Source organism: Neisseria sp. P0013.S005 (genome assembly GCF_051958425.1).
GTDB classification, from domain to species: Bacteria; Pseudomonadota; Gammaproteobacteria; order Burkholderiales; family Neisseriaceae; genus Neisseria; species Neisseria subflava.
The window spans coordinates 1-55,863 of sequence record NZ_JBQCVL010000010.1; the positions used below are offsets into that span (position 1 = coordinate 1).

General features: G+C 51.5%; 61 protein-coding genes, 1 other RNA gene and 2 pseudogenes. 18 read left to right on the forward strand and 46 right to left on the reverse strand.

All coding sequences use genetic code 11. The features are described 5' to 3' along the window. Positions 1-226: 226 nt before the first annotated feature. Entirely contained in the window at positions 227-1,246 is a 1,020-nt protein-coding gene (waaF, locus tag ACTHTA_RS09325; RefSeq protein ID WP_308888436.1) for a lipopolysaccharide heptosyltransferase II, read from the reverse strand. Between the two features lie 294 nt (positions 1,247-1,540). Next, positions 1,541-3,004 carry an IMP dehydrogenase gene (gene guaB, locus ACTHTA_RS09330; RefSeq protein ID WP_003678893.1) on the reverse strand — a complete coding sequence of 488 codons (1,464 nt, stop codon included), beginning with the start codon at positions 3,002-3,004 and terminating at the stop codon, positions 1,541-1,543. Positions 3,005-3,193: 189 nt separating this feature from the next. Here guaB and ACTHTA_RS09335 point away from each other — a divergent pair, with 189 nt between their 5' ends. Beyond that, positions 3,194-3,619 carry a DUF4124 domain-containing protein gene (locus tag ACTHTA_RS09335; RefSeq protein ID WP_049333378.1) on the forward strand — a complete coding sequence of 142 codons (426 nt, stop codon included), beginning with the start codon at positions 3,194-3,196 and terminating at the stop codon, positions 3,617-3,619. A 69-nt stretch (positions 3,620-3,688) separates the two neighbouring features. Here ACTHTA_RS09335 and ACTHTA_RS09340 read toward each other — a convergent pair whose 3' ends face one another. Both ACTHTA_RS09340 and ACTHTA_RS09345 read right to left on the reverse strand, forming a co-directional pair. Further along, positions 3,689-5,017 carry an anaerobic C4-dicarboxylate transporter gene (locus ACTHTA_RS09340; protein WP_308888443.1) on the reverse strand — a complete coding sequence of 443 codons (1,329 nt, stop codon included), beginning with the start codon at positions 5,015-5,017 and terminating at the stop codon, positions 3,689-3,691. A gap of 223 nt (positions 5,018-5,240) precedes the next feature. After that, complete coding sequence (locus ACTHTA_RS09345; protein WP_308888437.1) at positions 5,241-6,815, reverse strand: glycosyltransferase family 2 protein; 1,575 nt, start codon at positions 6,813-6,815, stop codon at positions 5,241-5,243. An 84-nt stretch (positions 6,816-6,899) separates the two neighbouring features. Between ACTHTA_RS09345 and ACTHTA_RS09350 the strand changes: the two genes are divergently transcribed. Next, complete coding sequence (locus tag ACTHTA_RS09350) at positions 6,900-7,865, forward strand: tRNA dihydrouridine synthase (RefSeq protein ID WP_308888439.1); 966 nt, start codon at positions 6,900-6,902, stop codon at positions 7,863-7,865. Between the two features lie 41 nt (positions 7,866-7,906). On the opposite strand, the gene ACTHTA_RS09355 is transcribed toward ACTHTA_RS09350, so the two are convergent. The 4 genes from ACTHTA_RS09355 to ACTHTA_RS09370 form a co-directional block, all read right to left on the reverse strand. Then, a complete protein-coding gene (locus ACTHTA_RS09355) occupies positions 7,907-8,635 on the reverse strand; it encodes a hypothetical protein (RefSeq protein ID WP_440364408.1) in 729 nt (242 codons plus the stop codon). A 157-nt stretch (positions 8,636-8,792) separates the two neighbouring features. Continuing rightward, a complete protein-coding gene (gene dnrN / locus ACTHTA_RS09360) occupies positions 8,793-9,266 on the reverse strand; it encodes an iron-sulfur cluster repair protein DnrN (protein WP_049351364.1) in 474 nt (157 codons plus the stop codon). Positions 9,267-9,448: 182 nt separating this feature from the next. Continuing rightward, positions 9,449-10,381 carry an AEC family transporter gene (locus ACTHTA_RS09365; RefSeq protein ID WP_003685108.1) on the reverse strand — a complete coding sequence of 311 codons (933 nt, stop codon included), beginning with the start codon at positions 10,379-10,381 and terminating at the stop codon, positions 9,449-9,451. Positions 10,382-10,475: 94 nt separating this feature from the next. After that, positions 10,476-11,807: a YadA-like family protein gene (locus ACTHTA_RS09370; protein ID WP_308888441.1), complete on the reverse strand. Its 1,332-nt coding sequence runs from the start codon at positions 11,805-11,807 to the stop codon at positions 10,476-10,478. Positions 11,808-12,115: 308 nt separating this feature from the next. On the opposite strand from ACTHTA_RS09370, the gene ACTHTA_RS09375 reads away from it, so the two are divergent. After that, entirely contained in the window at positions 12,116-12,865 is a 750-nt protein-coding gene (locus tag ACTHTA_RS09375; protein WP_313971222.1) for a GNAT family N-acetyltransferase, read from the forward strand. A gap of 105 nt (positions 12,866-12,970) precedes the next feature. Further along, positions 12,971-13,720: a lysophospholipid acyltransferase family protein gene (locus ACTHTA_RS09380; RefSeq protein WP_308888348.1), complete on the forward strand. Its 750-nt coding sequence runs from the start codon at positions 12,971-12,973 to the stop codon at positions 13,718-13,720. A 52-nt stretch (positions 13,721-13,772) separates the two neighbouring features. Here the strand turns inward: ACTHTA_RS09380 and gloA are convergent, their stop codons facing one another. Further along, the gene (gene gloA / locus ACTHTA_RS09385; protein ID WP_003685011.1) at positions 13,773-14,186 is read right to left on the reverse strand and encodes a lactoylglutathione lyase; all 414 of its coding nucleotides are present in this window, start codon (positions 14,184-14,186) and stop codon (positions 13,773-13,775) included. 206 nt (positions 14,187-14,392) lie between these two features. Here gloA and ACTHTA_RS09390 point away from each other — a divergent pair, with 206 nt between their 5' ends. Together ACTHTA_RS09390 and ACTHTA_RS09395 are read left to right on the forward strand one after the other, a co-directional pair. Beyond that, entirely contained in the window at positions 14,393-15,493 is a 1,101-nt protein-coding gene (locus ACTHTA_RS09390; RefSeq protein WP_250589813.1) for a conjugal transfer protein, read from the forward strand. 86 nt (positions 15,494-15,579) lie between these two features. Further along, positions 15,580-16,044 (forward strand): low molecular weight protein-tyrosine-phosphatase, encoded by a 465-nt coding sequence (locus tag ACTHTA_RS09395; protein WP_308888347.1) that lies wholly within the window; start codon positions 15,580-15,582, stop codon positions 16,042-16,044. Positions 16,045-16,139: 95 nt separating this feature from the next. On the opposite strand, the gene metW is transcribed toward ACTHTA_RS09395, so the two are convergent. Beyond that, positions 16,140-16,721 carry a methionine biosynthesis protein MetW gene (gene metW / locus ACTHTA_RS09400; RefSeq protein WP_003684992.1) on the reverse strand — a complete coding sequence of 194 codons (582 nt, stop codon included), beginning with the start codon at positions 16,719-16,721 and terminating at the stop codon, positions 16,140-16,142. Then, on the reverse strand, positions 16,718-17,857 hold the full coding sequence (gene metX, locus ACTHTA_RS09405; protein WP_004519859.1) for a homoserine O-succinyltransferase MetX: 1,140 nt from the start codon (positions 17,855-17,857) through the stop codon (positions 16,718-16,720). Before metX ends, metW begins: the two co-directional genes overlap by 4 nt. Before the next feature lie 116 nt (positions 17,858-17,973). Between metX and ACTHTA_RS09410 the strand changes: the two genes are divergently transcribed. After that, positions 17,974-18,174, forward strand: a complete 201-nt coding sequence (locus ACTHTA_RS09410; RefSeq protein WP_003682450.1) for a protein MIGRI — start codon at positions 17,974-17,976, stop codon at positions 18,172-18,174. 68 nt (positions 18,175-18,242) lie between these two features. Here ACTHTA_RS09410 and nadE read toward each other — a convergent pair whose 3' ends face one another. Continuing rightward, positions 18,243-19,031: an NAD(+) synthase gene (nadE, locus tag ACTHTA_RS09415; protein ID WP_308888346.1), complete on the reverse strand. Its 789-nt coding sequence runs from the start codon at positions 19,029-19,031 to the stop codon at positions 18,243-18,245. A gap of 102 nt (positions 19,032-19,133) precedes the next feature. On the opposite strand from nadE, the gene ACTHTA_RS09420 reads away from it, so the two are divergent. The 3 genes from ACTHTA_RS09420 to efp are packed head-to-tail and all read left to right on the forward strand — an operon-like array spanning position 19,134 to position 21,205. Further along, positions 19,134-19,412, forward strand: coding sequence for a hypothetical protein (locus tag ACTHTA_RS09420; RefSeq protein WP_003682447.1), 279 nt, complete (start codon positions 19,134-19,136; stop codon positions 19,410-19,412). 32 nt (positions 19,413-19,444) lie between these two features. After that, positions 19,445-20,602: an elongation factor P maturation arginine rhamnosyltransferase EarP gene (gene earP / locus ACTHTA_RS09425; RefSeq protein ID WP_308888345.1), complete on the forward strand. Its 1,158-nt coding sequence runs from the start codon at positions 19,445-19,447 to the stop codon at positions 20,600-20,602. A 42-nt stretch (positions 20,603-20,644) separates the two neighbouring features. Continuing rightward, positions 20,645-21,205, forward strand: a complete 561-nt coding sequence (gene efp, locus ACTHTA_RS09430) for an elongation factor P (protein WP_063068768.1) — start codon at positions 20,645-20,647, stop codon at positions 21,203-21,205. Positions 21,206-21,264: 59 nt separating this feature from the next. Here the strand turns inward: efp and ACTHTA_RS09435 are convergent, their stop codons facing one another. Continuing rightward, on the reverse strand, positions 21,265-21,864 hold the full coding sequence (locus ACTHTA_RS09435) for an MlaC/ttg2D family ABC transporter substrate-binding protein (protein ID WP_308888344.1): 600 nt from the start codon (positions 21,862-21,864) through the stop codon (positions 21,265-21,267). A gap of 165 nt (positions 21,865-22,029) precedes the next feature. On the opposite strand from ACTHTA_RS09435, the gene ACTHTA_RS09440 reads away from it, so the two are divergent. From ACTHTA_RS09440 to ssrA, 3 genes are all read left to right on the forward strand, one after another. After that, positions 22,030-22,245, forward strand: coding sequence for a tautomerase family protein (locus ACTHTA_RS09440; RefSeq protein WP_308888343.1), 216 nt, complete (start codon positions 22,030-22,032; stop codon positions 22,243-22,245). Positions 22,246-22,329: 84 nt separating this feature from the next. Beyond that, positions 22,330-23,544: a pyridoxal phosphate-dependent aminotransferase gene (locus ACTHTA_RS09445; protein ID WP_308888342.1), complete on the forward strand. Its 1,215-nt coding sequence runs from the start codon at positions 22,330-22,332 to the stop codon at positions 23,542-23,544. A 113-nt stretch (positions 23,545-23,657) separates the two neighbouring features. After that, positions 23,658-24,020: a transfer-messenger RNA gene (ssrA, locus tag ACTHTA_RS09450) on the forward strand. Between the two features lie 164 nt (positions 24,021-24,184). Here the strand turns inward: ssrA and ACTHTA_RS09455 are convergent. The 4 genes from ACTHTA_RS09455 to hda all read right to left on the reverse strand — a co-directional run bounded on the left by ACTHTA_RS09455 (position 24,185) and on the right by hda (position 26,835). Then, on the reverse strand, positions 24,185-24,970 hold the full coding sequence (locus ACTHTA_RS09455) for an endonuclease/exonuclease/phosphatase family protein (RefSeq protein ID WP_070632791.1): 786 nt from the start codon (positions 24,968-24,970) through the stop codon (positions 24,185-24,187). A 157-nt stretch (positions 24,971-25,127) separates the two neighbouring features. Then, on the reverse strand, positions 25,128-25,409 hold the full coding sequence (locus tag ACTHTA_RS09460; RefSeq protein ID WP_224783503.1) for a TonB family protein: 282 nt from the start codon (positions 25,407-25,409) through the stop codon (positions 25,128-25,130). Between the two features lie 92 nt (positions 25,410-25,501). Beyond that, complete coding sequence (locus ACTHTA_RS09465) at positions 25,502-26,170, reverse strand: HAD family hydrolase (protein ID WP_308888341.1); 669 nt, start codon at positions 26,168-26,170, stop codon at positions 25,502-25,504. Then, positions 26,167-26,835 carry a DnaA regulatory inactivator Hda gene (gene hda / locus ACTHTA_RS09470; protein WP_003685303.1) on the reverse strand — a complete coding sequence of 223 codons (669 nt, stop codon included), beginning with the start codon at positions 26,833-26,835 and terminating at the stop codon, positions 26,167-26,169. The genes ACTHTA_RS09465 and hda overlap by 4 nt, the downstream gene beginning before the upstream one ends. A 230-nt stretch (positions 26,836-27,065) precedes the next feature. Here hda and ACTHTA_RS09475 point away from each other — a divergent pair, with 230 nt between their 5' ends. From ACTHTA_RS09475 to ACTHTA_RS09490, 4 genes are read left to right on the forward strand one after another with little or no spacing between them, the layout of a single operon-like run. Then, positions 27,066-27,704 carry a DedA family protein gene (locus ACTHTA_RS09475; protein WP_313971170.1) on the forward strand — a complete coding sequence of 213 codons (639 nt, stop codon included), beginning with the start codon at positions 27,066-27,068 and terminating at the stop codon, positions 27,702-27,704. Positions 27,705-27,750: 46 nt separating this feature from the next. After that, complete coding sequence (locus ACTHTA_RS09480; RefSeq protein ID WP_308888339.1) at positions 27,751-29,187, forward strand: MBOAT family O-acyltransferase; 1,437 nt, start codon at positions 27,751-27,753, stop codon at positions 29,185-29,187. A 10-nt stretch (positions 29,188-29,197) separates the two neighbouring features. Further along, complete coding sequence (gene patB, locus ACTHTA_RS09485) at positions 29,198-30,226, forward strand: peptidoglycan O-acetyltransferase PatB (RefSeq protein ID WP_308888338.1); 1,029 nt, start codon at positions 29,198-29,200, stop codon at positions 30,224-30,226. After that, positions 30,223-31,335, forward strand: a complete 1,113-nt coding sequence (locus tag ACTHTA_RS09490; RefSeq protein WP_049351382.1) for an SGNH/GDSL hydrolase family protein — start codon at positions 30,223-30,225, stop codon at positions 31,333-31,335. Before patB ends, ACTHTA_RS09490 begins: the two co-directional genes overlap by 4 nt. Positions 31,336-31,443: 108 nt before the next feature. Here ACTHTA_RS09490 and ACTHTA_RS09495 read toward each other — a convergent pair whose 3' ends face one another. Together ACTHTA_RS09495 and ACTHTA_RS09500 are read right to left on the reverse strand one after the other, a co-directional pair. After that, a complete protein-coding gene (locus ACTHTA_RS09495) occupies positions 31,444-32,064 on the reverse strand; it encodes a LemA family protein (protein ID WP_308888337.1) in 621 nt (206 codons plus the stop codon). A 110-nt stretch (positions 32,065-32,174) separates the two neighbouring features. Beyond that, positions 32,175-33,263, reverse strand: a complete 1,089-nt coding sequence (locus ACTHTA_RS09500) for a metallophosphoesterase (protein WP_440364312.1) — start codon at positions 33,261-33,263, stop codon at positions 32,175-32,177. A gap of 103 nt (positions 33,264-33,366) precedes the next feature. Between ACTHTA_RS09500 and ACTHTA_RS09505 the strand changes: the two genes are divergently transcribed. Then, on the forward strand, positions 33,367-34,275 hold the full coding sequence (locus tag ACTHTA_RS09505; RefSeq protein WP_308888335.1) for a Dyp-type peroxidase: 909 nt from the start codon (positions 33,367-33,369) through the stop codon (positions 34,273-34,275). A gap of 135 nt (positions 34,276-34,410) precedes the next feature. Here the strand turns inward: ACTHTA_RS09505 and ACTHTA_RS09510 are convergent, their stop codons facing one another. The 27 genes and pseudogenes from ACTHTA_RS09510 to ACTHTA_RS09640 form a co-directional block, all read right to left on the reverse strand. Then, positions 34,411-35,169: a hypothetical protein gene (locus ACTHTA_RS09510; RefSeq protein WP_440364313.1), complete on the reverse strand. Its 759-nt coding sequence runs from the start codon at positions 35,167-35,169 to the stop codon at positions 34,411-34,413. Positions 35,170-35,326: 157 nt separating this feature from the next. Next, positions 35,327-35,443 carry a zinc finger domain-containing protein gene (locus ACTHTA_RS09515; protein WP_082403005.1) on the reverse strand — a complete coding sequence of 39 codons (117 nt, stop codon included), beginning with the start codon at positions 35,441-35,443 and terminating at the stop codon, positions 35,327-35,329. A gap of 152 nt (positions 35,444-35,595) precedes the next feature. Then, positions 35,596-36,057: a hypothetical protein gene (locus ACTHTA_RS09520; protein ID WP_440364314.1), complete on the reverse strand. Its 462-nt coding sequence runs from the start codon at positions 36,055-36,057 to the stop codon at positions 35,596-35,598. Then, complete coding sequence (locus ACTHTA_RS09525; protein WP_440364315.1) at positions 36,050-36,685, reverse strand: hypothetical protein; 636 nt, start codon at positions 36,683-36,685, stop codon at positions 36,050-36,052. Before ACTHTA_RS09525 ends, ACTHTA_RS09520 begins: the two co-directional genes overlap by 8 nt. 11 nt (positions 36,686-36,696) lie before the next feature. Further along, a complete protein-coding gene (locus tag ACTHTA_RS09530) occupies positions 36,697-37,554 on the reverse strand; it encodes a pyocin knob domain-containing protein (protein ID WP_372510568.1) in 858 nt (285 codons plus the stop codon). Positions 37,555-37,566: 12 nt separating this feature from the next. After that, positions 37,567-37,752 (reverse strand): annotated as a pseudogene (locus ACTHTA_RS09535) (tail fiber protein); the annotation flags it as partial. A gap of 3 nt (positions 37,753-37,755) precedes the next feature. Beyond that, a complete protein-coding gene (locus ACTHTA_RS09540; protein ID WP_440364316.1) occupies positions 37,756-38,319 on the reverse strand; it encodes a YmfQ family protein in 564 nt (187 codons plus the stop codon). Beyond that, complete coding sequence (locus ACTHTA_RS09545; RefSeq protein WP_440364317.1) at positions 38,316-39,371, reverse strand: baseplate J/gp47 family protein; 1,056 nt, start codon at positions 39,369-39,371, stop codon at positions 38,316-38,318. The genes ACTHTA_RS09540 and ACTHTA_RS09545 overlap by 4 nt, the downstream gene beginning before the upstream one ends. 13 nt (positions 39,372-39,384) lie before the next feature. Beyond that, a complete protein-coding gene (locus tag ACTHTA_RS09550) occupies positions 39,385-39,732 on the reverse strand; it encodes a phage GP46 family protein (RefSeq protein ID WP_440364318.1) in 348 nt (115 codons plus the stop codon). A gap of 100 nt (positions 39,733-39,832) precedes the next feature. Beyond that, positions 39,833-40,501: a phage baseplate assembly protein V gene (locus ACTHTA_RS09555; RefSeq protein ID WP_440364319.1), complete on the reverse strand. Its 669-nt coding sequence runs from the start codon at positions 40,499-40,501 to the stop codon at positions 39,833-39,835. Then, on the reverse strand, positions 40,498-41,655 hold the full coding sequence (locus tag ACTHTA_RS09560; RefSeq protein ID WP_440375765.1) for a phage baseplate assembly protein: 1,158 nt from the start codon (positions 41,653-41,655) through the stop codon (positions 40,498-40,500). Before ACTHTA_RS09560 ends, ACTHTA_RS09555 begins: the two co-directional genes overlap by 4 nt. Then, complete coding sequence (locus ACTHTA_RS09565; RefSeq protein ID WP_440364321.1) at positions 41,645-42,976, reverse strand: DNA circularization protein; 1,332 nt, start codon at positions 42,974-42,976, stop codon at positions 41,645-41,647. Before ACTHTA_RS09565 ends, ACTHTA_RS09560 begins: the two co-directional genes overlap by 11 nt. After that, positions 42,976-45,141: a PRTRC system protein F gene (locus ACTHTA_RS09570; RefSeq protein ID WP_440364322.1), complete on the reverse strand. Its 2,166-nt coding sequence runs from the start codon at positions 45,139-45,141 to the stop codon at positions 42,976-42,978. Before ACTHTA_RS09570 ends, ACTHTA_RS09565 begins: the two co-directional genes overlap by 1 nt. A gap of 76 nt (positions 45,142-45,217) precedes the next feature. Continuing rightward, on the reverse strand, positions 45,218-45,841 hold the full coding sequence (locus ACTHTA_RS09575) for a hypothetical protein (protein ID WP_440364323.1): 624 nt from the start codon (positions 45,839-45,841) through the stop codon (positions 45,218-45,220). Between the two features lie 332 nt (positions 45,842-46,173). Next, positions 46,174-46,554, reverse strand: coding sequence for a hypothetical protein (locus ACTHTA_RS09580; protein ID WP_070749453.1), 381 nt, complete (start codon positions 46,552-46,554; stop codon positions 46,174-46,176). 3 nt (positions 46,555-46,557) lie between these two features. After that, positions 46,558-46,935, reverse strand: a complete 378-nt coding sequence (locus ACTHTA_RS09585; protein WP_070749454.1) for a phage tail protein — start codon at positions 46,933-46,935, stop codon at positions 46,558-46,560. Positions 46,936-46,999: 64 nt separating this feature from the next. Continuing rightward, positions 47,000-48,409, reverse strand: coding sequence for a phage tail sheath subtilisin-like domain-containing protein (locus ACTHTA_RS09590; protein ID WP_440364328.1), 1,410 nt, complete (start codon positions 48,407-48,409; stop codon positions 47,000-47,002). Between the two features lie 2 nt (positions 48,410-48,411). After that, positions 48,412-48,609: a DUF2635 domain-containing protein gene (locus tag ACTHTA_RS09595; protein WP_002225238.1), complete on the reverse strand. Its 198-nt coding sequence runs from the start codon at positions 48,607-48,609 to the stop codon at positions 48,412-48,414. After that, on the reverse strand, positions 48,606-49,256 hold the full coding sequence (locus ACTHTA_RS09600; protein ID WP_440364324.1) for a phage protein Gp37: 651 nt from the start codon (positions 49,254-49,256) through the stop codon (positions 48,606-48,608). The genes ACTHTA_RS09595 and ACTHTA_RS09600 overlap by 4 nt, the downstream gene beginning before the upstream one ends. Then, complete coding sequence (locus ACTHTA_RS09605) at positions 49,246-49,668, reverse strand: gp436 family protein (RefSeq protein ID WP_440364325.1); 423 nt, start codon at positions 49,666-49,668, stop codon at positions 49,246-49,248. The genes ACTHTA_RS09600 and ACTHTA_RS09605 overlap by 11 nt, the downstream gene beginning before the upstream one ends. Next, the gene (locus tag ACTHTA_RS09610) at positions 49,668-50,066 is read right to left on the reverse strand and encodes a hypothetical protein (protein WP_440364326.1); all 399 of its coding nucleotides are present in this window, start codon (positions 50,064-50,066) and stop codon (positions 49,668-49,670) included. Before ACTHTA_RS09610 ends, ACTHTA_RS09605 begins: the two co-directional genes overlap by 1 nt. Positions 50,067-50,129: 63 nt before the next feature. Further along, complete coding sequence (locus ACTHTA_RS09615; RefSeq protein ID WP_070749458.1) at positions 50,130-51,038, reverse strand: Mu-like prophage major head subunit gpT family protein; 909 nt, start codon at positions 51,036-51,038, stop codon at positions 50,130-50,132. Further along, positions 51,038-52,126 carry a phage protease gene (locus ACTHTA_RS09620; RefSeq protein WP_372510559.1) on the reverse strand — a complete coding sequence of 363 codons (1,089 nt, stop codon included), beginning with the start codon at positions 52,124-52,126 and terminating at the stop codon, positions 51,038-51,040. Before ACTHTA_RS09620 ends, ACTHTA_RS09615 begins: the two co-directional genes overlap by 1 nt. A 192-nt stretch (positions 52,127-52,318) precedes the next feature. Further along, positions 52,319-52,735 carry a phage virion morphogenesis protein gene (locus ACTHTA_RS09625; protein ID WP_070749459.1) on the reverse strand — a complete coding sequence of 139 codons (417 nt, stop codon included), beginning with the start codon at positions 52,733-52,735 and terminating at the stop codon, positions 52,319-52,321. Between the two features lie 110 nt (positions 52,736-52,845). After that, the gene (locus tag ACTHTA_RS09630) at positions 52,846-54,135 is read right to left on the reverse strand and encodes a phage minor head protein (protein WP_070749460.1); all 1,290 of its coding nucleotides are present in this window, start codon (positions 54,133-54,135) and stop codon (positions 52,846-52,848) included. Then, positions 54,122-55,690: a DUF935 domain-containing protein gene (locus ACTHTA_RS09635; RefSeq protein ID WP_440364327.1), complete on the reverse strand. Its 1,569-nt coding sequence runs from the start codon at positions 55,688-55,690 to the stop codon at positions 54,122-54,124. The genes ACTHTA_RS09630 and ACTHTA_RS09635 overlap by 14 nt, the downstream gene beginning before the upstream one ends. Next, positions 55,690-55,863, reverse strand: a pseudogene (locus ACTHTA_RS09640) (phage terminase large subunit); the annotation flags it as partial. The pseudogene ACTHTA_RS09640 and the gene ACTHTA_RS09635, both read right to left, overlap by 1 nt.

Sequence of the window (55,863 nt, forward strand, 5' to 3'; positions counted from 1 at the left end):
GCTGTTGGCTGCGTATGTGCAGGTAGTGGAGTACGGCTTGGTATTTGAAGTGTAATGTATATTTGCTCATAAAAAAACTGCACCTTGTGAGTTGGAGGGGGTGTGTCCAACTTTTGGGGTGCAGTTCAGGTTTCAGACGGCCTTTTGTTAAAAAATAAAAGAAACACAAATCAAAAGGGCAGATTCAAATCTGCCCTTTGCTGTTTTCCATCTAATCTTTATAGGATTACGCCGAACGAGCCAGCTCTTCCGCCGCTTTTTGCACTATATCCGGCGTCAACTTGTTCAAACAATCCGTATGCCCTAACGGACATTCGCGTTTGAAACAAGGTGAACAATCCAAATTCAAGCTGACGATTTTTGCCTTTTGGCTTAGAGGCGGCGTATGGTCAGGGCTGGATGAGCCGTAAACTGCAACCAATTTCCGATCAAGCGCGGCCGCAAGGTGCATCAGACCGCTGTCGTTGCACACGACCGTATCGGCGCAAGACAACAGATCAATCGCCTCCGGAAGATTGGTTTTACCGCAAAGATTGGTACACAGGCCGTCTGAAAGTCGGTTGATTTCATCTGCAATATCAAAATCTTTTTGCGAACCAAACAGCCAAACCTGCCAACCCTCGGCCAAATATCGGCGGCCAAGTTCGGCAAAATGACGCGCAGGCCAACGCTTGGCCGGGCCATATTCAGCGCCGGGACAAAATGCCAAAATCGGTTTATCCGTCGCCAAACCATGTTTTGACAAAGCGGCTTGACGGCTTTCGGGATCAATCGTGAAACAGGGATTATCAGAATGCCCGTTAAAATCCGCTTGGGTCGGATGCGCCAGCGCAGTATAGCGGTCAACCATCAACGGCAACGCGGCCTTATCCAACTTGCGGATATCGTTCAGCAAAAAATAGCGCGACTCACCGACGTAGCCCGTACGCTGCTTAATGCCCGTAGCTAAGGCAATGAGGGCGGATTTGAGCGAACCGGGCAAAACAATCACTTGATCATAGCCTTCTTTTCCCAATTCACGCCCGATACGCCAGCGTTTTTTCAATTCCAACGCACCATGTCCAAAAGGGTTTTCTATTACACGGTTGATTTCAGGCATACGCTCAAATACGGCCATCGACCATTTGGGCGCAAAAGCATCAATGGTGCAGCCGGGATGCAGCTCATGCAAACGGCGATAAAGCGGTTGGGTCATGACGCAGTCGCCAATCCAGCTTGGGGTAATAATCAGGATTTTTTTGGACATAATGGAATGTGTTTTTAATTTTGGCTTATTGTAATACGATTTTTAAAAGGCCGTCTGAAACTCGGTTTAATCTCCCTGAGCAGAACGTACTATTTGATACATGTTATTTCAACAGATGAACCCTGGTTTGAGCACGTGAAGCGTTTGTCTTCCCAATTTATCCGGCAAGTTCTGAAAATACCCCACCTGAAACGCCAGACCAACCGGCGGCAAGCAATATTTGCTTCATTTTTAAAACCTTATAAAAACAGAAAGGCCGTCTGAAATATTTTCAGACGACCTTTTTATACTGGTTTAACGATGGTAGTTAGGCGCTTCTTTAGTGATTTGTACGTCGTGAACGTGAGATTCGCTCATACCGGCAGAAGTGATTTCCACAAATTCTGCTTTCTCGTGCATTTCAGCAATATTGGCGCAACCCAAGTAACCCATGCTGGAGCGCAGACCGCCGGTCAGCTGGTGGATGATGTTCACAATCGGACCTTTGTAAGGAACGCGGCCTTCGATGCCTTCAGGAACATATTTGTCTGTGCTGTCGGTTTTGTCTTGGAAATAGCGGTCGGCAGAACCTTGGCTCATCGCACCCAACGAACCCATGCCGCGGTAAGACTTGTAAGAGCGGCCTTGGTAGAGTTCGATTTCACCCGGTGCTTCTTCCGTACCGGCAAACATACCACCGAGCATGACGCTGTATGCACCTGCTGCCAGAGCTTTGGCAATATCGCCGGAGAAGCGGATACCGCCGTCGGCAATCAGGGGAACGCCGGTACCTTTCAGGGCTTCGGAAACATTGTGAATCGCAGTCAGCTGAGGCACGCCCACGCCGGCTACGATACGGGTCGTACAAATTGAGCCCGGGCCGATACCGACTTTAACGGCATCCGCACCTGCAGCGACCAAATCCAAAGCGGCTTTGGCAGTCGCGATGTTGCCACCGATGACTTGGATGTGCGGATAAGTTTCTTTGACCCAGCGCACGCGATCGATCACGCCTTGGCTATGGCCGTGGGCAGTATCAACCACAATCACGTCCACACCGGCTTCCACCAATGCTTTGACGCGCTCTTCGGTATCGCCGCCGGTACCTACCGCGGCACCGACGCGCAGGCGGCCTTCGGCATCTTTGTTGGCATTAGGGAATTCGGTTGTTTTCAGAATATCTTTAACTGTAATCAGACCTTTGAGTTCGTCTTGGTCGTTCAATACCAAAACGCGCTCAACTTTGTGCGCATGCATGATTTCGCGGGCTTCATCAATGCTCGTACCTTCAGGAACGGTAACCAAACGGTCGCGGGGGGTCATGATGGCAGAGACCGGCAGATCAACACGGTTTTCAAAACGCAGGTCGCGGTTGGTCACGATCCCGACCACTTTGCCGTTTTCAACAACAGGCAGACCGGACATTTTGCGTTTGCGTTGTGCGCGCATTTCCAAAACTTCGCGGATCAATGCGGTCGGCGCAACGGTAACGGGATCTTTCACCACGCCGCTCTCATGGCGCTTCACTTTGGAAACGGCACGCGCTTGCAACTCCGGCGTCATGTTTTTATGGATAATGCCGATGCCGCCTTCTTGAGCCATAGAAATGGCCAGACGCGCTTCGGTAACGGTATCCATTGCAGCAGAAAGTAGAGGGAGGTTGAGCGTGATATCGCGGGTGAGTTTGGTTTGAAGTTTGACATCTCGAGGCAGCACGTTTGAGTGCGCTGGAACCAACAAAACGTCGTCGAAAGTATAGGCTTTTTCTACAATACGCATGATGCTCGGTCTTTCAGTTTGTGCAAGATGCACGGCATTATATCACACCGGCTTGATGCTAACATTGGCAATACATGTTTTAACGTTATTTTTTTACATGATTTGATTTGTAGTACAAAAATATGCCAACGCATTGCAGTTTCAAGTAAAATAGGTTGGATGAGAACATCATTTACATAAGGGAAACCCATGAAATCTTCCGTACTCAAAACCTGTCTGACAGCAGCCCTTCTCTCTTCCGCCGCCCTGACCGGCGCGGCCGAGGTTTACACTTGGAAAGGCACGTCGGGCAACAGCTATTCCGATACGCCAAACCGTCTGCAACCGAAGCGTTCCGGCGTGGTCAACATCCGCACGCACAATGTCAAACCTGCCGTTGCGCCTGCTGTTGCGGCATCTGAGCCGGTTGCCGAGCAGCCCAACGAACAGGTTGCGGAACAAAACAAACAAATCGAAGAACGCAATAAAAAAATCGAAGAGCAAAACCGCCAAAACAAGCTGGAAAACTGCAAAATCGCCAAAATCAACCGTCAAGTCGCCGAAAGCGCACGCTTGGCCAATCGCGACAGCCTGATTAAACAATACCAAAACGACGTCAACAAATACTGCAATTAAGCTCTCAAATAACAATATCAAAAAGGCCGTCTGAAATTTAATTTCAGACGGCCTTCATTTTTCAGCCTATCAATAATACAGTTGAACCAACAACAAACCGATGGCCAGACTAAATGCCATGCTCAATAAGCCCGGAATCATGAAGCTGTGGTTGAAGATGAATTTGCCGATTTTGGTCGAGCCGGTTGTATCGAAGTCGATAGCAGCAATAATCGGACCGTAGTTTGGTATAAAGAAATAGCCGTTTACCGCAACAAATGTGCCGATGATGATGGGCGCAGGAATCCCCAGTTTGATGGCGATTGGGAAGAGCGTCGCCACTGTCGCGCCTTGGCTGTTGACCAATACCGACAAAATAAACAGGGCAAAGGCAAAGGTCCACGGTGCAGACTCAACCAAATGGCTGACGGTCGATTCCACTTCTGTTAAGTGGCCGTTCATCAAGGTATCGCCCAACCAAGCCACGCCAAACACCGCAATTACGGCACGCATACCGGCATGGAATACCGAACCTCGGGTAATCGCATCGCCATTGGGTTTACATGCCAAAATAATCAGTGCAGAAGCAGACAACATCACGATTTCAATCGTATGCGCCATGCCCATAGGCTTGATCGCGCCATCGTGTTCAAAAGCCGGACGCAACTCAGGCAGCGCACCCATCACGACCACCAGCAATGCCGCAGTCAAGAAAATACCGACCGACAATTTGGCTTTTGGCGAAATGGCGACGTCGGTTTGTTGCTCCTCCACATCGATGTATTCTTTCACATAGTTCGGGTCTTTCAGCAAAGCCTGATAATGCGGATCGTCTTTCAACTCTTTGCCCAATTTGTTTACGAACACGCAAGCCAAACCGATACCCAAAATCGTGGACGGAACGGTAACTTTCAACACGTCCGCCATTGTAATGTGTTGCGGCTCAAGCATGGTGACGCAGGCAACAACGGCGGCGGCAATCGGGCTGGCGACAATCGCAAATTGGGAAGCGATAACCGCCATCGTCAGCGGACGGGAGGGACGGATGCCATTGCGACGGCTGACTTCGGCAATCACGGGCAAGACCGAGTAAGCCACATGGCCCGTACCTGCCAAGACGGTAAAGGTGTAAGTTACCGCCGGCGCGATAAAGGTGATGTATTTCGGATTGCGGTGCAACACGCGCGTGGCAATCTTAATCATATAATCCAAACCGCCGCTGGCCTGCATGGCCGCCGCGGCAGACACTACCGCCATAATCATCAGCATCACATCAATCGGCGGGCTAGTCGGCTGCAGATGGAAACCAAAAGACAATACGGCCAAGCCGATACCGCCGAGCACGCCCAAACCAATCCCACCAACCTGCGCACCAATCAGGATACACAGCAGCACAATGGCAAACTGGATAAAAAACATAGTTGACATCACAACTCCCAAAATCCGGCCTTGACCGAAATAAAATTACAAATAGTTGGATTATAGAGTAAACCCTCTTCCTTAACTATACTTTACCTAATTATACATACCAATCTACATCAAATAAATAATATTCTCATTTAACCAATAGACTCATTAAAAGCACAAAAGAGGCCGTCTGAAAATTTTCAGACGGCCTTTATGATTCAAACAGATGATAAGGCTATTTTCCGGCTACTTCTTCATCTTTTATAAAATCTGATACGCCATGAACACAGCGGATTTTGCGTTCCGACAAGGTTGCCTCCAACAAGGCATCGTTTTGCGGCAAGCAATCGCGTTCTGCCTCATTGTGCCAGAGGTGGTACGCAATACCAGCAAATTTCAGATTATGGCGTTTCATCCCGTTATGATAACAACGGGCGACAAATTCGCTGTCTTCCCTGCCCCAACCGACAAAGCTATTGTCGAACCCATTGACGGCAAGCGCATCGCTGCGGAAAAAGCCCATATTGCAAGTTTTGATGCCTTTATGTTTGCGGTTGCCTTTTCGGCCTGCCAATTTGGCCAAACAACGGCAGCGCAAGGCGGAAAGCCGTTTTTCTATCCCCGAGCTGAACATAGACAAGGCAGGTAAATCGCCTTCGTCTAAAATATCCTGCGTTTTATCCTCAGTCAAAATCACGCGGGAACCCTGTATCAGACGGCCTTTGCGTGCAATCTTCAAATGATCGGCGATAAAAGACGGATCCAAAACCATATCGCCGTCAATCAACACAATATAATCGCTTTTCGCCTGTGCCAACGCACGGTTGCGCGATTCGGCGGCACGAAAGCCCCTATCCGGCTGCCATGAATGTTTGACCGGAATGCTTGTCCTACGACGGATAAAATCAACCACTTCGGCGGTTTCCTGCCTTGAGCCGTCATCCGCAACAATAATCTCATCCGGCAGACGGGTTTGCGATAAAGCCGATTTCAACACCAGCTCCAAAGCATCGGGGCGGTTGTAAGTGGTGATGATGAGGGAGACGGTTATCGTGCGGTTGCGCTCGTAGAGTTTGACATATTTGTAATACGAACCTTGCGCATTGGACACTGAAATCGTCAGGCCGTCCGCCCCATAGGCAAAACCGCGTTTGAGCAGATAATTCTTCACAAACGATACGCCGCCATGCAGCAAAGCCTTAAACGGCGAACTGTCTTTCTTAAAGCGGTTTTCTTCCGCATACAGTGAGCTGTACTGCTGCATTTTCTGAATCAGCCCTTCGGCGTTTTCAAAAGAATAATGTTTCAGACGGCCATCAAGTTGTTTAACCTTGGCTTCCTGCGGCAACACCAAAGACTCATGCACCTGACGGTCGGAAAAACGGGTAAATCTGCGATGGTAAAGGCGCGGAATAATATCCGGATACCAGCCGCAGCCTTTAATCAGTCTGCCGTGGTAATGGTTCAAACGGGAAAGCGAAAAGATGTGTTCCTTCTCATTTTCCAAAACGGCCGCACGAATGGATTCGATTAAAGCTTCATCCGCCACTTCATCACTGTCTATGCTGAAAATCCAATCGTTTTGCGCCAGTCTGGCCGCCAGATTTTTCATCGGGCCAAACCCGATAAAGTCATGCTTGTAATAGCTGACATTCGGAAAGCCCTTGGCAATTTCAAAAGTACGGTCAGTCGAGCCGTTGTCCAACAGCAGGACTTCGTCAAAGTCTTTCAGCGCACTCAAAACTTCTGAAAGATAACGTTCTGAATTTTTTACCAACATGGCGGCGGTTGCCGGAATTGTGTGCATCATAAAAAGTCCGTCTGAAAAAGGAAGCTGTATTTTAACCGATATACCGCTACAATATGTCCTCCTTTTTTTCAGACAGCCTGACTCATGCAGCTTATTCTTGCCCCCATGCAAGGGCTGGTGGACGATGTGATGCGCGACCTGTTGACGCGTATTGGCGGATTTGACGAATGCGTCAGCGAATTTGTCCGCATTACGCACACGGTCCACTCACGCGCCACTTGGCTTAAATATGTTCCCGAAATCACCCATGCTAACCGCACGCCGGCCGGCACGCCCTGTACTGTCCAGCTTTTGGGCAGCGATGCGGAAAACATGGCCGTCAACGCTTTGGAAGCCGTGCGTTTCGGTGCCGACAAAATCGACCTCAACTTCGGCTGCCCCGCGCCGACGGTCAATAAACACAAAGGCGGTGCGGTCTTGCTCAAAGAGCCGGACTTGATTTACCACATCGTCCACACCCTGCGCCAACACCTGCCGCAACACATTCCGCTGACGGCCAAGATGCGGCTCGGTTATGAAGACAAAAGTCTGGCATTGGAATGCGCCTCCGCGATTGAAAACGGCGGCGCATGCGCGTTAACCGTCCATGCGCGCACCAAAGTCGAAGGCTACGAACCGCCGGCACATTGGGAATGGGTGCGCAAAATCCGCGATGCAGTCAATATTCCCGTTACTGCCAACGGCGATGTGTTCAGCCTTCAAGACTATCTCGACATTAAAACCGTCAGCGGCTGCGACAGCGTGATGCTTGGGCGCGGCGCGGTGATCCGTCCCGACTTGGCGCGGCAAATCAAGCAATATGAAAACGGCGAAACAGTGAAAGACACCGACTTTGCCGAAGTCTCCTCATGGATAGTCCAATTCTTCGACTTGTGCCTTGCCAAAGAGGCCAACAACAAATATCCGGTTGCCCGTTTGAAACAGTGGCTGGGCATGATGAAAAAAGAGTTTGAACAGGCGCAGGTATTGTTTGACCGCATCCGCGCCGTCAAAGAAGCAGATGAAGTGAAACAGATTCTGCTGTCGTTTGAACAAGAGATGCATTCATGATTAAAAAAGGCCGTCTGAATTTCAGACGGCCTTTATTCTCATCACCTACATACATAATCAGCCAACAGTCTGCCTTTTTCCGCACTGGCTGCATTAGCCATATTTACCTGTCTGGTCTCAGGGCCATTCTTGGATTTCAGGGCTTCGCCATATTTTCTGGCAAATTCTTTATTGGCACTGGTCACCCTTGACTCGGTAGAATCCAACACAAAGCCGTCTTGCTCATATTTGCCTTGCGCAGTAATAATCAAGATATTTTCAGGCGAAGGATAATCCGGAAAATCAATATAGTTGGTAACCAGCTTGTAGGAAACGCCTTTGCCGTGTTTCATATCCTGACAGATGCCATTAGGCGCGGTAAAGACTGCATGGCCGATCCGGCCACGTCCGAAATCGTAAAAATCGATTCTCTTAGCAGCAGCCAACAATTTTCTATCGTTGCCGTCATTAATATTTAATGACTTGCCGTTTACTAAAAACAGGGTTGGCAACAAGGGGCTGCCATGAGAGGCTTCCAAATTATATGCTTCGCCCAACAGCTTGCCCTGACGATACACAGTCACGACAGGCTTTTTCAGACCATTTTCCGGATTACCGGTTTTCTTAAAAGAAATCTTCTGAACCACATTGCCAAATTCATAATAAGGTCGCGACTGCACGCCTGTTTTCGTATCCTGCAGCAGGGCGCTCCAGCCTCCGTCCGTCGTTTGGGCGCATGCAGTCACAGCAGCAAACAGAATACCCGATAGTAAAACTTTAGAATGTTTCATTCATAAATTCCTTCTCAAGTAAACAAAAGAACGGATGTGTGCCTTTACTGCCTAATTTTATTTCTTTATTAAAATTTTAGAACTATTGTACTAACTTAGCAAGGGATTAAAGAACAGGCCGTCTGAACATTCAGACGGCCTTGATTAACCGCAAATTTTAAGAAGCCAAAACGCGGGGGAAGAAAATTTCATTTTCTAAGTGGATATGGTCTTTCAAATCGTCCACCATCTCTTTAGCCAATGTGTACAAACGGGTCCAGCTGCCGCAAGCGCCTTCGGGAAGCTCAAAATTATTGGTCAATTCTTCCAGACGAGCGATGGCTTGGTCGTGTTCTTCATGCTCGTGCATCATCACGCTGATGGGCATTGCCGCGCCACGGCCCACGCCCTGATTAATCATCGGGAACAACATGCGTTCCTCTTTCATCATGTGCATCAACAGCTCGTTTTGCATATAGGCCAACAAATCGGTCACTTCGGCAGGGAAAGTGTCGGCATGAACCTGCGCCACTTTTTGCGCCAGTGGTACCAACTCTTCAAACTGGGCGCGGTGAACGTTGTGATAACGTTGCAGGATATGGTCAATCGTAGAATTGAAAGGCGCGGTTTCCCAAAGGGTAAAGTCAGTCATGGCTGTGTTCCTTTAAAGATTTATATTGGATGAATGTTAGGCGTAAGGATACACGCAGCTATCATCTTTGTATAGTTTTTTAATTGTTTAATTAATTGATAATAAAAGTTATTTTCAAATTTAAAATAACAAACAGGCCGTCTGAAACATAAGACTAAAGTTTCAGACGGCCTGTCCTTTTCTTAAATAATCCAACGATATAACGCAATCATCACCGGCATGGTTACCACACAAAGCAAGGTTGTCAGCCCGTAAATCGCGCTGGCTTTTTGGGCATTTTTGCCGTAAACAACCGCCATTTGGGTAACTGTCGAGGCGGCAGGCGAAGTCGTTGCCAAAAAGCTGATTAAAACAACCGTATCCGCATGCGCATCATGATGGGCAAAACCGCAAACTTTGACGGCAAAAAGCAATAATATCGGAATCAAAATCAACCTTAAAAAAGCAACAAGATACAGCCTCGGCGTCCACATAATCGAGCGCAGCGGCAAAGAAGCCAAAAGCATGCCCGCCACCAACATGGCAACCGGGCCAATCATGCCGCCTACTGTCGCCAAAGTATTATCGACAATATGCGGCAGCTTGATTTGAAAGGTAAACATCAGCAGCCCGACCAGCATGGATAAGATGTTGATATTGGTGAAAATGGTTTTCCAAGCCACATTGCCGCGGCCGCAAATCAACAGGCGCAGATGCGTCCAAAACAAAAACGTCTGCACCATGATAAAACCGCTGGTGTAAATCACCCATTCCGCACCAAAGACCGACATCACCAAAGGGATAATCAGGTTGCCCGAATTACTGTACACCGTCGCCGCGTGTTCAAGCGCATCGAGTTTGAACAAGTGCTTAAACAACCTGCCCAAAACAATCAACACCACATGGAAAAACACCGCCAGCATGACGGAAAGCTTCAGCCCTTCAATAATCTGCGGCGTATTGTCCATCTGAAAAGCGTGAATCATGACGGACGGGCTGATCAGATAAAGTGCGATAACAGAGAGCGTGTAGCTGTTTTCCGATTTCAACAGCCCGGCCTTCACCAAGGCCACACCCATCAAAACAATCAGCGTCAGCTCGGTAATTTTTCCGGCAAGCAGGAAAGAAGTTTCCATAATAAAAAAAGCGGCAAAAACGTTGATTTTACGCTTCTACCGCTTGGCATGCCAAATTCAGACGGCCTCAACATTCAAGGCCATCTGAAATTTTCTACCACAGATAGGTTACGCTGGCTCCACCGCCTGCACCACCCTTAGATGCGCCAACAGCCGAACCTTTCACCAGCCATCTGCCACTGGCGGATACTTTCGATACTCCGACAGCAAAACCGGCCTTTCCGCGCCAAACGCCGCTGCCAATGGATACTGCACCCTGTCCCGGCTGGTAAGCTTGTCCCAGATTACCCACCGCAATCGCAGCGGCAGAGCCGGCATCCGCACGGTCTTCCAGTTTTTTCATTTCTACGCGTGTTTCAGCTCGTATTTGATTGATTTGAGCAGCCACCGCCGACTCTTTTTGCTGACTGTCGGCCTGCCATCTTTCCGCAAGCCTTTTGACCTGAGCCACATTTACCGCATCCGTATCCTGAGTACCGGCAGCCACATGGGTAATTTGACGGCTGTCCTTTTCATTGCCAATCGAAACCGCGCCCAATGTCGATTTCCATGCCGTTTCTTCAGATTGACTTGCCGACTGTGTCGCAAAATCATAGCCTGCCTGCCCTGCAGCCGAATCTGCGATGCTTTGCGCACCCAGAGCCACTGCTTTCTCGGCTTTACCTTTGGCTTGGAAACCGAGTGCCAAAGATTTCTCTTCCAAAGCCGATGCGCCACCGCCGACTGCGGTACCACCTTCTTTACGCACGCTGGAGCTGGTGCCGACAGCCAGACCGTTCAAGGCCGTGGCGGAAGACTCAACACCCAAAGCTACACTGTTTACGGCATTCGATACCGCACGCGTACCGACCGCCACTGCTTGATAACCTTCTGCTTCAGCAGCCGATGCTAGTGCAAGTGATTGAGTCCCACGTGCTTTAGCTCGATCACCTAAGGCCGTTGCACTGAGCGCATCCGCCTCACTATCTCTGCCGATAGCTACTGCATCAATATTACTTGCCTGCGCGCCATTACCTACCGCAACGGCACGCAAAGCCGAAGCCTTGGACAGCAGGCCAACTGCAACAGATTGACCGCCAGAAGCAGCTGCTGCGCCACCGACTGCTACATCATTTGTTCCCTTGGCATGGGCCCGAAAGCCAACCGCCACCGACCGCAATGCCTCCGCCTTGGATTCACCACCCAAAGCGGTTGCGCTCAAACCGGAAGCGGCAGAATCATAACCCAAAGCAGCCGCCTTATAGCCACCTGCTTTAGCCTTGTCGCCAACTGCAGTGGCATTTTCGCCCGATACGGATTCTTTACCGACAGCCAAAGAACCCGTCTTGTGCATGGTTCCGGCAACGATACCTCCGTCCGCATACGCAGTACCGAAAAAAAGCGCTAAAGCCAAACACAAAGGACTGAGCGATACATTCAGTTTCATCTTTATATTCTCCATTTTTTAAATATTAAAAATATCCCATTCAATCATATTAATACTTTTGAACTAGTTATATTGTATATATTTTTATTCTCATATTAAATAATTCGGATAAATATTTTGATTTATGTCATAAATTTCAAACATCCTGGCAAATGTTCTTGGCCATCTTTCTAAACAGCCATCAGTTTCAGACGGCCTGAAGCCTTTTTCCAACAACCCGACATAATTTGCCCTACCGCAAAGCAAATCAATATAAATCTGTCCGTATATCCGCTATAATCAGCCATTTTATTCAAACAGGAAACATCATGTCCCCCAGCCGTTTCAATCAAACGGGCCCCAAAATCGGCCTGAGCGTACGCCTTGCAGAAACCCAAGCTGAAATCGATGCCGCCCAAAGATTGCGCTATCAGGTTTTTGCCCAAGAGTTGGGGGCGGAAATCGAAAGCGATGACGGCCGTGATGTCGATCCTTATGATGAGCATTGCCACCACCTGCTTGCCTTCGACGATGCAACCGGCGAAGTTATCGGCTGCTACCGCCTGATCACCGAAGAAACCGCGAAAAAAGTCGGCGGCTGGTACAGCGAGCATGAATTCGACCTTGAGCCTTTGAAAGACATTCTGCCGCAAACCGTCGAACTCGGTCGCGCCTGCACCCACCCGGACTACCGCAACGGCGGCTTGGTCATGCTGTTGTGGACCGGTTTGGTCAAATTCATGAAAGACGAAAACCTGCGCTTTATGATTGGTTGCGGCAGTATCGAAATGCGCGACGGCGGCAACGATGCGGCGGGCCTGTATCATGCTTTGAAAGACAAATACCTCGCTCCGGAACAATGGCGCGTCAAACCACTCAACCCGCTCAAATGGGACAGCATCACGCCGTCTGAAAATCCGCCTGTACCCGCACTGATCAAAGGCTATCTCAAAGCAGGCGCGTGGTTTTGCGGCGAGCCTTGCGTCGATGAAGCATTCAACTGCGCGGATGTGCTGATCATGATGGACATCACGAAACTGAGCGACCGCTATCTGCAAAAATTCGCCCCCCGCCCATAAACGTCAGGGCACACAGGCCGTCTGAAAGTGCGAGTCCAGCCTTTCAGACGGCCTGAAACGATTCAAACCCACACGCCCGACACACACAAACACTCCCCCTTTGACATGACTGCCAAACTACGCTTCGCCTTCCGTCTTCTCTGTATTGCCGGCTGCCTTTTGTACGGCATGGCCGAAATGTTTTTTCTGTTTCCCTTTTACAGCAGCAAACGCAAACTGCGCGCAATCCAATTATGGTCGCTGCGCGTACTCGCTTCCTGCGGCATGAAACTGCAAACCTTCGGCACGCCGCCGCAAGAAGGCCGCGGCCAAATGCTTATCAGCAACCATATTTCATGGTTGGACATTATGGCGGTCAACGGTGCTTTCCCCGGCCGTTTCGTGGCTAAAGACGATGTAGCCAAATGGCCGGTGGTCGGTTATCTCGCTACACAGGCGCAAACGGTTTACGTCTCGCGCAACCGCGGCATCAAAGGCAATTCCGCCAAAATTGCAGGCGTGACCGAAGCACTAAAAAACGGCGATACCGTCACCATTTTCCCCGAAGGCACCAGTACCGAAGGCCGTGAAATCCTGCCGTTCAAACCCAGCTTTTTTCAGACGGCCTATGATGCAGGCGTACCGATTATTCCGGTACTCTGCCGCTATCCGAATCCGGACGGCAGTAGCCCTAATCCGCACACTGCCTACTACGGCGACATCAGCCTTTGGCAATCTATCTGCATGGTCATCAGCCAACCTTCCAGCACGGTCGAGCTGCATTTCCTCGATCCGATTGAAGCGGGAGAAGACCGCTACGCTACCGCGCTTCACGTACACGCCCTGTTGAGCGAAAAGCAAAAACGGTTGGGCTGATCAAAAAAAGGCCGTCTGAATGTTCAGACGGCCTTTTCCATTATCTTATGTCTTAAGATGAATATTGTACCGAATCGCTACCGCTTTTCTTTTGAATAAATTCAATTTTGTAGCCGTCCGGATCTTCGACAAACGCAATCACAGTCGTGCCATGTTTCATCGGACCGGCTTCACGCACCACTTTGCCGCCCATTTCTTTGACACGTTCGCACGCGGCGTAAGCATCATCGACTTCAATCGCGATGTGGCCGTAAGCATCGCCTAAATCGTAAGATTCGGTATCCCAGTTGTGGGTCAGTTCCAAAACAGTATGGTCCGCCTCATCGCCATAACCGACAAAAGCCAAAGTAAAACGGCCTTCAGGATAATCACGGCGGCGCAGCAGTTGCATGTTCAATACGTTTTGATAGAAATCCAAAGAGCGTTCGAGATTGCCAACACGCAACATAGTATGAAGCAAGCGCATGATTTTGTTCCTTTCTGAATTATGTTTGGTCATGGATTATAACATATCGGGCATTTACCCTCCTCAACTTAGAAAATGCCGATACTTAAACCATATAAAAATGAAGCGTATCCCCTATCGCCATTTGAATTTAATTTATTAACAAGCACACCGACTGACTAAATTGCTATAATCGCCACACTTACAACACAACACTTCAAACCGTCATGAAAACCTTTGTTCTTCCAGATACCCGCCCTTATCCGCAGAGCCCTATCAAAAACTACCTTCTGCTCAATGCCTATCAGCTGGCGCACAACTCCTCCTCCGCATCACGCAAACTTTCGGCCGGCCAACTGCAAACCGAAATCCGTACCATGCTCAGCCAAAACCATTACATCAACCTTTCATTGGCGATGACCATGGCGCCCGATGTCGGCACTTACACCAGCCTGATTCAAAGCGTGGGCGAAGTACTGAAGGCAGAAAACGATAACGAAGCCCAATGGTTTGCCCTGCCTGTCGTTTTGGTCGCCGGTTGCAAAAAAGAACAAACCCTGCCGCTCACGCTGCCTACCGAAGCCCTCTTCGCCTGTCTGCAAAACTACCCCAACCTGCGCGCCCTTACGCAAAACACGCAATGGCTGCCCTACCTCGTCCAATCGACCGACTTGAGCAGCGTTACCCCGGGCGAGTGGTTCCAAGCCAAGCAAAACGATGAAGCGGCAGGCGCATTCCTGCAAAAATTCGAATACAAACCATTGACGCTGCCCGAAGGTCAATCCGTCCATGTGGTTTACGCGCTGGGCTACGGCAATAAAGACATTCAGACGGCCTTGGGCCTCAACCTGCAACAGGCGGGCCTGCCATTAATGCAGGTTTGGCAAGAACATCTCGCCCTCGACGGCGTTACCCTCTTTACCAACCCGCTCTCGCCCAATACGCCGCTTGACGCGCTTACCGACGGCAGCCACACCCGCCAACGCATGGCCATGGACGTTTTTGCCACCAACGCCATCCGCGCCATCCGTATGCAAAGCCCGCGTGTCGGCGTTGTTGCCGCAGCAAAAGCGGATGGCAAGCTCCAGTTCAGCTTCAACGCGACAGACAGCGCGTTTGAAATCGTTCCGCAGACCTTCACTTGGGAGCTGGCCTCAACCGACAATATCGCCATCGTTCAGCAAAACTTCCTCGACCTGATGGCCGAATGCCGAATCGAGCACCTCTACCTGCTGCACAACCCATTGGGCGAAAACGAGAACATCCCTACTTATGCCCAAGCGTTGAAACTGGAAGGCCACAATCCTTTCTTCAGCCATGTAAACTAAGTTGAAAATGCAACACGCCAAGACCGTCTGAAAACGGTTTAGCGTGTTGCATTGATTTTCAAACCTTACCGCTCATTTTCACGCATATGAAAACCCACAAAATCCTTTTCGTCTGCCTCGGCAACATCTGCCGCTCCCCCATGGCCGAATACGTCCTGCGCCATCGCGCCCGCGAAGCAGGCATGGGCAATGCCATCATTACAGCCAGCGCAGGCACATCAGGCTGGCACGACGGAGAAGACATGCACGAAGGCACGCGCTGCGCACTCAAGCAACACGGCATCGACCCGTCAGGCTTTACCAGCAGCAAAATCAAACCCAGCGATGCCGAGCATTTCGACTACATCATCGTGATGGACGACAACAACCTCAGAGAAACCGAAAAGCAGCTCGGTTTCCACCCCGGCAAAATCTTCAAACTGACCGACCTTATCCCCGACTCAGGTTACAACCACGTTCCCGATCCGTGGTACACAGGCAACTTTGACGAAACCTACCGTCTGGTCGATGCCGGCAGCTTGGCCTTATTGGAAAAATTGAAACAGGCTTAAACCGGCTTTAACAATAAAAGGCCGTCTGAACAGGTATCCGCAAAAGCCATGCTTTCGTGATTACCTGTTCAGACGGCCTTTATTGATCACCGCAATCAACCTACGCGATAAAACGCCAGACTGCCCAATAAATTCGGCAGATGTTTAATCTGTTTATTGCCCGTCATGACCGCACGCTCAAGCACGCGGATTTTGTTTTTGGCGCACAATAAATCGAAGTCTTTGAGGGTACACCAATGGATATTGGGCGTATCGTACCAATGATACGGCATCCGCTCGGAAACCGGCATATGGCCACCGATGGCGATTTGAAAGCGGTTGCGCCAGTAGCCGAAGTTAGGGAAGCTGACGATGGCCTGCTTGGCTACGCGCATCAGGCAACGCAGGATTTTTTCCGTGTTCTGCATCGCCTGAATGGTTTGGCTCAAGACAATCACATCAAAACTTTGATCGCCAAAAGCCACCAAACCTTCTTCCAAATCGGCTTGAATGACGTTCACGCCGCGGGATATGGCGGCAATCACACTGTCGGTATCGATTTCAACGCCGTAGCCGGTGCAATTTTTATGTTCCACCAACGCGGCCAACAGTTCGCCGTCGCCGCAGCCTAAATCAAGTACGCGGCTGCCTTCGGGTATCCAATCGTAAATGAGTTGCAAATCGTCGCGCAGATTCATTTTTGGCAGTCCTTATAAACGTTGTTCATGTAAGCGGCAACCGCGCGGATATAGGCTTCATCTTCCATCAAGAAGGCATCGTGGCCGTGATTGGATTTGACTTCAATGTATTGCACGGATTTTTGCGCGGCGATTAATGCCTTGACCAATTCATGCGAACGTTGCGGCGAGAAGCGCCAGTCAGTGCTGAAGCTGGCAACAAAAAACTTGGCTTGCACATTCTCTACGGCGCGCGTGAGGTTGTGGCCGTAATCGGCGGCCGGGTCGAAGTAGTCGAGTGCCTTGGTCATCAGCAGATAAGTATTGGCATCGAAACGGCCGACAAACTTGTCGCCTTGATAGCGCAGATACGATTCCACTTCAAATTCAACGCCATAGCCATATTGATAGCCGTCTGATTTTAAATCGCGGCCGAATTTTTTACCTAAGCCGTCTTCGGCAAGATAGGTGATGTGCCCCATCATGCGCGCAATACGCAAACCGCGTGAAGGAACGGTATGATGGCTACGGTAATTGCCTTCATGGAAATCAGGATCGGTCAAAATAGCCTGACGGGCAACATCGTTAAACGCGATGTTTTGAGTGGAAAGTTTAGGCGCAGAAGCGATAACGAGCGCGTGTGCAACGCGTTCAGGCAAAGAAATCGTCCATTGCAATGCCTGCATACCGCCCAAGCTGCCGCCAACAATGGCCGCCCATTTTTGAATGCCGAGGTAATCGGCAAGCATGGATTGGGACTTCACCCAGTCTTTGACGGTTACAACCGGAAAATCCGCGCCATATTCGTGGCCGGTTTCAGGATTTTCGGACAAAGGGCCGGTACTGCCGTCGCAGCCGCCCAAGTTATTCAAACCGACAACGAAAAAGCGTTCGGTATCGATGGGTTTGCCGGGGCCGACCATATTGTCCCACCAGCCGGCGTATTTATCCTCCGCACTGTGCTTGCCGGCAACGTGATGATTGCCTGACAGGGCGTGGCAGATAAGGACGGCATTGCTTTTGTCGGCATTGAGTGTGCCGTAGGTTTCAATCATCAGATCGAAACGAGGTAAGGTTTTGCCGTTTTCCAGAGCAAGCGGTGTGTCAAACGGGATTTTCTGGGGCGTTACAATGCCCACTGAGGCATTTGTTGTCATTTGTAATTTCCAAGTGAAGCGGCAAAAGGGGTATTATAACGTTTCGTCTTTGTTTTGTGCATGAGGCTTCAGACGGCCTGCCCTGATTAAAGGCAATATTTTTGGGAGAATGTAGGATGATAGGCAGGCTTTTGCGATTTTTTTTCTTTTGCGCCATAGCAGCATTGATTGTGAACCGTTTGTTCAGCCGCAAACAAAAACGCACCATTCGGGAAATCGCCAAAATCAGCGCATGGGTATTGCTGGGCGCGGCGGCCGCTACGCTGTTTTGGTATCTGATGATGCTGTTTTTCAAGCATATTCCCAATTCTTATTGAAATAAAATATAAAAGGCCGTCTGAAAACCTTAATCCAGCGTTTTCAGACGGCCTTTTGATGTTCAAACTTAAAACAGCTCTTCCGGAATCTTGCAAACCGGAATCGGATTGACTTTGTGCTGCATGGCTTTGTGCAATCGGGTATAGATTGCCAAAACTTCGCGCTGTCTGCCCTCAAAATCTTCAGGCTTGTGGCTGTCGTACACGCTCATCGCCCATTCGAGTTCTGGATAAGATGCGCCCATTTGTTCTTCATCGGTACGCTCGGTATCCCAAAGTCCGTCCGTCGGTACAGCTTTTTGAATATCCTCCGACACGTCCAGCTCGGCTGCCAACGCATACACTTGAGTCTTAGTCAAATCGGCAATCGGGCTGATGTCCACGCCGCCATCGCCGTATTTGGTGAAGAAACCGACGCCGAAATCTTCAATTTTGTTGCCTGTCCCCGCCACCAGCAAACCATGAAGCTGGCCGTAATAATAAAGCGTCGTCATGCGCAGGCGGCTGCGTGCATTGGCAAGTGCCAGCTGTTTGTTGGGAAATTCGGTTTCGCTGACATCAACAGTATCTGCGAAAATATCGAAAGTTTGGGTCAAATCAACGCTTTGCGCTTTTACATTGGGATAACGCTGTTTCAGACGGCCCATGTGTTCTTGCGCGCGGTTGACTTGGTCGGATTTCTGACGTATCGGCATTTCCAAAAACAAAACCGACAAACCGGTTTGCGCGGCAAGTGTGGAAACCACGGCAGAATCGATGCCGCCGGATACGCCGACGACAAAACCTTTGGCACGCGCCTGCTCGGCGTAATCTTTGAGCCATTGAACAATATGGCGGATGATGGCTTGGGTTTGCATAGGGATAAATGTTCGCTTCAAATAAAACGAATGATAGCCTGATTTGCACTTGTCTGAAAGACGACAGGGTATAATGCCCTTTTTATTTCTTGCACGCACACCATGTCCAAACCCATCCTTCTGCGCTGGCTCGTTGTCTGCCTGATTCCGCTCGCCACCCTCTTGTGGTTTGCCCTCAACCCGCCCGAAGACAAAACGCAACACCTCATCAACGGCATCATCCTTGCCTGCGAAGCCACGTTCCTATTCAAGTTCGTCCTCTTTGATGTCATCAAACACCACCTCAAACAAGAGCCTGAACTGAAACGGCAAAGCATTTGGATGTTTATCCCGATTGTTTTGCTGATTGTTTATTTGTTCCACTATTTCGGCGCATTCTGATGTTTTCAGACGGCCTTGGGCATATTTTTTCCATGAACACCACCCCACCTTATACCTGCTGGATTTTCTGCAACGTCATCGACAACTTCGGCGACATCGGCGTTTCATGGCGGCTGGCGCGTGTTTTGCAACGCGAACTCGGCTGGCAAGTGCATTTATGGACAGACGACTTCCCCTCCCTTCAGGCACTCTGCCCTGACTTGGCCTCGATTCCCAATATCCATCAAGGCATCGGCATTCACGCTTGGCAAGCCGACCATGCCGAAGATACCGATACAGCCCCTACCCCCGACATCGTCATCGAAACCTTCGCCTGCGAACTGCCCGACAACGTTCAAACCATCATCCGCCGACACCAACCGCTTTGGCTCAACTGGGAATACCTCAGCGCGGAAGACAGCAACGAAAGGCTGCACTTAATGCCCTCGCCCCAGGCCGGCGGCATACAGAAATATTTTTGGTTTATGGGTTTCAGCGAAAAAAGCGGCGGCCTGCTGCGCGAACGCGATTATGCCGAATCTGCCGGATTTGATACGGAAGCCTTACGCCGACAACTTAAACTTCCCGCCAAAACTGCCCCCGAATGGCTGCTTTTCGGCTATCAAAGCGATATTTGGGCAAAATGGCTGACCATGTGGCAACAGGCCGGCCAACCCATAACCCTGCTGCTGGCAGGTACACAAATCATCGCCAGCCTGAAAAACGGCGGCCTAGTGCCGCAAAATGCCCTGCTTGAAGACGGCGATATGTATCAGAGCGAACACGTTACCCTGATCAAAACCCCTTTTGTCCCCCAACAGAATTTCGATAAACTACTCAACCTTGCCGACGGCGCCGTCATACGCGGCGAAGACAGCTTTGTTCGCGCCCAGCTTACCGGAAAACCTTTCTTTTGGCACATCTATCCGCAAGAAGAAAATATCCATCTCGACAAACTGCACGCGTTTTGGGACAAAGCGCATCAGGTTTATCCGGATGTTGTCACCACGGCACACCGCTGCCTTTCCGATGAACTCAACAACGGAGAAGCACTCAGCGACAGCCAACGCCTACAGGCATGGCAAACCCTGACGGCACATCAAAATGAATGGCGGCAAAGCGCGGCAAAATGGCGGAATGGGCTTTTTGCCCAAAAAAGTGCCGTTGAAAAACTTGCCGCTTTTATTTCAAAGCACAAAAAAATACGCTAAAATAGCGCGTTTTATTACAACCGATTTGATTGGAAAACTACAATGAAAACAGCACAAGAACTGCGCGCCGGCAACGTATTTATGGTTGGCAACGACCCTATGGTTGTTCAAAAAACTGAATACATCAAAGGCGGTCGCTCTTCCGCCAAAGTCAGCATGAAACTGAAAAACCTGCTGACTGGTGCCGCTTCCGAAACCATTTACAAAGCCGACGACAAATTCGACGTCGTAATCTTGTCCCGCAAAAACTGTACTTACAGCTACTTTGCCGACCCAATGTACGTCTTCATGGACGAAGAATTCAACCAATACGAAATCGAAGCCGACAACATCGGCGACGCGTTGAAATTCATCGTTGACGGCATGGAAGACGTATGCGAAGTAACTTTCTACGAAGGCAACCCAATCTCCGTAGAATTGCCTACCATCATCGTTCGCGAAGTTGAATACACCGAGCCTGCCGTTAAAGGCGATACCTCCGGCAAAGTGATGAAAACCGCACGTCTGGTCGGTGGCACTGAAATCCAAGTGATGTCTTACATCGAAAACGGCGACAAAGTCGAAATCGATACCCGTACCGGCGAATTCCGCAAACGTGCTTAATCAGCCCGTAAAACAAAAAGGCCGTCTGAATATTCAGACGGCCTTTTTCTCAATCTGCCTTATTGTTTCTTCAAGCCCTTGGCTTCGACAGTCGCAATTGTACCGTCAATACCTTTGCTCTTAATCAGCTCGCCAAATTGGTTGCGGTATACCGTTACCAAGCTGGTACCGTCCACGCGGATGTTGTAAATCTTATACGCACCGCCGCTTTGATAAAGCTGATAGGCCACTTCATACTTAGTACCTTTTTTGGTCTGAATTTCCGAGAAAACGTCAAACTTATTGCCGTTTGCCGTCATCTTCGGCAACAGGCGCACATTTGCATCCGCCGCGCCAATTAACGCGGAATGCGAGTACATCGCAATGATCATATCTTTGAATGCACGGATAAAATCGGTTTTCTGTTTGGCAGAAAATTCACGCCATGGCGCACCAACCGCCAAAGCCGAAATACGCTCATAATCCAAGTAACGGTTGGCATACTGCTCAACCTGTTTCACACGTTGCGCTTCTGTCAAAGACGTATTGCGTGCAATTTTCAACACAGCATCAATGTTCTGCTGCATCTGCTTTTGCGCCGGATGCGTTTCCGCTGCCACATAAGGCGCGGCAATTACCATCGGTGCAGCCACAATCAAAGACTGAAGAAAACGGTTCATGACGATATCCATCCAAAATAAAACCGCATTGTAAAAACAATCTATTCCAAAAAACTTAATTCTTTGTAAAAGCAGTCATGAGCAATGAAAAATCCTGCAATTAAATTTCAGACGGCCTGATAAAAATAAGATAACATATGAACGCTATTTTAAAAGGAAAAAGCCATGCCCTACGTCAACATCAAAGTAACCGGTGGCAGCGAAGCCCCGAATGCAGAGCAAAAAGCCGAATTAATCCGCGGCGTAACCGAATTACTCTCACGCGTTCTCAACAAAAACCCTGAGACAACCGTCGTCGTCATTGACGAAATCGATATGGACAACTGGGGCATAGGCGGAAAAAGCGTGACGGTTCGCCGTGCCGAAGCGCTCAATAAATAAGCTTTGGCCGTCTGAAACCCTTTTAATTTCCCCGCAAAAAGAGTACATTTGTCCCATTGTTTACAATTTTACGGAACACACATCATGGAGAAATTTCCCAAATCGTCCAAGCTGGACCACGTTTGCTATGACATCCGCGGCCCGGTTCATAAAAAAGCCCTGCAACTGGAAGAAGAAGGCAACAAAATCCTCAAGCTCAATATCGGCAATCCTGCCCCATTCGGCTTTGAAGCGCCTGATGAAATCTTGGTTGACGTGATCCGCAACCTGCCGACCGCGCAGGGCTATTGCGATTCCAAAGGGCTGTATTCCGCCCGAAAAGCCATCGTTCACTATTACCAAACCAAAGGTCTGCTCGACGTTACCGTCAACGACGTTTACATCGGCAACGGCGTGTCCGAGCTGATTACCATGTCCATGCAGGCATTGCTCAACGACGGCGATGAAATCCTAATTCCTGCGCCTGACTATCCACTGTGGACCGCCGCTGCGACACTGGCAGGCGGCAATGTGCGTCATTATTTGTGCGACGAAGAAAACGACTGGTTCCCGAATCTGGCCGATATAGAAGCCAAAATTACGCCGAAAACCAAAGCCATCGTCGTCATCAATCCCAACAACCCTACCGGCGCGGTGTACAGCAAAGAAATCCTGCTGGAAATTGCCGAACTGGCGCGGAAACACGGCCTGATTATTTTTGCCGACGAAATTTACGATAAAATTCTTTACGATAATGCCGTACACCATCACATTGCCGCCCTCGCCCCCGACTTGCTGACCATTACCTTTAACGGCCTCTCCAAAGCCTACCGCGTGGCCGGCTTCCGCCAAGGCTGGATGGTGCTCAACGGTCCGAAACATCATGCCAAAGGCTATATCGAAGGCCTCGATATGCTCTCTTCCATGCGTCTTTGTGCCAATACGCCGATGCAACACGCCATTCAGACGGCCTTGGGCGGCTATCAAAGCATCAACGAGTTTATCCTGCCTGGCGGCCGCCTGTTGGAACAACGCAATAAAGCATGGGAACTAATCAACCAAATCCCCGGTGTTTCCTGTGTCAAACCGATGGGCGCGATGTATATGTTCCCTAAAATCGATACCGAAATGTACGGCATTCAAGATGACATGAAATTCGTCTACGACTTGCTCGTACGTGAAAAAGTCTTGTTCGTCCAAGGCACAGGCTTCAACTGGATACGCCCCGACCACTTCCGTATCGTTACCCTGCCGCCCGTTCATCAAATCGAAGAAGCCATGGACAAACTCAAACGCTTCTTGCAAAACTACCATCAATAAACCTAAACTAAACAGGCCGTCTGAAAAAGCAAACTGCTGTTCAGACGGCCTTTTCAATCAATCGGCAACTTGGCAAAGCACGCTGACATGCGTATAATCGACTTTTCCTATCTGGGGGCGATCTTGGTTTCGACGGGGGTTGCAAAGCAGATGCGGGCATACCGGGGTCTCAGATTTCCCGTAAAACACTGAATTTAAATAGTCGCAAACGACGAAACTTACGCACTGGCCGCTTAAGGCCTGCCGTTGCAGCAGTTGGTCAATGGGCTGTGTAGCGCAAGCTACCGCAACGTCATTCTACATTGACTGGTTTTCTGTCGGGTTACTTGGCAGGAAACGAGATTTAAGGTAACTGGTTCCCTGAAGGCCTGTTGGTCGGCATGATGAGGACGAGATTCTAAATAGACACAACTAAGTATGTAGAACGCTCTGTAGAGGACTTTCGGACGGGGGTTCGATTCCCCCCGCCTCCACCAGATTTGAAGCGCAAACTCCTGATATAAAAAGGTTTGCGCTTTTTTATAAACTTAAACAGGCCGTCTGAAACTTTTCAGACGGCCTGTTTTGGTCTCAACTATCTGAGTGAAAAAACTTTTTCTTTCGATACATTACCAATAGCGCTTTAACAAAGATTTCAGCCTTACATTTTTCTATCTGATTTCATATTCATTTTACGATGAGGTCTAACCGTTACACTCAATGGCAGATGATCTGACAAATGCTGCCAGTCTTTACTGTTGTGGATTTCAGAATCGATGACATCAAGGTTGCGAGTGTAAATGCGGTCGAGGCTGAGGATGGGTAGGCGCGAAGGGAAGGTTTTGGGGCGTTTGCCTGTATTATCGACAAATACTTCGTTCAAATCTAATGCCCTGCCCAGCTCACGCGCTGATTTCTGCCGCCAGTCATTGAAATCGCCGGCGATAATCAACGGGCTTTCCGGACGAATATATCGGCCAACGTAGTCACTGATGGCTCGGTATTGTTTAAGGCGGTCCGGCTCGCGCAAGTTGAGGTGGACACACAAACACACCAGCGGATCTTCCCAGCCTTCAGGCACGACTTCGCAATGCAACAGGCCGCGTTGTTCGAGTTTGTTGACGCTAATGTTGAGGTTGTTTTCCGTTTTCAGCGGCAGGCGGCTGAGAATGGCGTTGCCGTGATGGCGTTTAGGATAGACGGCATTTTTACCGTAGCTGCGATGATAATCGAGGCTGTCGCCGATGATGTCATAATGCGGTGCATCAGGAAAGTTGGTACGGCGGCTTCTGTTGAGATGTTGTCCTTGGACTTCTTGTAAAAACAAAACGTCCGAACCCAATGCACCCAGCGCGTCAGCCATGCGGTTGACCTGCACTTTACGGTTGAGCGCAGACATGCCTTTGTGCATATTGTAGGAAGTAATGGTAACTGGACGGGGAGACATGATGTGTGATGAAGCGGTTTATTTGTTTCAGTATAGCACCGGAGCGTGTGGTTTTACGGCAATTTTGGTTATACTTGTTTAAAGAATAAAACGGCGTTTTGACAGGGAATTTCCCAATCAAAACGCCTTCTGTTTTTCAGATGGCCTTGCGTTCGAATTAGTTGTTGATTACTTCAACGTTAGTTTCAAAAGTAACGGTGTGTTGATATTTAGATGCTGTTTTGCGTTTCGGATAAGGATATTTGGAAACGCTTTTCACTGCGCGTTCGTCCATTTCAGGATTGCCGCTGGATTGAATGATATTCACGCGGTCGACATTACCGGCAGGAGTTGTGAAGACATCCATCAAAACGGTTTTAACGCTGCCGTTTTGCGCTTTCATGGCTTCCAGAGTTTCGGTATCGGCTGCTTGTGCAGTACCGAATACAGCGGCAAACAACAGGGCTTAGGCGAGGAGTTTAGTCGTTTTCATGTTTTAGTCCTTATTAGGGTTGTGGTTAGGTTAAATATTTCAGACGGCCTGATTGATCGTTATTTGAAATTCAAAATCGGCCAACCTTTTGCATTGGCTTCTTTTTCCAGCTCGGCATCCGGATTGACAGCAACAGGTTCGTCCACGATACGCAGCAACGGCAAATCGTTTTTGGAGTCGCTGTAAAAATAAACCTTACCGTAGCTTTCAAAGGTCTCGCCGCGCTCGGCAAGCCATTGGTTCAATCGGGTAATTTTGCCTTCTTTCAGGCTGGGCGTACCGACATAGTTGCCGGTATATCGGCCGTCTTCGCCGGTTTCAAGCTGTGTGCCGATAATGTTGTGAATACCGAAAAGATGACAGATAGGGGTAATGATGAATTCGTTGGTCGAAGAAATAACCAACATTTCGTCGCCTGCCATTTGATGGCTTTGCACCAACATACGCTGCATCGGTGAAATATGCGGAACAATATATTCGGCCATAAACTCACGATGAAACTCAGCCAATTCTTCCTTGCTGAAACGGGCTAAAGGCGCGAGATGGAATTTGAGGAAGGCATCAATATCAAGACAACCGTTTTGATAATCTTGGTAGAACTTTTCATTTTGAGCCTCGGTTTCAGCCGCATCGACTATGCCTTTTTTAATCAGGTATTGCGGCCAGGAGTGATCCGAATCGGTATTGATCAAAGTATTGTCGAGGTCGAAAATGGCAAGGTTTTTCATTGGGTTTCCTGTTGTTTTAAAAGCTGGCGCAAAAGCGGCAAAGTAATGCGCTTGCCCATCATAACGGCGTAGTTGTCGAGGGTATCGAGCATCTGCATCAGGCTGTCCATATCGCGCCGCCAATGGTTCAGCAGGTATTCGAAGATTTCCGGGTCGATGGTTACCTGACGGGCGGCCGCCATGCTGACGAGCGCATCGATTTTTTCCCGGTCGGTCAGCGGTTTGACTTCGTAAACCAAGCAATACGCCATGCGTGTGCGCAGGTCTTCTCGGATAACGAGCTGCTGCGGCGTATATTCGGAACTCAAAAGCAAAAAGCCTTTGCCGCTGTTGCGGAAGCGGTTGAAGATGGCAAACAGTAAAGCCTGTTCTTCATTATTAAGTTTTTCGATTTGGTCAATGGCAAGATATTCCGCATCCAACGCAGCTTCTGTCAGCGGCGTGGCGGCGGCATCAATATAGAGGGCATTTCGTCCGGCATCGAGCGCCTGTGCAACCCACGCCCGCAAGAGATGGCTTTTGCCTGCGCCTTCTTCGCCCCAAACATAGATAAATTGCCCATGTTTGTGCTGCAACACATACACCAGCTCGGCATTTTCTGTTCCCAGAAATTTGTCGAAGCCGGGATAATCATGGCTGGCAAAATCGAAGATGAGCTGGTTCACAAAGGCGCACCGGTTAGGTTGAAATCGGCTTTATTTTACGTTGTTTTGCCGTCCACCATCAAGGATAAAGGCCGTCTGAAGCCTATACCTGCAACATATCTGCACTTCTAAACATATCTTGATGCGCTTACGGCATTGGTTTTATTCCGCTTTGGTTTTACAATGTCGAACTTCTCGCCGAAACATTTGTCTGTTCTTTTTCAGACGGCCTTTTTATTTGGGGAACCTTAGTGATTTCTACCCTTATTGATTTCATCCTCCATATCGACCAACACCTTGTCCACCTCTCCGCCCAATACGGCCCGTGGATTTACGCGATTTTGTTTGTTGTGATTTTCTGCGAAACCGGTTTGGTCGTAACGCCATTTTTGCCCGGCGACTCGCTGCTGTTTGCTGCCGGCGGTATTGCGGCCATCGGCGGCATGAACATCCACGTCATAGTATTGCTGCTCTTAGCGGCCGCCATTTTAGGCGATGCGGTCAACTTTATGATTGGCAAGTATTTTGGACAAAAACTGTTTGCCAACCCGGATTCCAAAATTTTCCGCCGTTCGTATTTGGAAAAAACCCATGCTTTTTATGAAAAACATGGCGGCAAAACCATCATCATTGCCCGCTTTGTGCCGATTGTGCGGACGTTTGCGCCATTTGTCGCAGGCATGGGCGATATGCACTACGGCACGTTTATCCGTTACAACATTATCGGCGCAGTGTTGTGGGTATTGTCGTTTTCCTATGCAGGCTACTTCTTCGCCAACATCCCCGTCGTCAAAAACAATCTGGGCTTAGTCATGGCGGCAATCATCGTGATTTCGATTTTACCCGCGGTAGTCGAAGTCATCCGTGCCAAACTTAACGCCAAAAAATAACAATCAATCGAAAAGTTTGAAAGTTTAAACACATCAAGGAATTGCCATGCCGTTGCTGTCTATTGAGTTTGCGGTATTCTTTATCGCATTTTTGCCGCTGTACTGGGCATTTGCACGTTTGCCGCAAGTTCAAAACGTTTTACTTTTGGTTGCCGGACTGGGCTGGCTTTACCGTATCGACCCTATTTTTGCCGCGCTGATTTTGGTTTACTCGTCTGTGGTTTACCTGGTCAGCGTGCTGATGTTTTCTGAAAACGAGAATATCCGCAAATTTTGGCTGGGTTGCGGTATTTCAGCGGCATTGACTGTTTTGTGTTTCTTCAAATATTTCGACTTTTTCCGCCCGATTATTCAGCAATATACGGGGCAAAGCGCCGTCATCGACATCCTTTTGCCTTTGGGCTTGTCTTATTACACTTTCCAATCGCTGGCTTACTTGGTGTATTGCTACCGTGAGCCTAAGGGAGACCGTTTTGAATGGCACGAGCTCCTGCTTCATCTGAGCTTCTTCCCCACCATCACATCCGGTCCGATTATCCGTGCGGCCGCTTTTAAAAGTATAGACGGCGAACAAGCGGGCGCATTGGCGCAAATCCGCACCAAACAGGCGCGCCAGCTGATTTATCCGGCGTTAGCGGTCGGCCTGATTGTATTGGGCATTGCCAAAAAGTGGTGGCTTGCCGGCGTATTGGCGGAAGGCTGGGTATCGCCTGTTTTTGAAAATCCGGCCCAGTTCGACGGCTGGGGCGTGTTGTCTGCAATTTATGGCTACACCTTCCAACTCTTTTTCGACTTTTCCGGCTACTCGGATTTGGTCATCGGCTTGGCCATGCTGCTCGGCTTCCAGCTACCGAAAAACTTTGCCGCACCGCTTCGCGCCATCAACATCCGCGACTTCTGGGACAGATGGCACATCAGCCTGTCCACTTGGATCCGCGACTATATCTATATCCCTTTGGGCGGCAGCAAAAAAGGCTTCGGACGCACCCAGCTCAATCTGATGATTGCCATGTTACTTTCCGGCATTTGGCATGGCTACGGCTGGAGCTTTTTGATTTGGGGCGCGCTGCACGGTTCGGCTTTGGTGTTCCTTAACTGCGGCGATAAAATCGTCGGCCGCAATGCCTTAGGCCGTCTGAAAATCGGCAAACCGCTTGCCTGGCTGTTTACCTTCCATTTCGTTTGTTTCGCTTTTGTTGTGTTCAACAGCGCAACGCTTGCCGATACGGAAATGCTGTTCAGTGCATTATTTGCCAATGACAAAGGTTGGAACACGCCTCTGCCGACCGACCTCATGTTGCTGGGTACATTTGCGATGATGCTTTTGCTGTACCCGTATTTACTTCGCTTATTTGAAGCATCGGTAAAAGGCTTGGACAAACTGCCTGCATGGCTGTGGTTTATCCCCATCACGCTTATCCTCACCCTGATTATCATCTTCGCCCCGTCCGGCATTCCCGGCTTTATTTACGCCAACTTCTAAGGAGCAGAACATGAAACGCTTTATCTCCCTGTTTGTTTCGATTCTGCTCAGTGCGGTTGCGCTGACGTGGTTTTCCCAAAACTCCATCAATGCCTATTGGCAGCAGACCTATCATGAAAGCAGTCCGCTTGAGCCTTTATCCGAATACGCTTGGTGGCGTATCGGTGCAGATTGGCAACAAAAAGCCTACGAATTTTCAGACGGCCTGAAAGCTTCACTGGAAACAGAAGACGCTTTGGCCTCGGAAGACTCTGGCATTGAAACAGCAAGGCCGTCTGAAAATACGGAAAACATTAAAGTATCAGACAATCAAAAAGGCTCTGCTGCTTCCGATGCGGCTAACAATACGGATACCGCCGCCAGCGAGCCAAGCAATCAGGTTGATCAGTCGGCAACACAGGTCGTGTTGAAAAAAGGTAATAAAGTTTTATTTGCCGGCGACTCGCTGATGCAGGGCGTTGCACCTTTCGTACAAAAACACCTCAAGCAAGAATATGGCGTACAATCGGTCAACCTTAGTAAACAAAGTACCGGTTTATCCTACCCCAATTTCTTCGACTGGCCGAAAACCATCGAACAAACTTTGCAAAAAGAACCCGACATCCGCGTTTTAGTTGTATTCTTAGGCCCTAACGACCCTTGGGATTTCCCAATGGGTAAAAAATACCTGAAATTCGCCTCCCCCGAATGGGAGGCAGAATACCTCAACCGCGTCCGCCGTATTCTTGATGCAGCCTCCGCACATGATGTCCAAGTCATTTGGCTGGGCATTCCTTACATGAAAAAAGCCAAGCTCAACGAACAGATGCGCTACCTCGACAAAATCCTGTCGGGTACGGTGTCGCCTCAAGCCATTTGGCTGCCGACCGACAAACTGTTGAGCAATGGCGCAGAAGAATATGCCGACTCTGTCAAAGTAGATGGAAAAATCATCCGTTACCGCAGCAAGGACGGCATTCACTTTTCCGCAGAAGGCCAAAAATTACTGGCCGGAAAAATTATGGAAAAAATTAATTTTACACACGATACACAACCATGAAATTTAATAAAACCTTACTCCTCACGCTTCTCGCACTCCCTATTACCGCCTGCGCAACCAATGACGGCCTGTTAAGCAACTACGGCTCTAACCGCCCTGCCTGGCTAAACAAACTGCAACAGCTTAACCATACTTCAGACGGCAAATTCCGCATTATCCAAGTCGGCGACTCCCACACCGCCGGCGACTATTTCACCGACCGCCTGCGTCGCCGTTTGCAACAACAATGGGGCAACGGCGGCATTGGTTGGGTTTACCCCAATACTGTCAAAGGCCAACGCATGGCAACCGTCCGTTACAACGGCAGCGGTTGGAACACCATCAGCAGCCGCAAATCACACAGCGATTTTTCTTTCGGAGGAATTGAAGCACGCGCCGATGGCGGTAGCGTTACCTTAAGCGCAGCCGACGGCAGTATGGATATGCAACAAATCTCCATTTTCGGCAAGCCCGTTTGGTCCGAGCAAACCCTGACCGTCAACGGACGCGAAATCCCTGCCACACAAAACGGTTGGCAACTGCTGCGTACCAATGCCTCCTTGCCGATGACCCTCAGCAGCAGCATGCCTTGGCAAATCGGCTTCATTAATATCGAACGCCCCGGACGCGGCATAACCGTTTCCGCTATGGGCATCAACGGCGCGCAGTTATCCCAATGGTCAAAATGGCGGCCGGGCATGTGGGAAGATTTGGCACAAACCAAAGCCGATTTAATCATCCTTGCCTACGGTACCAATGAAGCCTTTTCCGGCAATCTCGATATTTCCTCTACCGAGCAGACATGGCGCAATTACATCCGTCAAATCAAAAACACCCTGCCCAACGCAGGTATCCTGATCCTCGGCGCTCCGGAATCTTTGAAAACCGCCTACGGCAGCTGCGGCAACCGACCTGTCTTGCTCAGCGAAATACAACAAATGCAGCAACGTGTTGCCCGTGATGAAAAAATCATGTTCTGGTCTTGGCAGGATGCAATGGGCGGAGCATGTAGCATGAAAAACTGGATGGCTCAAGGCTTGGCAGCCAAAGACGGCGTTCACTTCTCTGCACAAGGTTATGAAACTGCAGCCGATAAGCTTGCCGACAGCCTGATCCGCTTTGCCCAATAAATTGGCAAAAACCTAAGTATTTTTCATTAACAGCACACAAAAGGCCGTCTGAAATTAATATTTCAGACGGCCTTTTGTTTATCGCTTATTCAGCAAACTGCTTAATTTTTAAGCCAACATATTGCTGCTCATTCGTTGCGTTTGGTTTTCCGTAAAACGAACCAATCTTGCCTGCTTATCAAAGCCTAATGGCTTGGCAACAAGGCGGTTGGGCAATTTGTTCAAATGATGGTTGTAGCTTCCGGCTCTGCGGTTGTAAGTGCGGCGTGCCGATGTGACTTCCGCTTCTGCAGCATCCAGCATTTTCATCAAACCGGCCAATTTCTCATCAGGATACTGTTTCAAAAGGCCGTTGACGGCAATTTGCAATTTTTTCAGCGCGTGATTCAATGCTGTTTCGGCTTCGCACAGATGTTTGATTTTGGATTCGGAAAAGGTTTTGGCAGTTTGCGCCAATGCGGTTTCGACTTCAGCACACATCTGCTGAACGTTTGGATCCGATGCAATGCCCTGCTCTTGCAGATGTTTGCTGTATGCATCCAATACATGACGGACAGCCTGATGTCGGCAGTCGAGCGCAATGCGCAAAGAGACAAAGGATTCGCGACAGTCTTTTTTGCGGTCTTTCAACTGTTGTTTGAAATACAATAAGACGGCAGCGATTGATACGAAGATAAGTGCAAGACTAATAATGCCCATAGTGAGTTCCCTAGTTATGATGCCACTCATATCGGTGGCTGATTTTTTACATTGATTATAATCCAATTCCAATATTTTTTCCCAGTTTTTATAAAAAAGGCCGTCTGAAATTCAGACGGCCTGAAGTTTATATTTCTATTTCAATGCCTTGACTTGATGTCGATAACCCACACTTCTGATTGCGAACCCAAACGAAGGGGAATGCCCCAGAAGCCGTAGCCCGAAGTGGTGAAGAAATGGCCGTTGCCGATCGCCTCATAACCGTAAGCAAGACGATAAAGCGTACGGACAATAAGGTTGGCAGGTGCAACTTGGCCGTTGTGAACATGGCCGGAAACTTGCACATCAATCGGCAGACGGGCATGGGCTTCGATTGAAGTAGGACGATGGTCCATCAATAAAACCGGTAATTGGGTATTTTGACCTTCCAAAAGCTGCTCCGCGCTGGGACGCTTGCGATCCAAATCATCGCTCCGCCCTACCAGCAACACACCATTCACTTCCAAAACCTGATTGGCCAAAACCGTCAAACCTGCGGCTTCCAATTCATGCTTGATACGCTTCTGATCACGGAACCAGTCATGATTGCCCAAAGTGGCATAAACGCCCATCGGCGCAGTCAGCTTCTGCAAATGCGGTTTCATGTTTTCTTTAAGGTAGGCATCGACGGTATCGTCCATCAAATCGCCCGGCAGCAACACCATATCGACTTGTTCCTGCTTCATGATGTCCGCCAGCTTGTCCAATTGACGTGCGCCGAACAAAATCCCCAAGTGCAAATCGCTGGCTACGCCGATACGCAGCGGCTTATCCATTTTCTTATTGATGAATACGGTTTGATGGCGGACAACGGGCGTATAGGCGTTATACATCCCAAAACCGAGCAAACCGGCCACAAACAAAGGCGCAAACAGCCGCAGGCTTCGTGACAGCGGTTGGCGCGCCATAAAACGGCGCAGCAAAAGATATAGGATAAATGTCGCTAGCGCGGCATACATCACAAACAGCAAGATTACCATCCAAAACGCCACCATGCGGAACATTATATGTCCCAACTCCAGCAGCAAGCCGACCAACAAGCCGTTTGTAATGAAATAGGAAATACCCATCAGCCAACGTCTGCCGATTTTGCCAATCCAAGGCGCAAACATCCATTGCAGCGAGCGCCCGAGCCCGAATGTAAACACTTGCAACAGAATGACGCTCACAAAAAACATCTTGCCAAACATGCCTTTCCGCACTAAAAAATCAAAAGGAAGATTTTAGGCCGTCTGAAACTTTCAGTGTATAATCCCACGCGTAAAAACCCATAATATTTTGAAAGGAATCATCATGAGCCATCCCCAATCAGCCATTATTCCTGATCACGCACAAGCCGGTATTTTTATCGAAGCAGACATTTCAGACGGCCGCAACGAAGACATCAAATCTGCCTGCCGTCTTTCTTTGGAGGCACTGGCCAAATTAAAAACCCGTTTTCCGAATGATATTTTGGGTTTGACCATTGCCTTCGGCAGCCGCGCATGGCAATCGTTCGGCCATACTGACGAAGGCAGCGAAATCAAACCTTTCCCTGAATTGGGAAACGGCCTTGCCCCTTCCACCCAACACGACCTCTATATCCACATTCAAGCCACCGAGCAAAAAGCCGCCTATGCCTTGGCCCAATCTGTTTTAGGCGCATTCGGCGACAGCATTCGCGTAGCCACTGAAGAACACGGCCTGCGCCTGTATGAAGACCGCGGCTTGGACGGTTTTGTCGATGGTACGGAAAATCCGCAGGGCGATGACAATGTACGCAATGTTGCCATCATTCCCGAAGGCAAGCCGGATGCCGGCGGCAGCTATGTTTTGCTGCAAAAATACCTGCACGATTTGAAAAAATGGGATGCCGTTTCTACTGTCGAACAAGAAGCCAGCGTGGGCCGCAGCAAAGAAACCAATGACGAATTCAGCAAAGACGTGCGCCTGCCCGACTCCCATCTCGGCCGTGTCAATGTCAAAGAAAACGGCGTTGGCTTGAAAATTGTCCGCCGCAGCCTGCCCTTCGGCAAACTCAGTGGCGAACATGGTTTGATGTTCACATCCTATTGCAACACGCTGCACAATATTGAAGTTCAACTGCTCAATATGTTCGGCGATGCAGACGGCAAAACCGACTTGCTGTTGAAACATTTGTCTAAAGCCGTATCAGGTGCTTACTACTACGCACCTTCTGTCGAGCGTTTGCAAAACCTTTAACGGCTCATGTAAAGCGGCGGCGGCTTTTGCACAATAAATCACCAGCTTTTGCACCGCGTCGCATTAGGCAATCTTAACAGCTTTTGCACTAAAGGAACCCCGTTTAAAGGTTATTTAAGCGGGGTTTAATCTTATTTAAAACTTGTACACCAAGTTGTCCTCATACGAGACATCCTTGCTTAATTTGGCCTGCACGGTTAGGCGTGTGGCTTGGTCGAATGTCTGCCAGTTATCCAGCCGCATTGATACGATTGTGTTGATGTAGTCGATAAACTCGGAGCGGGTGGAACTGAAAAACAGGTACGGCGGGCGGGTTAGGCTTACCAGCTTGAGATAGTCCACCAAGCCGAAGCGGTTGGCTTGTGCGTAGGCGGCTTGCGTGGTAGATAAATACGGCGGGTCGAGCACAAGTAGCGCCTGCGGGTTGTCTGAAAATTGCGGGATTAGGTCTATATAAGACTGCCGCGTTATCTCCAAGCCGTCTAAGTAATCGTCGGCCACAGGGTAATCAGACAACGGTAATTTGTAATACCACTCGGCCTTATATAGTTGCTGCCAGCTTGAGGCTTGGCGGCCGCTGAACAGGAACCAAGACGAAACGACCACATGGCATTTGGAACCGTCGAAGCGCTCTATATCTTGGATAATGACCCGCTTAAGATCATCGGGTATGCGTTGGTTTTTGCCGAAGCCATCAAGATGTTGCGCAATCAGGCGGCGCAGGCGGTTAATATCGGGGATGACTTTTACTCGGGCGGCGTAGTGGTCGTAATCGTTATAGATGACACGGGCGGCGGGCTTGACGCGCTTGGCTACATGAGCCAGTAAACCGCTGCCTCCGAATACATCGACAATCGTCCAACCTTGGCCGTTGCTGGGTATATTGTCCAGCACGTTGAGATAGTGCCTAATGAAATTGCGCTTTTGCCCTGCAAATGGAAGCGGTGCCTTTGAGTAGTATTTTTGCATCATGATTTACTTGCTCTCCGGCACTCTTTTGGCGCTCTGAAATAGTCAATAAAAAATGATGCTCGCAGGCATTCTGATATAGTTACTTACTGAATGTATTGATTGTTTTGCATCTGCTGCATTTGATTTGTACGCTGCCGCTGCCTTTGGCCAACAGCTTGTGGCAATGTGAGCAGCGCAGCTCGCGGTAATTAACCATCTTGCATTTACTCCGCTTATGTTAAAATTCCGCCGCTTGTACAAGCAAGGCGGCCTTAGAAGTCAATGCAGGTATGCTCTGCTTGGCTGGCGTTACGGTGCTGTAACACCGTAACGTCGCCGTCCCTCGAATCATCTTTGTTTAAATCTGCATCAATCTCCTTTTACCGCCATCGCTAATTTTTGCGGAGAATACCGCCACGGCTTGATAAGGCCGAATGCTTGAGCGCACCATTCGCTGCAAAACCAGCGGCCTTTGCTGGGCGGGGTTTTGAGTACCGTACCGATTGCGCCCGACCAGTCATAACGTGCGCCTTGTGTGCGGGCATATAAACCGACGGCGGACTGAGTACAACTTTCCGGCAAGGGGATTAAATCCCATTTTTCGGCCGGCAGCGCCATCACTTTGCAGCGCACGCCGCCATCGCGGGCGCTGGCGGAGTAGCATGTGTAAAGTATTTTAGGATGGACTGTTACGGCTATCTCGCAATGGCTGTAGGGGCTGCGGGTTACGGTACGCACAAGCCAGTCTCTAAACCGCGCCCATCTTACTTTGAGGCCGCGGCCCTCTTTTTTGCCCTTATACAGAGCTAAATACACCTTGCGATTACTCATCTACCACCTCGGTCGTTGTAGTTTGTGATGGCGGTGTGGTGCAAAAATCGCATTGCACGGCGGCAACATCTTCGGGGGTTTTGGCAGCGTAGATTTTGTCTTCGGCGGCTTGTCGCAAACCGGCTATATGGGCGGTCAACATCTCAAACTTAACCGCCTTTTCATAAGCTTTTTGCTTGAGCACGTCTACCGGCACACCCCGAGCGTCCGCAATCGCATCCAGCGTAGGCGTGGCGGCGGCGTTATCGGCGTGCCATGCCTTTGCCTCTAGGGCTTGGATTGTCCACGTTGCGACCTCAAAATCGGGCACTCTGTTTAGTCCTGCCGCTTGGTCGATACAGGCTTGGGCGGCGCGGTTGATTTCGGCCAGCTTGGCAGCCTTTACATCATCAAGCTGTTTTGCCGCCGCATCCGTCGTTAATACCCACTCGCCGTCTTGCAAAACGTGGTAACGACTGGGTGCAGGCGGGATAACTGCAACAGCATCATCTTTGACGATTAATGTGCCTCGCCCGTTATGTTGGTAGTAGTAGGCGGTTTCGCCACGGTCGGCCAAATCCTCGTGATTCGGCTCGTGGTCGCAGGTGCCGACGTGATGGCCGTCTGAATTAAAAATATGCCAAGTCATTTTTACTCCTGTTATTTGACGCCAATGCAAATGTAATTAACTTTTCCCAGGACCCATCCTTGGTAATTGCTATCGGGATTTTGATCGCTACTGCCATGATAGACTTTGGCGATCACGGTGCGGCCGCGTGTGTAGCATCGGTAGTAGTAGTGTTTTGATAAGCCGCCCTCGCTTATATCCCAGCTGGTATAGTTGGGGTCGTCCTCGGCCATTGACACTAACCACTTACATTGATCCTCGCGGTATCCGGGCGGCAGCGGTATTGTGCCGCCGTGATTAAGCTGACCTGTCAAAACGGCAACCTCCGAAGCGTCAGTAATGCCGTAACCCGCCCGCGTACTTGACTTATCAGCTTTGCCCGCAATTTGCTGCAACACTTTGTTCGCAAAATTAGCATCGTTGCCTAATGCCGCTGCAAGCTCTCGGATAGTATCTAGTGCGGCAGGGCTGCCGTTGACAAGTTTTCTCTCGAGAGTATCAACGGCTGACTGCATTTCTCCCGGGCTGACGTTTGTTTTTTGCCATCCTGTCCACCCGCTGCCGGTTTGGTTGCGGGCGTAGATGTCGGTACCATCAAACACGGAGTAAATCTGCTGCACGCCATAGGCCGACGGCATTACCAGCAGCGACCCTGCTTTGACCACAGGATAATTTCGGCGGGTTTGGGCGTTGCTGCTGCTAGTTTGACCATACAAACCTGCTTTGGTAACTGTGTTTAAATCACGGGTGGCCAAATCACTGTCAATCGACAATGCACCGATTTGCTCCGTTACCCAGCTTTGGTAGGTAACGCTTTGTTCGGCTAATTTTTTACCCATTGCCGCCGACAAAGGCTTATCGGCATCGGCGGATGTCAGGTTGTTTACCACTGCGCCGCTGAATATCTGTTTGATTGCATCCGCAAGCTGGTTGGTTTTAGCCTTATCGGGCTGGATACCGGCAGCGGTCAGCACGGCCAACAGCTCGGCCTGAATCTGATTGAGCCACCATGCGGGCAGGATGGTGCCCAGCTCGCTGGTACCGTTGCCGTCTTTAAATTGTTTATCGGGGGTATCGATAGCGTGCATTGTCTATGCCTCATAAGTAAATCGCACTGCGGTATGTGCGGGTTTTAAATCTTGGATAACGGTCTCAATCACGGCATCGCCGTAATCGGTCAACCTGTCGCCCGCCGCCGAGATACCGGCGCGGAATCGGGTAATGCGGTTGTTGCCGCCGCGCACGTTAACGTGCCACACCCACATGATTTCCTGCGGCGCAAGACGGTCGCCCGCACGGTTGACACCGGCGCGGAACGGCTGCGGTTCGTCGATTTGGATTTGATAGCCCGCCGCCTCGGCCAAACGCACAAAATAAGGAATACTCAAGCCGCCTGTTTCGTTTAGCTTGGCCATGACGGCCAATACACGGCGCTGGCGGTTTTTGCCCGTACCGTCCAAACCTAATACGCGCTCCCAATCGGCCAGCATTTGGCCGGCGCTGCGCGGGTCGACGGCATCGGCAACGCTTTGAGCCGATTCCGCCACCGCATCCAGCGCTGCGCCGTCTATTTCTGCCTGCGCCCGCACACGCGGGGCATTGCGGGCATACGACACGGGGGGCAACAGGCCCCGCAAGATGTCTTGATAGCTCATGACGGCATCTCCGTCACATTAATCGCGCCCGCTTTAAACCACTCGATGCGGTTAACCATATCGGCGGCACGGTTGGCCGTCGGCGCAGTCAGACGGCGGTCGATCACACCATCCACATTGCTGATAGCCGCCTCGATTTGCGACACAGTCAGGCCGTCGCCGGGGATCAGGGTGTCGAAATATTCTTTTAGGGCCGTCCGTATGCGGCGCTTGGCCTCGTCCAAGTCGATGCCGTCGAGCTTGACTTGCACGCTAACAGGCACCGCCGTTACGGTTGGCTTGAGTACCAGCGCATTTTTTGCCGTTACCGGGCGCATCTCGTCGATATAAGCCTGTACGCGGCGCAAGGTTTCTTCCGACGGCACACCGTCGGCGGAGGTAATGGCAATATCCACCGTACCCAAGCCGCGGCGCAGCGGATAAACATATGCGCTGGTTACGCCGTCAACACTCAACGCCCAGTTTTTATAGTCGTAACGGTTGCCGCCTGCGGGCGGTCGGCGGATGATTTCCAACAGACGCGCCAGCAGTGAGGCATCGCTTTCTTGGTCGGTTCCGCCTTGTACGGTAAGGCGGCATTCGGTGGCCACACCGGCGGGGGCAGCCATCAGTTGCGCCTCGCCGTCGCGCACATTGGCGGCCGCGCCCGGCTCGTCGGCGATTGCCGGTATTTCCGCCGTGCCGCCGCTGCCGATAACGGCGCGGGCGGTAGTGCGGTAAAAACGCTGGCCGATACGCACTTGCAGGCCGTCTGAAAGCATGGATTGCGCAATACCGCTTACGGTCAGCGTGCCGCTGGCCGTGGTAGGATTGCGGCGGCGCAAGCCGCGCATGGAGGCATGCCGCTCCAAATACTCGCGGTCGGCGGTATCAGGGAAAATCTGCCGCACAATCCAGCTTTGATGCGCATATTGCCCTTCGGCGCAGCTGGCCAAACGGCTGGCGTGCACATAATGGTCGCTGTCGGGGCTGATATCGGCATCCGGCCACAGGCTTTTGGTATCGCGCAGGATACGCTCGCGGATTTGCTCAAATGTCGGCGTTTCAAACACGTTTAAAACCTCTTTAAATCAAGGGCACTTCGTGGCGGTAATCAAACCCGCCCGCCGCCGTATCCACCCGGATACGCAGGATCAGGCGGCCGTCGTGCGGCTGCTCTGCGCGCACGGTAATCTTGTCGGCACGTCCGCTCTTAACAATCGGTTGCAGTGCCTCATCGGCATATTGCTCGGCCAACAGGCTGACCCGTTGCAGGTCTTTTTCGCGCTGCAACAAATGCAGCAGCGAGCCGAGCGTTTTATCCGCCCACCAGCTGCCCAACGGTGTCATCAAGCGGATATACACGGCATTTTGCAGCGTATCGACGGTGCGGCCGGTATAGTCGCCGGTGCCGGGGTTTAGCTCTTTGTCCATGTTGGCATTTTGCCGTTTTCAGACGGCCTCACGGAGTACACGGGCTTCAATCCCGCACGCACAAAAAAAGCAGCCCGAAGGCTGCCAAAGGTCTACTTGTCTATGCCGGTTCCGCCGATGAGGTTTTGCCGCCGATGCTGTCGGTATGCGGATGCTGGCGCAACGATATATTGCCGGCCACCACGTCGCCGTCGGTGTTAAAGCTGCCGCCCGTTTGGTTAACATCGCCGCTAAAGGTGGCTCCGTCGCCGCCCTCGACGGCCATGCCGCCGTTGCCGTTGATTTGGCCTTGCGCCGTCAACACTGCACTGGTCTCCACCAACGGAGCGTTAAATTTGGCATCCGTGGCCGCATTAACCTCGTATTGTTTGCAGTTAACTCGGTACACGTCGCAATCGGCCTCAATGATTTTGCCTTGCTTAATCACGATTTTTGCACCCTCATGATTAAAAATCGCCGTCTCGCCGGGCTTAAGGTTTTTGATGCGGTAGCTGCCGTGCTGGCTGCACACAATCACACCGTGCGAAGTATTGCCGCCCAGCGGTATCACTACCGCTTCGCTGCCGTCGGGCGGATGGCTGGCAAAACCGTATTCCTGAAAATGTTCAAGGTCTTGCAGGGTTTCGTCGGCCAAGCCGCTCAACTGCACGCGCTGTATCGGCTCGGACGACACCACCAGCGTGATTTTTCCCCGAAAGGCCGCGCGCAGGGTCTCGCCGATATTTTTAGCAGTTTGTGCCGTTTTTTTCGCCAATTTACTCAAACTCATTCAAATACCGCCGTTTCTGCTTGTTTTTTGCCGCCTTTTTTGCCGCCTTTTTTGCCCTTATGGCTCACGCCTTTGCGTTTGCCTTTGCGCTTGCGCGCCGCCTCGGCCTTTTTGGGGTAAGCGTCGGGTGTCCAAATACCGTCCTCTTTGAGCCGCAGCTCGGTTTGCGTGCCATCCATGCGGGATAGCATAAACCGCCGCCCCATCAGAAAAAACACCGCATCGATACCGTGCTCGTCGTCGATCACATGTACACGCTGGCCAGGTTGCCACAATACGCCGTCGCGGGTTTTATGGCCGCCCACGGTTATCGTGAGCGTGAATCCCTCCAGCCGCCAGTCGGCCAGCTGCTTTTTAGCCTGCTTTTGCAATGCGGCCAAATTGTCGGCATCGGACACCACCACCGTTTTGGGGCGGTGCAGCGTCATGGTCGGGTCTTTGTACACCCACTTTAAATCGTGTTTGGCGCTGTCGCCGCTGCGGCCGTGCGATTGCGCCAAAAAAGTAACCTCGGAAAAGCGGTTGTCGGTATCCCACTCAATGTCCATGCGCTCGATATTGCGGCGGTTGTCGGTGCGGCTCCAGCACAATGTCGCCACCGGCGGGCTGCTGTAATCCGCCCCGCCCACCACCAACGTGCCGTCCGGCTCCAGCCACGGATGCAGCCCGACCGAGTTGGCAATATGGGTTAATGCCTGCCATACGGTTTCGCCCGGCTCGATGTCGATTTTGTCCAAAGCGGGGTTGTTTTCGGCCTTAAGCACCACCGCTTTAATCTGCGGCCACGGCGCGGCCAGCTTTTTGGCTGCATCCAATACCGTCATGCCCTTTACATTGAGCTGCGGCGCGGAGCAGTCGACCAAAAAACCGGCTAAATCACGCCCGCTCAAGTTCAACTCGCGGCTGCCCTTGCTTTTGCCGTGGCGCTGGCTGCCGATGATGCCCGTCATCACGGTTTGGCCGTCTATCACTACCTCGCAGCTCTCTCCGCTTAAATCGGGTATGTCCGCCTCCGGCCCCGACCTGCCGATAGAAAAATCGAAGCTGTCGGCGGGGATTAAAAAGTCGCTGTCGATGTCGTAGCGCTCCCAGTGGCGGTGCTCTTTACCGCCAACACGCACCGACACGGCATAACCGTATGAATTATTTTGCATAGCTATTTACCAAAGTGCCGCGCTTGATAAACGCGGGGTGGTGGATATGGGGATTGAGCCGCACCAGCTCTGCTGCGCGGCTGATATCGCCGTAAAACTCGTGGGCGATTTGGTGTATCGTGCCGTCGATTGGGGCTTGGCGCACAATCAGCGGCGGCTTTTGATTGATGGCCGCCGCAACCAACGCATTCAGACGGCCTGCCGCCGCGCGCAGGGATTCTGCCGTTTGGTAAGCCTCGGTATACACGGCGTTGGCCGTCAGAGTGCCCGACCCGGCAGCAGCCGTCTGCACCGCCCGCAAGGCGGCAATCTCGGCCTGCATACGGCGGCGCATGGCGCGGTTAACCTCAATCAAATCAGGCGCGGTCATCTCTTCGCCGTGCGCCTCGATTAATGCCGTTGCCACCGACAACAGCGATGCCGTGGATAACAGGCGCACCGCCTGCGCTACCGGCTGCACTTGTTTGGCGGTTAAACGGTTCAAGCGGCTTTGCAGGCCGTCTGAAAAACGGCCGGTCAGCAAATTATCAGGGATAGCGGCGGCACGGTCGGCAACAGCCGCAGCCCCGTCAAACCGCTGCCGCGGCGACCAACCGGCATGGTGCATGGCATTATCGGCCAAACCCGCCTCACGGCGTATGCCGGTATCTACCATGACCGCCATATCGGCAAACAGCTTGGCCGAGCCGCTTTTAAACGCCGCTGCGCTGTATCCGCCCCGATCGGGAAAGGCAATTTTGTCCAAATCAAACAAACGGCGCACCGCGCCAAACGTACCCGATGCCGCACTCCAAATGCCCAGCGCGCTGCCCCATAAAGCCGATACGCCCGCATCCACCGCCAACACCGCATCAACAAAGCCGATAGCCGCCTCGCGGTAGGTGTCGATATCAGCAATCAACGCCTCAAGCTCGACCAAAAAGGCGTTTTCAAAAACAAAGATTTCCTGCGCTTCGGCCGCCTCGCGGAAAGTAATATCGATGCCCGCATAATCCACATAATCGGCCTCATGTCGGTAGCTCCATGATGCCGCAATCATGTTGTGCATCCGCCCCCAAACAGGGTGCACCAGCACGCCGCCGCCCGGCTGCTCCAGCGCATCCAGCAGCTTTTTCAGACGGCCTGCATAGCCCTTGCCCCAAAACACCGCATTAATCTGCACCTGCCGCCCGGTTGTGCCCATGTCTTCAAGGTCGATACCCTGCACAAACGGCCGCGCATGCTCGGCCAATGCCTTGCCGTTGCTCTCGTCCACCGCCTCAATATCAAAGCCGACGCCCTTGTAAGATGCGTCCTGCAATAAGGTATGCCATCCGCTCATTATTGACCCGCTCCACGGCCGAACATGGCCACTTGATACCGCGATATCTCATTCGCGATAACACGTCCGTCGATATTCAGGCTCACATTGGTATTGATGGTCTGACTTGCCGACGCCATCGCACTTTGCACTTGTGCCAAACCTGTTGTAACTGCAGCCGTATCCTGCGCTAATGCTGCCTGATACGCCGCCGTCTGCTGCTGAATGGCTGCCTGATACGCCGCCGTCTGAGTTGAAAACAACGGAGACAACATCTTATCGGTAGGCTGCGCTGACGGAGCAGCCAAATACTGAGGGACACCACCCCGCGCCTGTTCCCGCTTCGGCGCAGGTTCAAATCGGATACCGTTGTTTTTCAGACGATTAATCATTTCAGGAGTTGTCTTGGTACCACGCAAACCCTTTGGCAATGTGCCGTCACCCAAAGACTCGGAATACAGCAACATACCTAACAAACCCGCCCGTTTAACTAACGCTGGATTATTCATGAGCCCGCTACCGGCAGATTTTCCCCATGACAGCAACTTACCGCCTGCCGTTGTCGCACCCGCAGCCGCCGCACCGCCTGCCGCCTTGCCCCAACCCAACAGCTTCCCGCCTGCACCTTTAATCGCGCTGCCGATTTTTCCGCCATTAGTCAAGGCAATCGCACCCGCAGCAACTGTTGCCGCAGTAGTCAGGGCTCTCAGCGCAAGCGTGGCATTCGGGTATTCCGCCGCCAGCTTTTTAAACTCGGTCTCCATATCCACGAGCGTCCCCGTCAGGCTCTCTTTGAGAGTCGCAAGAGATTCCTGCTGCTCCTGTTGAGCCGCTGCTGACATCATCCGCGCCTCGTTGATTTTGCCGATTTTGCCGTTTTCAAGGGTTACGCCGCCCAGTTTTGCCATATAGCCCTGAATTTGCGCCATATCCGTCGCTGCCAGCAGACCTTGTTTTGCCTGCAAGTCGGGCAGAAGTGTCGCCAAGAGCGCGGCTTTCATCATATTTGCCTGTTCGGCCGCCGTCTTGTCGCCCGCAGCCGCCCGCGCCTGATACTCCTGATACTGCTTGTCCCTGGACAACATGGCATCGGCAAGGCGGGACAACACCTGCACCGCGTTTTCGCCGTTTTCCTTACCCTTCAATACCGAGCCTACCCAGTCCACGCCTTTTTTGGGGTCGTTCGGGTTCGCCATCTTTTTCAGACGACCTATCGTGTCAGGCGACAGAGTTTTACTCAAAAGATTTTGCACATTAGTCGCCGCTTCGGCAGGACTGCCCGATTTATTCGCCGCAGATTGTAAGAGTGAGAGCAGGTAGTCCAAACCGCCTATGCCGGTCATGCCTGCCTGTTGAGCGGCAGGCAACAGGGCGGGCAGCTCCCGCACCATGTCTTGAGTCTCGAACGTACCGTCGTAACCCGACTGCAAGACGTGTTCTAGTGCAAGTTGCAGATTGGTATCGGGCAGATTGTCTTTTAAGGCTTTAATCAGCTTCGAAGTCTCCGCCCCCTCCATTTCAGATGCGAGCGAAAAGGCATAGGCCGCCTGCGCCTCCTCTTTGGTTTGGGCGAAATTGAGACCCGTCGTCATCATGCCGCTGATGACATCCAAGGCTTTGTCGTGGTTGCCGCCGTTTTTCTGCACGAGTTCGAGTGCCAAGTCCTTGACCTGTCGCGCGCCTTCGGTGGCAATCCAAGCCGCCGACTTGCTGTCGTCCTCAATAAACGCCTGACGCGCCACGCGGTTGATGTTCTCGTCAAGCTGCTTGCGGTCATTCATTGCGGGTTTTAAAACCGCATATGCCGCCGCACCGCCCGCAGCGACAGCCGCGCCCGCCCGTCCGATTTTGCCCATCCTGTCCGCAAACCCCGCACCCTGTTTCAATTCCGCGTTCAGCTCGCGGATACGGTTGCGTGTGACAACCGCCGCCCGCGCCAAATCGTTTTGCGACGCCTTGCCGCTGCGCGCCAGACGGTTGAATGCCGCCTGCGTCTGCATGATTTCGCGCTGTATCTGCCGCTCCGAACGTATGCCCGCCGTTGCGTAGGCATGGCTCTGCCGCTCCAGTTGCGCCCGCGATTTCGCCGTCCGCTCCAACTGCCGCTGCGTATCGGCCAGAAGCCGACGCGCACCGTCGTCCTTGCCGGTCAACACCAGCGACAGTTTCATATTCCCGTTTGCCATAAAAAAACAGCCTTTAAACGTATTAACTCAAGGTCAATTATCGTTTAAATGCTGTTTGAGGGAGGCGGGACGGGGTTCAACCCCTGGTCAGAAGAAATTCTTCAAATGCCCCGTGGTAAACATCTTTATCTGCCCGGGCTTCTTCAATAACCTCCAAAATCTCATCACGTCTTTTTTGTTTTGCTTTTTCAGTTTTGTAGTTTTGGATTTTATAGTCCAAATACTCGATACAAACCATATAGTATCGCGTCTTTACTATTCTCCATTCTTTCAAACCGATAGGAATATGGGGATATTTCATTTTTTCCAAAGCCCTATCCATAACGCCGATTCTGGACTGTATGGTTTGCCAATTCCCACTGGAAAGGCATATCGACAAAGATTCCCATAAAATCATCCTATTTCTGTCGTCAATGGAAAGTCGTTGCGTTTGGCAGGTTTTTCTGTAATCGTCAGCGGTATTAGAGGCATGGATTTCACATTGTTCAGCCTCAGCAGTAAACCCCTCCAATGTATTGAGGCGTTTATCTTCCTCTTGCTTAATCAGCATCAACCTCTCCAGCCGTTCTGTTTCTTTTCGTTCGTTTTCTTCCTGCAAGAGCTTTTGCTGTAATTCAAATTTCTTCCGTTTTCTGATTGCTATAACTCGAAAAATCCAAAAAACAAATAAAATACAGGCAATACTTGCAATCCATCTCATTTTACGTTCCCAGAATCTAGATAACATACATAATTATATGAAATAAAGAATTGCAAATATATCCCAACAAATAAAAAGGTCGTCTGAAACTCAAACGCCGCTGCCTATACAGGCAGAAGCACCGTTTCAGATGACCTTTTATTTTCCCTCCGGCTTTTTCAGCCGCTTCGACACAATCACTCCCTCTTCCTTCGGCGTTTTTATGCCCAGGCTCGACAGGATGTCTTCAAACCATGCCGACAGCTCGGCGTGGCACATATCGCGCACTGCGTCCGCCCCTATCCCCGCCTTTGCCATCAGGATGACCGCCTGACGGTAGCTTTTGTGTGCCGTCAGGTAGCTGCGTTTGACTGCTCCGCCGCCGACGGCGCGTCGGGGCTCGCCGTAGCGGCGGACGGTTTTAGGCGCAAATCCTCCTGAGCCGCCATCACGGTATGGTAGTCTTCGGTAGAGAGGTTTTCCATCAGCCACTGCGCCGTCAGGATGTCGGATGGGATACCTTGGGCTTCAATCTGCTGCGACCAGTAGGTCAGCATCTCTAGGACGTCGCGTTGCAGCAGTTCGGCTTTTTTGGCGTTTTCGGGCAGCTCGGGCAAGTCATCAATCAGGGCGAACGCCGCCAGTTCGCCGCCGACGGTCAGTGGCTTGAGGCGTAATTCAGATACGACTTTGCCATTGTAGGTCAGCCCGTGGGTCAGTTTGACGGTAATCACGCATTACTCCTTGATTTTGTGCAAAGCAATCATCTCAATGTCGATGCGTGCCTCGTTATCGACTTCATATTGCTCGCTGGTATCGACGGTAAAGCAGTCGAGGTAGGAAGTGCGGCGACCTTCGTCGTTGATGGGGTAAATCGTGATTTTCGCCTTGGTGATATTGTCCCAGTCGATTTCCGTACCGTCGATGGGAATGGCGGCGGTAACGCTTAATTTGTGTTCGGTTACGCCTTCACAATAACCGTTGACTCGGCCGTCGCGGTTCATCGTTTTGACCGGCTTGCGGCCTGTAGTGGTTTGCGGCTTGATGCTGATAATCTCAACGTCGCGGCCGTTCACCTCCATAATCACCGCGCCGGCATAAGTTGCATCGCTCATGTTTTATCCTTTTTTAAGGTTTCAGACGGCCTTTAAACCTGTTTTAAACGCCGTCTGAAAAGGGTTACAAAATCAAATCAATGCGCCCGGCAAAGACGTGCAGGCCGTTGACCACATCGGCGGGGATAATGGCATTAACACGGTTGGGGTCGTTTTGCGCACGCGCCACCACCAGCTTGCCTTTGTTTGCCTCGGCGTTTTCGATGATTTCGGCTTGGTCGAGCTTAATCAGCACGTCCAAAATCTCGCTCTTAACCTTGGGCAGCAGGCGGTCGCTCAATTTGTCGCGCGGAAAACGCAGGGCAATGCGCTCTTTAACGCTGCGGCGCACATAATCCAGCGTGCGGATGGTGGTAATGTCGAGTAGTGCCGGGTCGTCGGTGTTGTTGGCCGACTTGGTATAGGTGGATACGGCACGCATAATCTGCACGCGGTTGTTGACCACTGTGAGCGGGGTCAAGCCGTTGTACAGCGCATTGTTGCATTCTGCAAACAGCGGCCATTGCGCATCAGGTGTAACGGCCAGCCCTTTGATTTCCAGCGTGTTCAGCGGCTTGGCAGGGTCTTCTTCAAAGGCCAACACCGCCGCATAACCTGCGGCGATGATGCCGTTTGGCTCTACCGCACCTTTGTACCAAGCACAGGTAATGCGGCCGTCGTTGATTTTGCCGGTAGCGGTGGTGGCCGTGCTCAAGGTCGCACTCATACCCAATACGCCGATACAGCCGCGCTGCTCGATGGCGTTGGATACGTTGGTAATATGGTTGCTCAAGGCTTTGGCGTTGTCGTCATCGCTAAACGGGCTGCAAATAATGTGATAATGCTTGCCCGCCACTTTGGACAAGGCCGTGGCAATGTCCGCATTTTTGGCACCGCCGGTAAAGGCATTGGCTTGATAAGTCAGGCCGGTATTGCCGGTGCTCACGGTTAAGCCGTTCTCGTTGCCGATCTCGCCTTTGTGTTTGGCCGTCAGCGTAACGGCTGCGCCGCTGCCGGATGCGGTAACGGTTACATCGGCGGCAGTGATGGCGGTTTTCAGACGGTCTGCCACTGTGGCGGCGGTCTCGCCGGTGTTAACGGCCGTGCTTACCTGCTTGCCGCCAATCGTGATTTCCACCACGCCCGGCGCGGTGGCCGTGCCGGAAAGGGTAACGGTTGCGGTTGCCTGCACGCCTGCGCTGTGGTCGGCAATACCGATAACGGTCAAATCCAAATAAGGGTTGTTGGCAAATGCTTGGCGCACCATCAAATGCGCCAGCGATCCTTGTCCGAACAAATCGGCCGCCTCGGCATCGCTAAATAGTTGCACCGGCTCTAAGGCGGGCTGTATGCCCGCGGTCAGCATAGGTGCAACCATCAATACCTTTTGCGGATTTTGCGGCAAACCTTGCACGGCATTGCGGGTGTTAAATTCAATATACTGCCCAGGCACGCGGATGCTGCCCGGAATCGCGTCAAAATCAATATGGGGCATCATTACTCTCCCTTAGTATTGCGGGTTTTGGTATTTGGGGCGGCATCCTCAACCACCACCAAATCGCCGTCATCAATCATGCGGCGGTAATACAGGCTGTTGCCGTCCACCTCCACCGGCTCTTGGCCGATATATTCGTGTGGGTTGTGTTCGGTCGGCACACGCAGGCCGTCTGCCGCCGTTACTTTGATTTTGCTCATTGCTTATCCTTAAGGGTTAGGTTTACAGGTATTTCACCGGCGGATTGCGGGTCGTAAATTTTGCCGTCCAACCCCTCGAAATCAGGCCACGGCTCGCTCAATGTAACCTGATACTTGGTAAAGATATGGTCTGGGTCGTCGGGATTGTCGGCGCGTTCGGGGTAGCGGTCATTTTCCAACCCGCAGGTGTTAAAGCGGATGGCATACTCAACCGCATATATGCTTACTGCGGCGTTTTGCACCAGCACATGATTGGCAATCGCGCGCACCGCTTTGGGCACCAAGCCGCGGCTATCGGCAAAACCGAGCCGCTGGCCGTCAAGCAGGCGGCGAACAGCGCGGATTAAATCGTTGCTGCCGATTTCGCGGCTGTCGATGCCACCTTGCCGCTGCGCCTGCTCGTTGCGCAGATTGCGGGCCGCCACCATCACCACAAATTCGGCGGTATCCTGATAACGTCCGCATACGCCGCCGGTGCTGGCAGGCTCAACTTTGCTGCCGCCATACGTTACCCAAACCGCAGGCAGCGTATGGATTTGCCCCGCCAAATCGTCGGCCTCGCCGTTGTAGCTTTTAACCGTGCGCACCATGCGACCCAAGCCCCGTTTCAGACGGTCTGTTATCGCTTGCTCAATATCAGTGATCACGCCCGAACACCTTATTTTTACCGTTTACAAACACAATACCGTCTTCGCCCGCGGCCACTTCTTCGCCGCTATCATCCACGCCCAGCTGCACTTCGCCTTTGGCCATAGCACGCAGCAGGTCGAGCACGTCGATTTTGTAGCGGTTGCGGATTTCGTCGGTAATCAGCACGCTGTTGGCGGCGGTAAGGCGGTAGCGGGCAATATCGCAACACAAGCGCTTGAGGATGGGCGGCACATCAGCAAACGGACGTTTAAACCGACCCAGATAAGCGTCTATTTCTGCGGTGGCATCGGCCAGTGCCACTGCCGCCACATCCTCGTCAATCAAGCCGTCTTGGTTGCGGTCGGTCAGCTGGATAACCTCCAGCTCGCTGAAACGCGCAACCATATCCTCAACCGTCGCGTATGCCATTACTCGACCGCCTTGCGTTGCAGCATAGGCTCGGCGCAGATTGCCTTCCACACCGCTTCGCCGACTTCGGCGCGCTTCACTTCGCGCCAGCCGCCGTCAAACAGCAGGCCGCCGCGCCAAAATTCTTTGTCGTCTGCGCCGGTACTGACGAGCATCACATCGCGGCTGTCCGCCAAAGAGTCGGCGGCGCGTTGCGTATGCTGCGCTTTGAGTTCGGCAAGTTCGGCGGACAGTGCCTTTTTGTCGTCTTCGGCTTTTGCCAAGGCTGTGGTCAGCATTTCGACATCGTTTCGGGCGGCGGCAAGCTCTGCCTGCACGGCGTCCAATTCGGCTTTGATGTCTTCAAACGACGGGGCGGCGGTTTCGGCGGTTTCTGGTTTGTTGTTGGTTTTTGCCATGATGACTCCTTGTTTCAGACGGCCTTTAAATAGGTGTTAAAGGTCGTCTGAAAACGGTTAGGGTTACAGGTGGACGCAGACGTGCAGTTTCAGACGGCCTTTGAAGGTATTGGTCGTGCCGTTGATTTTGTCGGCTTCCAAGAGTTCGCGGGCTTTGTCTTCCAACTCGGGCGGGACGACCAAGAGGCTGGGTTTCACGTTCAGCACATAGCCGCCGTCGGCTTTGATTTTTTGCATTTTGACGATAATGGCGGCAAGGTTTTCGCGGGTCAGCGCGGTTTTTTCTGCCATGTGCATCAGCTGCCACAAACCGAAACCGGCATTACAACGGCGGCGCGAGCCATACAGATATTCGTCTTCCATGAACACGCGGTCGGATTTGGACGGATCGAATTTAGTTTCGAACTCTGTTTCGGTGCGGTTTTGGAAAATCAAAGGTTTCAGGGTTTTGGTGTCGTCAACGACATAAAATGTAGGTGCGTCGTTGTCTGTACCGGTAGTCAGGTTGGAATAAGGCGTGTTTTGACCTGTGCCATCGTGGTTTTCGAAAACTGGATGGTCAACGTCAAAGAAGTATTGGCCGTCGTAGCCAATGGTGGTTTTGCCTTTCTTGAGCAGACCCCACACCAACGTATCAGGCAGAGCGGCAGCAGATTCACCCATTGCGGCCATCATCGGACGGTACATACCTACTTGGTCGTCTTCGATGTCAGTGCGAGCCACGCCAACAGTCGCTTCGAATTTTTTATTTTCCAAGCTCATTGCCTGATTGCTCATTTTTTTGATCTGACGTGAGCCGACCCACTCGCGCATTTGCGGGAATTTGCCCAGCCACGCATAAGTATTCGTCGAAGTTGTTGACGGAATAGTCATAGCGATAGCAGGGTAGTCAGGCTTAACCGAATCTAAGCCGGACTGAAACTCTTTGCGGAATGCTGCCGTCAGGGCGGCTAAAATTGCTGCCTTATTCATTACTTACCTTCGCTTTCTTTGATTTTTACAAATTCTTCGCCGGACATGCCCAGCATTTTTGCTGCGGCTGCCTCTTCCGCAGTCAGTGCGGCGACGCGTTCGTCGGGTGCTTTGCCGCCCGTTTGCGAGCCTGCCAGTGCAGCGACCGGCTGGGCGTTTTCAATAAAGCCGGTTAAAAATGCCAAGCCGTTTGGCTGTTTCAATACGCCTTCGGCCCATTCTTTTTGTGCCGGCAGCAATTTACCTGCACTCAAAGCAGCGGTAATCAGCTCTTGGCCTTTATCGGCTTCGCGTTCGGCAGTCAGTGCAGCCACTTGGCTTTGCAGCTCGGCCACTACCGACACCGGCGCATATTGAGTCAAATCAGGCTGGCCGCCTTGCGCAGACAGCGCGGCGATTTTGTCGTCTTTATCGGCCAAATCTTTAAAGATAGCGGCAGACAAAGCCACATCTTTCGGTTTGGCCTGCAAAAGCGCAGTCAGGGCTGCGGTTAATTCGGCTTCCTCTGCCTGCGGCAGGCCGAGCAGTTGTTGCAACAACTCTTTCATCGGGGTTTGCTCCGTTTCAGGTTTGATAAACTGTGCCGACGCAGCCGCCAACACCTCGTCCATGCCGTCCAACGCAGGATAATTGGTCAGCGCGGCATGGTAGATTTTGCGGACGTAGCCTTTAGTGTCGTAAGAAAACACCGCCGAGACATAGCGGTATTCCTTGGCCGCAATCGCAGCCGCCGCTTTATCCGTCCACTCGACATCGGCGAACAAGCCTTTAGGCGTAAAATCCAGCCAGCGCATCCAACCGGCGGCAGGTGCGGGCTGGCCGTTTTTTTCCTTATAAAGCGTCTGGTGCTCATAATCGACCACCAACTGATTACGCGAAGCATTGGCCAAAGCCACGACATCATTGCCGTTTTCCTCAGTTAAAAACCAAGCCGGCACATCATTCGGGCGGCCGTCCACCGCGCGAAACTCACCATAGGGCAGCAGCTGAATGCGGCCGTCTTTCGGCTGCACCTCAAAGCTACACGCAGCGAGACTCAGTTGTTGTTTGTCTTTAGGCATATTCCACTCCTTGTCGATAGTGGCCATTTTCCGGCTTTTTTCACACCATAAAGAGCGGACACGCTTCAAACCCGCCGCCGACATTCAGCCGATAGAATTAAATCCGTTTCAGAGCCTTTTTAAATTCGCCTAGGATTGCGTTTAAATCTTCTGATAGGGGTTTGCCTTACCGTCATAAAAAAACGCGCTAAAAAGCGCGTTTTTCAGGCCGTCTGAAAATCAGCCGATCAGATTGGCGAAATAATCCTGCACATCATCCATTAAAGCCTGCTTGTCGTCGTTGCTCAAAACCAAAAATTCACGCTGCGGAATACGCACCTTGCGGCCACGTCCCGCCATGCCGCCGAAATTGTGAATCGCAGCATAAACCAGATTGGTGCCAACCAGCGCGGTGTCATTGTCGGAAAAGGTACTGAAGCTGTTGCGCAGCGCACCGGTATCGTTCAGCGGCTTACCGTTGCGGTATTTCAGCCCCAACCATTTCGGACGGCCGCCCGCGCGGAAATTATCACGCACGCCTTTGTGCATGGTTTCCGATAAGCGGCGCATAAGCAGATAGCGGTTTTCCACGCCACTGCCCAAACGTTCGAGCTGGTTTTGCACCACAAACAGGTTGTCGATTTGGACTTCAATCATGCTATAATCATCTCAAGACATCGGAAAAGCGGTGATAATCTCGATACCGCAGCCTACCCGAAAGGGTGACCGAGAGCGTGTGCAAGTGATTTCGAGCCTTGCCCGATGTCTTACTTCAACACTTCTTTCTTTTCCATTAGTTTTCTGATTTCTTTCTCATTACTGATTCGGTACGACTGCAAATATACTTCCTCCACGTCGTCGATATACTTCAAAACCGCCCATAAATATTCCTGATTGCGTTGAGTTGTAAAAATCAACTCTCTGCCATCTCTGATAATATGGTCTGGATTAGCCAAAAATTCAGGCAGAAAAGCATAATAATCCTCCGCAAAACCTTGCCCCTCTCGGCTATCCACCTGCTTAATCAGTGTATCGTCCGATAACCAAACAGTCGCCCGCTTCAACCCCGTACGTTGTTGCACTTCTTTACTCAACACGCCTGCCGCAAATTTCACTTGCCGCGACAACTTGTTGCGGATGTCGATTTTTTCGGCATTATCAGGCTTGCCGTCAATTTTCAGACGGCCTTTCACTTCATAAAACTCTTCCGAAAGCTGTTTAAACACCGCCTTAAATTCCGCACCGCCCATTTCCGCCTTTGCAAACTCATGCGCCAAACCACGGTCGTATTGGTCTAAATTCGGCCGGTAATTCATGCGGCCGGCATTGTAGCCAAAACCACGGTCGGTGGTGTGCAGGCTGCCGTCGGGTGCTTTATAGGCAATCGTCGGGTAGCTGTCGCCTTTTTTGTTGTAGACCTTATGGGTCTCCACCAAATTATGTTCGCCCGACTGGCTCAACACTTTGCCGTCGCGTTGCATATCGCGCTCACTCAACGCAATCACCGAGCAGCGGCAGCGATAGCCGTTGGGCGGGTAAAAGGTTGCCCAAAACGGGTCGTCGTAGCGGTACACCAAGCCATCCATCGCCGCGTGTGCCGGTCGTGTGCGGTGGTCGCCCACTGCGTCATACATCCAATACGGGCGGCTGTCGATGTTGGCCATATAGCCTTGATATTGGCCGGCACTGTAAGCCGTCTGCATATTGGTGCGGTAGATATTTTCCAACCGGCGCGGCGCACCAAATACTTCGCCGCTGGTCGGGTCAATAATAACTTTGCCATCGTGGCCGTTAGGGTGCAGCCAGCCTTTGTTTTGCAGGTGCTGCAAGATGTCTTTGCGCCAATCGGCAAATGCTTGCCCGTTGTCGGCCGCCTTAATCATGGATTGCTTGATATCGTTGAGCATATCCAAATCGGTTATGCGGGCGATGGTGTACACCTTGGCGATTTCCGAGGCCGTCAGGTTGCGGTAGCTTTCGGCGGTCACGCCTTTGGCTTGCAGCCACTCAATCGCTTTTGCAGGTTTGAGGCCGAGGGCAAACTTAATGCTTGGCATTGGCTTGCCCCAACAGATCGCTCAAAAACAGCGCATTTTGCATATAGCCTTGCAGGGTTTGGTTATCCAACTGCGGGTAGAGCGCGGTCAAGGCGGCATCTGCCTCTTCGTAGCTATCACACGCTGCCAGCGCGGCCACCGCCTGTTTGATAATCGGATTGAGCTGCGCGTTAAAGTCGGGCATTTCCAACGCCTCGTCCAATGCGCCGTCCAATACCTGCTGCTCGCGGGCGGCGGGGCGGCCTACCGGTATGCGTGCGGACAATGCCGCCAGCGCAGCTTGATGCACGGGATTATCCGGCACCACACGCGCCAGCACCCGCTCGCCCTCGGCAGGCTCGGGAATTACCAGCTTGTCGCGCACCCAACTCTCCGGGATTTGCACGCCCACGTCCACCAGCTTAGGGATGGCTTCGGCCATTACCGCAATGTCCTCCGGATCGCGCGTGTCAAATTCAAATTTCGGCACGCGGTTTGGGTCGGCATTGGGATAGTTGATTTGCAGGAACGGCCCGATGATTTGGCTTGTGATGGTTTGCGCCACCTGTTTTGCGTCCGACACCAGCAAATCGCGGCGTACCTCGTTGTGGATATTGCCCAGCGCGTTGGTGCTGGATTTTCCGTCCGCGCCGCTGGTCAGCGTTTGCCCCAAAATCAGCCGTGCCGCCGATTTTTCGCACCAGTCAGCCATCTGCAAAAACGGATTACTGGTTGCCGTCGTACCGCTTGCCGCATTGTGAAGCTCGATTTCCATACCTTCGGGCATGATGCCCGCCGCGTTGTGGCCGATTTCCGCCACCGCCCGAAGCAGGGTGTTTTTTTCCTCTTTGGTTGCGCCCGCGCCGTATTTGCCGATACGGATGGGCATGCCGTACAGCTCCAAAAACTCGGCAAAATCGTGGACGGCGTAGTGTTTGAACATATACAGCCAGGCAAGCGTGCGAAAAAGCCCGTTGCGCGCCTGCTGGACGCTGCGCGATTTTTGAGTATGAACGACCCAGCCCAGCGGCCACAACGCTTCGCCTTCCGGATTTTCGCGGGTACGCAGCAGCAGCCCGTCATCTTTGTCCCATTTGAACCAGCTTTGCGGGCGGTGGATAAAGTTTCGGGGTAGGTAAAGGCCGTCTGAAAATACCCACTCGACCTCCAACGCAGAAAATCCGTGCCCGACAGCGTCCATCAAATCCATAATCAGGTCTTCGAGGGTAGGCAGGCCGTCCATCATTTCGTAGGCTTGGTCGGACAGCTTTTCTTCTTCCGGCGTCGCATTTCGCGGCGGGGCGACGCGCCAGTTGAGCGTCAGCAGCGCGCGTTTGCGCGTACCCATATTTGCCGCGATGTCGCTGTCGCGCTCCTCAATGTCCGCGAAAAGCTCGTGTTGGGCTCGGATGTCGCCGTTTTCCGCGTCCTCGAAGAGGGCGCGCATTTTTTGAGGCGTAATAAAATTGGACGGATGTTCGGCGATAACTCGACCGGTCGCCGTAATTTGAGCCACGTCCGTCTGCAATGCAGCTTCGGGCTTTTGGATTTTAGTTTTATTGTTCTTTTTTGCCATTATCGGCTCCATTTACTTTTTATCTCGTCACCAAAATCGTTATCGGTAGGGCTTTGCCATTCTATCGGCACACAATTCGCCACCGCCACCGACCAGAGCATATGCAGTGCATCGGGGCCGTCGTCGTGGTCGGCGTCGGGAAATTCCCGCAACTGCTCAATCAATACACGCTG

Coding starts and splice junctions, on each gene's coding strand:
- waaF (WP_308888436.1), bottom strand. CDS start 1,246: ATGTCCAAAAAAATCCTGATTATTACCCCAAGCTGGATTGGCGACTGC.
- guaB (WP_003678893.1), bottom strand. CDS start 3,004: ATGCGTATTGTAGAAAAAGCCTATACTTTCGACGACGTTTTGTTGGTT.
- ACTHTA_RS09335 (WP_049333378.1), top strand. CDS start 3,194: ATGAAATCTTCCGTACTCAAAACCTGTCTGACAGCAGCCCTTCTCTCT.
- ACTHTA_RS09340 (WP_308888443.1), bottom strand. CDS start 5,017: ATGTTTTTTATCCAGTTTGCCATTGTGCTGCTGTGTATCCTGATTGGT.
- ACTHTA_RS09345 (WP_308888437.1), bottom strand. CDS start 6,815: ATGATGCACACAATTCCGGCAACCGCCGCCATGTTGGTAAAAAATTCA.
- ACTHTA_RS09350 (WP_308888439.1), top strand. CDS start 6,900: ATGCAGCTTATTCTTGCCCCCATGCAAGGGCTGGTGGACGATGTGATG.
- ACTHTA_RS09355 (WP_440364408.1), bottom strand. CDS start 8,635: ATGAAACATTCTAAAGTTTTACTATCGGGTATTCTGTTTGCTGCTGTG.
- dnrN (WP_049351364.1), bottom strand. CDS start 9,266: ATGACTGACTTTACCCTTTGGGAAACCGCGCCTTTCAATTCTACGATT.
- ACTHTA_RS09365 (WP_003685108.1), bottom strand. CDS start 10,381: ATGGAAACTTCTTTCCTGCTTGCCGGAAAAATTACCGAGCTGACGCTG.
- ACTHTA_RS09370 (WP_308888441.1), bottom strand. CDS start 11,807: ATGAAACTGAATGTATCGCTCAGTCCTTTGTGTTTGGCTTTAGCGCTT.
- ACTHTA_RS09375 (WP_313971222.1), top strand. CDS start 12,116: ATGTCCCCCAGCCGTTTCAATCAAACGGGCCCCAAAATCGGCCTGAGC.
- ACTHTA_RS09380 (WP_308888348.1), top strand. CDS start 12,971: ATGACTGCCAAACTACGCTTCGCCTTCCGTCTTCTCTGTATTGCCGGC.
- gloA (WP_003685011.1), bottom strand. CDS start 14,186: ATGCGCTTGCTTCATACTATGTTGCGTGTTGGCAATCTCGAACGCTCT.
- ACTHTA_RS09390 (WP_250589813.1), top strand. CDS start 14,393: ATGAAAACCTTTGTTCTTCCAGATACCCGCCCTTATCCGCAGAGCCCT.
- ACTHTA_RS09395 (WP_308888347.1), top strand. CDS start 15,580: ATGAAAACCCACAAAATCCTTTTCGTCTGCCTCGGCAACATCTGCCGC.
- metW (WP_003684992.1), bottom strand. CDS start 16,721: ATGAATCTGCGCGACGATTTGCAACTCATTTACGATTGGATACCCGAA.
- metX (WP_004519859.1), bottom strand. CDS start 17,857: ATGACAACAAATGCCTCAGTGGGCATTGTAACGCCCCAGAAAATCCCG.
- ACTHTA_RS09410 (WP_003682450.1), top strand. CDS start 17,974: ATGATAGGCAGGCTTTTGCGATTTTTTTTCTTTTGCGCCATAGCAGCA.
- nadE (WP_308888346.1), bottom strand. CDS start 19,031: ATGCAAACCCAAGCCATCATCCGCCATATTGTTCAATGGCTCAAAGAT.
- ACTHTA_RS09420 (WP_003682447.1), top strand. CDS start 19,134: ATGTCCAAACCCATCCTTCTGCGCTGGCTCGTTGTCTGCCTGATTCCG.
- earP (WP_308888345.1), top strand. CDS start 19,445: ATGAACACCACCCCACCTTATACCTGCTGGATTTTCTGCAACGTCATC.
- efp (WP_063068768.1), top strand. CDS start 20,645: ATGAAAACAGCACAAGAACTGCGCGCCGGCAACGTATTTATGGTTGGC.
- ACTHTA_RS09435 (WP_308888344.1), bottom strand. CDS start 21,864: ATGAACCGTTTTCTTCAGTCTTTGATTGTGGCTGCACCGATGGTAATT.
- ACTHTA_RS09440 (WP_308888343.1), top strand. CDS start 22,030: ATGCCCTACGTCAACATCAAAGTAACCGGTGGCAGCGAAGCCCCGAAT.
- ACTHTA_RS09445 (WP_308888342.1), top strand. CDS start 22,330: ATGGAGAAATTTCCCAAATCGTCCAAGCTGGACCACGTTTGCTATGAC.
- ACTHTA_RS09455 (WP_070632791.1), bottom strand. CDS start 24,970: ATGTCTCCCCGTCCAGTTACCATTACTTCCTACAATATGCACAAAGGC.
- ACTHTA_RS09465 (WP_308888341.1), bottom strand. CDS start 26,170: ATGAAAAACCTTGCCATTTTCGACCTCGACAATACTTTGATCAATACC.
- ACTHTA_RS09480 (WP_308888339.1), top strand. CDS start 27,751: ATGCCGTTGCTGTCTATTGAGTTTGCGGTATTCTTTATCGCATTTTTG.
- patB (WP_308888338.1), top strand. CDS start 29,198: ATGAAACGCTTTATCTCCCTGTTTGTTTCGATTCTGCTCAGTGCGGTT.
- ACTHTA_RS09490 (WP_049351382.1), top strand. CDS start 30,223: ATGAAATTTAATAAAACCTTACTCCTCACGCTTCTCGCACTCCCTATT.
- ACTHTA_RS09495 (WP_308888337.1), bottom strand. CDS start 32,064: ATGAGTGGCATCATAACTAGGGAACTCACTATGGGCATTATTAGTCTT.
- ACTHTA_RS09500 (WP_440364312.1), bottom strand. CDS start 33,263: ATGTTTGGCAAGATGTTTTTTGTGAGCGTCATTCTGTTGCAAGTGTTT.
- ACTHTA_RS09505 (WP_308888335.1), top strand. CDS start 33,367: ATGAGCCATCCCCAATCAGCCATTATTCCTGATCACGCACAAGCCGGT.
- ACTHTA_RS09515 (WP_082403005.1), bottom strand. CDS start 35,443: ATGGTTAATTACCGCGAGCTGCGCTGCTCACATTGCCACAAGCTGTTG.
- ACTHTA_RS09520 (WP_440364314.1), bottom strand. CDS start 36,057: ATGAGTAATCGCAAGGTGTATTTAGCTCTGTATAAGGGCAAAAAAGAG.
- ACTHTA_RS09525 (WP_440364315.1), bottom strand. CDS start 36,685: ATGACTTGGCATATTTTTAATTCAGACGGCCATCACGTCGGCACCTGC.
- ACTHTA_RS09540 (WP_440364316.1), bottom strand. CDS start 38,319: ATGAGCTATCAAGACATCTTGCGGGGCCTGTTGCCCCCCGTGTCGTAT.
- ACTHTA_RS09550 (WP_440364318.1), bottom strand. CDS start 39,732: ATGGACAAAGAGCTAAACCCCGGCACCGGCGACTATACCGGCCGCACC.
- ACTHTA_RS09555 (WP_440364319.1), bottom strand. CDS start 40,501: ATGAGTTTGAGTAAATTGGCGAAAAAAACGGCACAAACTGCTAAAAAT.
- ACTHTA_RS09560 (WP_440375765.1), bottom strand. CDS start 41,655: ATGCAAAATAATTCATACGGTTATGCCGTGTCGGTGCGTGTTGGCGGT.
- ACTHTA_RS09565 (WP_440364321.1), bottom strand. CDS start 42,976: ATGAGCGGATGGCATACCTTATTGCAGGACGCATCTTACAAGGGCGTC.
- ACTHTA_RS09570 (WP_440364322.1), bottom strand. CDS start 45,141: ATGGCAAACGGGAATATGAAACTGTCGCTGGTGTTGACCGGCAAGGAC.
- ACTHTA_RS09575 (WP_440364323.1), bottom strand. CDS start 45,841: ATGAGATGGATTGCAAGTATTGCCTGTATTTTATTTGTTTTTTGGATT.
- ACTHTA_RS09585 (WP_070749454.1), bottom strand. CDS start 46,935: ATGAGCGATGCAACTTATGCCGGCGCGGTGATTATGGAGGTGAACGGC.
- ACTHTA_RS09590 (WP_440364328.1), bottom strand. CDS start 48,409: ATGCCCCATATTGATTTTGACGCGATTCCGGGCAGCATCCGCGTGCCT.
- ACTHTA_RS09595 (WP_002225238.1), bottom strand. CDS start 48,609: ATGAGCAAAATCAAAGTAACGGCGGCAGACGGCCTGCGTGTGCCGACC.
- ACTHTA_RS09605 (WP_440364325.1), bottom strand. CDS start 49,668: ATGGCATACGCGACGGTTGAGGATATGGTTGCGCGTTTCAGCGAGCTG.
- ACTHTA_RS09610 (WP_440364326.1), bottom strand. CDS start 50,066: ATGGCAAAAACCAACAACAAACCAGAAACCGCCGAAACCGCCGCCCCG.
- ACTHTA_RS09615 (WP_070749458.1), bottom strand. CDS start 51,038: ATGAATAAGGCAGCAATTTTAGCCGCCCTGACGGCAGCATTCCGCAAA.
- ACTHTA_RS09620 (WP_372510559.1), bottom strand. CDS start 52,126: ATGGCCACTATCGACAAGGAGTGGAATATGCCTAAAGACAAACAACAA.
- ACTHTA_RS09625 (WP_070749459.1), bottom strand. CDS start 52,735: ATGATTGAAGTCCAAATCGACAACCTGTTTGTGGTGCAAAACCAGCTC.
- ACTHTA_RS09630 (WP_070749460.1), bottom strand. CDS start 54,135: ATGCCAAGCATTAAGTTTGCCCTCGGCCTCAAACCTGCAAAAGCGATT.
- ACTHTA_RS09635 (WP_440364327.1), bottom strand. CDS start 55,690: ATGGCAAAAAAGAACAATAAAACTAAAATCCAAAAGCCCGAAGCTGCA.